53 protein-coding genes (1 of these 53 cut by a window edge) are annotated in these 56,728 nt (G+C 72.5%); 26 read left to right on the top strand and 27 right to left on the bottom strand.

The annotated features are described in order from the left end of the window. Positions 1-366 carry the beginning of an ABC transporter ATP-binding protein gene (locus J3P36_RS12560; RefSeq protein WP_210508513.1) on the bottom strand. 1,482 nt of this gene lie to the left of the window's left edge, so only the first 366 of its 1,848 coding nucleotides appear in the window; its start codon is at positions 364-366; its stop codon lies off the left edge, out of view. Positions 367-566: 200 nt separating this feature from the next. Here J3P36_RS12560 and J3P36_RS12555 point away from each other — a divergent pair, with 200 nt between their 5' ends. The 4 genes from J3P36_RS12555 (at position 567) to J3P36_RS12540 (ending at position 4,890) form a co-directional block, all read left to right on the top strand. Then, positions 567-1,577 (top strand): Gfo/Idh/MocA family protein, encoded by a 1,011-nt coding sequence (locus J3P36_RS12555; RefSeq protein ID WP_210508512.1) that lies wholly within the window; start codon positions 567-569, stop codon positions 1,575-1,577. A gap of 26 nt (positions 1,578-1,603) precedes the next feature. Continuing rightward, positions 1,604-2,632 carry a Gfo/Idh/MocA family protein gene (locus J3P36_RS12550; RefSeq protein ID WP_210508511.1) on the top strand — a complete coding sequence of 343 codons (1,029 nt, stop codon included), beginning with the start codon at positions 1,604-1,606 and terminating at the stop codon, positions 2,630-2,632. 321 nt (positions 2,633-2,953) lie between these two features. Beyond that, entirely contained in the window at positions 2,954-3,943 is a 990-nt protein-coding gene (locus J3P36_RS12545; RefSeq protein ID WP_210508510.1) for a carbohydrate ABC transporter permease, read from the top strand. Then, positions 3,943-4,890, top strand: a complete 948-nt coding sequence (locus tag J3P36_RS12540) for a carbohydrate ABC transporter permease (protein WP_210508509.1) — start codon at positions 3,943-3,945, stop codon at positions 4,888-4,890. Before J3P36_RS12545 ends, J3P36_RS12540 begins: the two co-directional genes overlap by 1 nt. A gap of 670 nt (positions 4,891-5,560) precedes the next feature. On the opposite strand, the gene J3P36_RS12535 is transcribed toward J3P36_RS12540, so the two are convergent. Continuing rightward, positions 5,561-6,940, bottom strand: a complete 1,380-nt coding sequence (locus J3P36_RS12535; RefSeq protein WP_210508508.1) for an extracellular solute-binding protein — start codon at positions 6,938-6,940, stop codon at positions 5,561-5,563. 240 nt (positions 6,941-7,180) lie between these two features. Between J3P36_RS12535 and J3P36_RS12530 the strand changes: the two genes are divergently transcribed. Next, positions 7,181-9,667, top strand: coding sequence for a hypothetical protein (locus J3P36_RS12530; protein WP_210508507.1), 2,487 nt, complete (start codon positions 7,181-7,183; stop codon positions 9,665-9,667). A 7-nt stretch (positions 9,668-9,674) separates the two neighbouring features. Here the strand turns inward: J3P36_RS12530 and J3P36_RS12525 are convergent, their stop codons facing one another. The 5 genes from J3P36_RS12525 to J3P36_RS16830 form a co-directional block, all read right to left on the bottom strand. Further along, the gene (locus tag J3P36_RS12525) at positions 9,675-10,235 is read right to left on the bottom strand and encodes a thioesterase family protein (RefSeq protein ID WP_210508506.1); all 561 of its coding nucleotides are present in this window, start codon (positions 10,233-10,235) and stop codon (positions 9,675-9,677) included. A gap of 106 nt (positions 10,236-10,341) precedes the next feature. After that, positions 10,342-11,841: a sucrose phosphorylase gene (gtfA, locus tag J3P36_RS12520; protein ID WP_210508505.1), complete on the bottom strand. Its 1,500-nt coding sequence runs from the start codon at positions 11,839-11,841 to the stop codon at positions 10,342-10,344. Continuing rightward, positions 11,838-12,524 (bottom strand): aspartate/glutamate racemase family protein, encoded by a 687-nt coding sequence (locus J3P36_RS12515; protein WP_210508504.1) that lies wholly within the window; start codon positions 12,522-12,524, stop codon positions 11,838-11,840. The genes gtfA and J3P36_RS12515 overlap by 4 nt, the downstream gene beginning before the upstream one ends. Then, positions 12,521-13,426, bottom strand: coding sequence for a hypothetical protein (locus tag J3P36_RS12510; protein WP_210508503.1), 906 nt, complete (start codon positions 13,424-13,426; stop codon positions 12,521-12,523). The genes J3P36_RS12515 and J3P36_RS12510 overlap by 4 nt, the downstream gene beginning before the upstream one ends. After that, on the bottom strand, positions 13,423-14,928 hold the full coding sequence (locus J3P36_RS16830; protein WP_210508502.1) for an L-fuculokinase: 1,506 nt from the start codon (positions 14,926-14,928) through the stop codon (positions 13,423-13,425). Before J3P36_RS16830 ends, J3P36_RS12510 begins: the two co-directional genes overlap by 4 nt. Positions 14,929-15,013: 85 nt before the next feature. On the opposite strand from J3P36_RS16830, the gene J3P36_RS12500 reads away from it, so the two are divergent. From J3P36_RS12500 to J3P36_RS12490, 3 genes are read left to right on the top strand one after another with little or no spacing between them, the layout of a single operon-like run. Continuing rightward, positions 15,014-15,796, top strand: coding sequence for a DeoR/GlpR family DNA-binding transcription regulator (locus tag J3P36_RS12500; RefSeq protein WP_210508501.1), 783 nt, complete (start codon positions 15,014-15,016; stop codon positions 15,794-15,796). Continuing rightward, entirely contained in the window at positions 15,793-17,058 is a 1,266-nt protein-coding gene (otnK, locus tag J3P36_RS16825) for a 3-oxo-tetronate kinase (RefSeq protein WP_210508500.1), read from the top strand. Before J3P36_RS12500 ends, otnK begins: the two co-directional genes overlap by 4 nt. After that, entirely contained in the window at positions 17,055-17,669 is a 615-nt protein-coding gene (locus J3P36_RS12490) for a class II aldolase/adducin family protein (protein ID WP_307807084.1), read from the top strand. The genes otnK and J3P36_RS12490 overlap by 4 nt, the downstream gene beginning before the upstream one ends. Positions 17,670-17,916: 247 nt before the next feature. Here the strand turns inward: J3P36_RS12490 and J3P36_RS12485 are convergent, their stop codons facing one another. The 5 genes from J3P36_RS12485 to rplJ form a co-directional block, all read right to left on the bottom strand. Further along, positions 17,917-18,909: a carbohydrate ABC transporter permease gene (locus J3P36_RS12485; RefSeq protein ID WP_210508498.1), complete on the bottom strand. Its 993-nt coding sequence runs from the start codon at positions 18,907-18,909 to the stop codon at positions 17,917-17,919. Further along, positions 18,906-19,877 (bottom strand): carbohydrate ABC transporter permease, encoded by a 972-nt coding sequence (locus J3P36_RS12480; RefSeq protein ID WP_210508497.1) that lies wholly within the window; start codon positions 19,875-19,877, stop codon positions 18,906-18,908. The genes J3P36_RS12485 and J3P36_RS12480 overlap by 4 nt, the downstream gene beginning before the upstream one ends. A 110-nt stretch (positions 19,878-19,987) precedes the next feature. Next, complete coding sequence (locus tag J3P36_RS12475; protein ID WP_210508496.1) at positions 19,988-21,322, bottom strand: ABC transporter substrate-binding protein; 1,335 nt, start codon at positions 21,320-21,322, stop codon at positions 19,988-19,990. 414 nt (positions 21,323-21,736) lie between these two features. Continuing rightward, entirely contained in the window at positions 21,737-22,126 is a 390-nt protein-coding gene (gene rplL / locus J3P36_RS12470; RefSeq protein WP_210508495.1) for a 50S ribosomal protein L7/L12, read from the bottom strand. A gap of 54 nt (positions 22,127-22,180) precedes the next feature. Then, a complete protein-coding gene (rplJ, locus tag J3P36_RS12465; protein ID WP_210508494.1) occupies positions 22,181-22,696 on the bottom strand; it encodes a 50S ribosomal protein L10 in 516 nt (171 codons plus the stop codon). A gap of 444 nt (positions 22,697-23,140) precedes the next feature. Between rplJ and J3P36_RS12460 the strand changes: the two genes are divergently transcribed. After that, positions 23,141-23,941 (top strand): FAD binding domain-containing protein, encoded by an 801-nt coding sequence (locus J3P36_RS12460; RefSeq protein ID WP_210508493.1) that lies wholly within the window; start codon positions 23,141-23,143, stop codon positions 23,939-23,941. Next, entirely contained in the window at positions 23,938-26,637 is a 2,700-nt protein-coding gene (locus tag J3P36_RS12455; RefSeq protein ID WP_210508492.1) for a molybdopterin cofactor-binding domain-containing protein, read from the top strand. Before J3P36_RS12460 ends, J3P36_RS12455 begins: the two co-directional genes overlap by 4 nt. Here the strand turns inward: J3P36_RS12455 and J3P36_RS12450 are convergent. Beyond that, positions 26,634-27,743 carry an XdhC family protein gene (locus J3P36_RS12450; protein WP_210508491.1) on the bottom strand — a complete coding sequence of 370 codons (1,110 nt, stop codon included), beginning with the start codon at positions 27,741-27,743 and terminating at the stop codon, positions 26,634-26,636. The genes J3P36_RS12455 and J3P36_RS12450 overlap by 4 nt on opposite strands. Before the next feature lie 54 nt (positions 27,744-27,797). On the opposite strand from J3P36_RS12450, the gene J3P36_RS12445 reads away from it, so the two are divergent. Further along, the gene (locus tag J3P36_RS12445; protein WP_210508490.1) at positions 27,798-29,144 is read left to right on the top strand and encodes an amidohydrolase family protein; all 1,347 of its coding nucleotides are present in this window, start codon (positions 27,798-27,800) and stop codon (positions 29,142-29,144) included. Positions 29,145-29,249: 105 nt separating this feature from the next. On the opposite strand, the gene J3P36_RS12440 is transcribed toward J3P36_RS12445, so the two are convergent. Beyond that, entirely contained in the window at positions 29,250-30,200 is a 951-nt protein-coding gene (locus J3P36_RS12440) for a PDR/VanB family oxidoreductase (protein WP_307807083.1), read from the bottom strand. After that, a complete protein-coding gene (locus J3P36_RS12435; protein WP_307807082.1) occupies positions 30,197-30,826 on the bottom strand; it encodes an XRE family transcriptional regulator in 630 nt (209 codons plus the stop codon). The genes J3P36_RS12440 and J3P36_RS12435 overlap by 4 nt, the downstream gene beginning before the upstream one ends. 252 nt (positions 30,827-31,078) lie before the next feature. On the opposite strand from J3P36_RS12435, the gene J3P36_RS12430 reads away from it, so the two are divergent. From J3P36_RS12430 to J3P36_RS12400, 7 genes are all read left to right on the top strand, one after another. Then, entirely contained in the window at positions 31,079-32,347 is a 1,269-nt protein-coding gene (locus J3P36_RS12430; protein ID WP_210508489.1) for an amidohydrolase family protein, read from the top strand. 4 nt (positions 32,348-32,351) lie between these two features. Next, a complete protein-coding gene (locus J3P36_RS12425) occupies positions 32,352-33,131 on the top strand; it encodes an ABC transporter ATP-binding protein (RefSeq protein WP_210508488.1) in 780 nt (259 codons plus the stop codon). Beyond that, positions 33,128-33,979 (top strand): ABC transporter permease, encoded by an 852-nt coding sequence (locus tag J3P36_RS12420; RefSeq protein ID WP_210508487.1) that lies wholly within the window; start codon positions 33,128-33,130, stop codon positions 33,977-33,979. Before J3P36_RS12425 ends, J3P36_RS12420 begins: the two co-directional genes overlap by 4 nt. Positions 33,980-34,038: 59 nt before the next feature. Beyond that, the gene (locus J3P36_RS12415; protein ID WP_210508486.1) at positions 34,039-35,232 is read left to right on the top strand and encodes an ABC transporter substrate-binding protein; all 1,194 of its coding nucleotides are present in this window, start codon (positions 34,039-34,041) and stop codon (positions 35,230-35,232) included. Between the two features lie 111 nt (positions 35,233-35,343). Continuing rightward, on the top strand, positions 35,344-36,672 hold the full coding sequence (locus tag J3P36_RS12410; protein ID WP_210508485.1) for an FAD-binding oxidoreductase: 1,329 nt from the start codon (positions 35,344-35,346) through the stop codon (positions 36,670-36,672). Beyond that, complete coding sequence (locus tag J3P36_RS12405) at positions 36,669-37,454, top strand: creatininase family protein (protein WP_210508484.1); 786 nt, start codon at positions 36,669-36,671, stop codon at positions 37,452-37,454. The genes J3P36_RS12410 and J3P36_RS12405 overlap by 4 nt, the downstream gene beginning before the upstream one ends. Then, the gene (locus tag J3P36_RS12400) at positions 37,451-38,026 is read left to right on the top strand and encodes a pyridoxamine 5'-phosphate oxidase family protein (RefSeq protein ID WP_210508483.1); all 576 of its coding nucleotides are present in this window, start codon (positions 37,451-37,453) and stop codon (positions 38,024-38,026) included. Before J3P36_RS12405 ends, J3P36_RS12400 begins: the two co-directional genes overlap by 4 nt. A 420-nt stretch (positions 38,027-38,446) precedes the next feature. Here J3P36_RS12400 and J3P36_RS12395 read toward each other — a convergent pair whose 3' ends face one another. Further along, entirely contained in the window at positions 38,447-39,817 is a 1,371-nt protein-coding gene (locus J3P36_RS12395) for an amidohydrolase family protein (protein WP_210508482.1), read from the bottom strand. Between the two features lie 87 nt (positions 39,818-39,904). Here J3P36_RS12395 and J3P36_RS12390 point away from each other — a divergent pair, with 87 nt between their 5' ends. The 5 genes from J3P36_RS12390 to J3P36_RS12370 all read left to right on the top strand — a co-directional run bounded on the left by J3P36_RS12390 (position 39,905) and on the right by J3P36_RS12370 (position 43,644). Further along, positions 39,905-40,201, top strand: a complete 297-nt coding sequence (locus J3P36_RS12390) for a hypothetical protein (RefSeq protein WP_210508481.1) — start codon at positions 39,905-39,907, stop codon at positions 40,199-40,201. Between the two features lie 96 nt (positions 40,202-40,297). Then, positions 40,298-41,635 (top strand): allantoinase AllB, encoded by a 1,338-nt coding sequence (allB, locus tag J3P36_RS12385; protein WP_210508480.1) that lies wholly within the window; start codon positions 40,298-40,300, stop codon positions 41,633-41,635. Further along, a complete protein-coding gene (locus J3P36_RS12380; RefSeq protein WP_210508479.1) occupies positions 41,632-42,207 on the top strand; it encodes a GNAT family N-acetyltransferase in 576 nt (191 codons plus the stop codon). Before allB ends, J3P36_RS12380 begins: the two co-directional genes overlap by 4 nt. Positions 42,208-42,250: 43 nt before the next feature. Beyond that, complete coding sequence (gene pucL / locus J3P36_RS12375; RefSeq protein WP_210508478.1) at positions 42,251-43,150, top strand: factor-independent urate hydroxylase; 900 nt, start codon at positions 42,251-42,253, stop codon at positions 43,148-43,150. Continuing rightward, entirely contained in the window at positions 43,147-43,644 is a 498-nt protein-coding gene (locus J3P36_RS12370; RefSeq protein WP_210508477.1) for a nucleoside deaminase, read from the top strand. The genes pucL and J3P36_RS12370 overlap by 4 nt, the downstream gene beginning before the upstream one ends. 152 nt (positions 43,645-43,796) lie before the next feature. Here the strand turns inward: J3P36_RS12370 and uraH are convergent, their stop codons facing one another. Then, the gene (gene uraH, locus J3P36_RS12365; protein WP_210508476.1) at positions 43,797-44,129 is read right to left on the bottom strand and encodes a hydroxyisourate hydrolase; all 333 of its coding nucleotides are present in this window, start codon (positions 44,127-44,129) and stop codon (positions 43,797-43,799) included. Next, entirely contained in the window at positions 44,126-44,617 is a 492-nt protein-coding gene (gene uraD, locus J3P36_RS12360; protein WP_210508475.1) for a 2-oxo-4-hydroxy-4-carboxy-5-ureidoimidazoline decarboxylase, read from the bottom strand. The genes uraH and uraD overlap by 4 nt, the downstream gene beginning before the upstream one ends. Before the next feature lie 54 nt (positions 44,618-44,671). Here uraD and J3P36_RS12355 point away from each other — a divergent pair, with 54 nt between their 5' ends. Then, a complete protein-coding gene (locus J3P36_RS12355) occupies positions 44,672-45,241 on the top strand; it encodes an NTP transferase domain-containing protein (RefSeq protein ID WP_210508474.1) in 570 nt (189 codons plus the stop codon). Here the strand turns inward: J3P36_RS12355 and sufU are convergent, their stop codons facing one another. From sufU to J3P36_RS12325, 6 genes are all read right to left on the bottom strand, one after another. Further along, the gene (gene sufU, locus J3P36_RS12350; RefSeq protein WP_210508473.1) at positions 45,242-45,670 is read right to left on the bottom strand and encodes a Fe-S cluster assembly sulfur transfer protein SufU; all 429 of its coding nucleotides are present in this window, start codon (positions 45,668-45,670) and stop codon (positions 45,242-45,244) included. Continuing rightward, entirely contained in the window at positions 45,667-46,503 is an 837-nt protein-coding gene (locus J3P36_RS12345; RefSeq protein ID WP_210508472.1) for a MurR/RpiR family transcriptional regulator, read from the bottom strand. The genes sufU and J3P36_RS12345 overlap by 4 nt, the downstream gene beginning before the upstream one ends. Beyond that, positions 46,500-47,753, bottom strand: a complete 1,254-nt coding sequence (locus J3P36_RS12340) for an allantoate amidohydrolase (protein ID WP_210508471.1) — start codon at positions 47,751-47,753, stop codon at positions 46,500-46,502. Before J3P36_RS12340 ends, J3P36_RS12345 begins: the two co-directional genes overlap by 4 nt. Further along, positions 47,750-48,934, bottom strand: a complete 1,185-nt coding sequence (locus J3P36_RS12335) for an alanine--glyoxylate aminotransferase family protein (RefSeq protein WP_210508610.1) — start codon at positions 48,932-48,934, stop codon at positions 47,750-47,752. The genes J3P36_RS12340 and J3P36_RS12335 overlap by 4 nt, the downstream gene beginning before the upstream one ends. Before the next feature lie 107 nt (positions 48,935-49,041). Beyond that, entirely contained in the window at positions 49,042-50,592 is a 1,551-nt protein-coding gene (locus J3P36_RS12330; RefSeq protein WP_210508470.1) for an AtzH-like domain-containing protein, read from the bottom strand. After that, positions 50,585-51,691 carry an acetamidase/formamidase family protein gene (locus J3P36_RS12325; RefSeq protein WP_210508469.1) on the bottom strand — a complete coding sequence of 369 codons (1,107 nt, stop codon included), beginning with the start codon at positions 51,689-51,691 and terminating at the stop codon, positions 50,585-50,587. Before J3P36_RS12325 ends, J3P36_RS12330 begins: the two co-directional genes overlap by 8 nt. Before the next feature lie 93 nt (positions 51,692-51,784). Between J3P36_RS12325 and J3P36_RS12320 the strand changes: the two genes are divergently transcribed. Together J3P36_RS12320 and J3P36_RS12315 are read left to right on the top strand one after the other, a co-directional pair. Next, positions 51,785-52,495, top strand: coding sequence for a YoaK family protein (locus tag J3P36_RS12320; protein ID WP_307807081.1), 711 nt, complete (start codon positions 51,785-51,787; stop codon positions 52,493-52,495). 57 nt (positions 52,496-52,552) lie between these two features. Continuing rightward, positions 52,553-53,557 (top strand): 1-phosphofructokinase family hexose kinase, encoded by a 1,005-nt coding sequence (locus tag J3P36_RS12315; RefSeq protein ID WP_210508468.1) that lies wholly within the window; start codon positions 52,553-52,555, stop codon positions 53,555-53,557. A gap of 94 nt (positions 53,558-53,651) precedes the next feature. Here the strand turns inward: J3P36_RS12315 and J3P36_RS12310 are convergent, their stop codons facing one another. The 3 genes from J3P36_RS12310 to J3P36_RS12300 form a co-directional block, all read right to left on the bottom strand. Further along, complete coding sequence (locus tag J3P36_RS12310) at positions 53,652-54,242, bottom strand: dihydrofolate reductase family protein (RefSeq protein WP_210508467.1); 591 nt, start codon at positions 54,240-54,242, stop codon at positions 53,652-53,654. A gap of 80 nt (positions 54,243-54,322) precedes the next feature. Further along, positions 54,323-55,801, bottom strand: coding sequence for a cell wall metabolism sensor histidine kinase WalK (locus tag J3P36_RS12305; protein ID WP_210508466.1), 1,479 nt, complete (start codon positions 55,799-55,801; stop codon positions 54,323-54,325). Continuing rightward, on the bottom strand, positions 55,798-56,547 hold the full coding sequence (locus J3P36_RS12300; RefSeq protein ID WP_282595165.1) for a response regulator transcription factor: 750 nt from the start codon (positions 56,545-56,547) through the stop codon (positions 55,798-55,800). The genes J3P36_RS12305 and J3P36_RS12300 overlap by 4 nt, the downstream gene beginning before the upstream one ends. Positions 56,548-56,728: the final 181 nt, after the last annotated feature.

The following is a 56,728-nucleotide window of genomic DNA, read 5'->3' as shown; positions in this document are numbered from 1 at the left end:
CATCACCTTGTTGCCGACGGACGAGGTGAGGTAGGTCTGCCAGATCCCGAGGCCGGCGGAGAGCACCCAGACGAGGATCATCAGGCCGACCAGCGTGCCGAGCACGGGCAGGTCGGGGCCGCCCTCGGGGAAGAGGCCGCGGTCGAAGGCCTGCTGGGTGAGCAGGGGCGGCAGCACCGTGAGGCCCGCGTCGATGAGGACGAGCGCGATCGTCAGCGTGAGCGCTGCGCGATGAGGAGCGAAGAGCTGCAGGATGCGCCGGAGCAGATGGTCGATGCGCGGCGCCTCGGCGTTCGCGGCACGCTGAGCCTCCTCGTCGCGCGACGCGACCCCCCGGCGCGGTCGTCCCGCCTGTCCGAAGCTCACCCGAGGAGCCTACGTCGACCGGCCGACGCGGCCGATCGCGGCGGCGGGGCCGGCTTCGGCGACCGGTTCATGCCGACCGCGGAAATCGAAGCGGAACTCGCCTGTCCAGCGGGTGGCGACTGGTCCGGAGCAGAAGTTACGATCCCTCCACGGTCCGCTTCTGGCATCGTTCCCATGCCGCTTCCCACAGAGGAGATCCCTTGTCGACACCGCTGTCGCTGGCCCTCGTCGGGTTCTGGCACGTCCACGCCTCCGACTACGCCACCCAGGTGGCGGCAGCGGAGGGGGCGGAGCTCGTCGCCGCCTGGGACGACGAGCCCGAGCGCGGACGGCCCGAGGCCGAGGCGCTGGGCATCCCGTTCACCGAGGACCTCGACGAGCTGCTCTCCCGACCTGATCTGGATGGGATCGTTGTCACCACCTCGACGGCGGCGCATACCGACGTGATCGGCCGCGCCATCGCGGCGGGCAAGCACGTCTTCACCGAGAAGCTCCTGGCTCCGACCACGGCCGAGTGCGAGCAGCTCGTGGACGCCGCGCGCTCGGCCGACGTGAAGCTCGTGGTCTCCCTCCCGCGCCTCGCCGAGAGCGAGACCGCGACTATCACACGGGCGATCGCCGACGGAGCCCTCGGCGACATCACCTACACGCGGGTGCGCCTCGCGCACGACGGATCGGTCGCCGGCTGGCTGCCCTCCCGCTTCTACGAGCCGGCGGACGCGATCGGCGGAGCCCTCACCGACCTCGGCTGCCACGCGGTCTACCTCACGCAGCGCTTCCTCGGGGCGGAGCCGGAGTCGGTGTCCGCTCTGTACGGGTCGGTGACCGGGCAGGCGCTGGAGGACAACGCCGTCGTCACGCTCCGCTACCCCGGCGGCGCGCTCGCGGTGATCGAGGCGAGCAACGTGACCACCCCGGGAGCCTCGACCATCGAGGTCCGCGGCACGCGCGGCACCCTCGTCCTCGGCTTCGCCGGGCGCGGCCTCCTCGGCAAGGGCGACGCCTTCGATCCCGAGCGCTGGGTGGAGCCGCAGGCCGAGCCCGCCGCGCCGATGCCCCTCGAGCTGTGGCTGTCCGCCATCCGGACCGGGGCCGGCACCGAGGAGAACACGTCCGCGGCGATCGAGCTCACCCGCCTCGTCGAGGCGGCGAACGCGGCAGCCAGATCCGGCCGCACCCTCGACTACCGCGTTCCGACCGCGGCCCGCTGACCCACGAGACCAAGGGAACCGAAGCAATGACCACCTCCAACGGAAAGATCCGCGTCGGGCTCATCGGGGCGGGCGGCATCGCCGGCGCTCACGTGAAGGGCTACCTCGAGAACCCCGACACCGTCCAGCTCGTCGCCGTCGCGGATCCCGTGCAGGAGCACGCGGAGCGGCGCGCCCAGCTCACCGGCGCCGCGACGTACACGAGCTACCAGGACATGCTGCGGGAGGCGGAGCTCGACGCCGTCGACATCTGCCTGCCGCACCATCTGCACCGCGACGCGATCGTCGCGGCCGCCCGCGCGGGGAAGCACATCCTCTGCGAGAAGCCGCTGTGCCTCACGGACGAGGAGGCGGCCGAGGTGCAGGCGGCCGTCCGGGAGGCGGGGGTGACGCTCATGTGCGCGCACAACCAGCTGTTCTCGCCGCCCGTCGCGAAGGCGGTGGAGCTCATCGGCGAGGGCCTCCTCGGCGAGGTGTACGAGGTGCGCACCACCGACAGCTTCTTCAACGACTTCAACCCCGAGACGATGGGCTGGCGCGCCTCCGCGAAGACGAGCGGCGGGGGCGAGCTGATCGACACGGGGTACCACCCCACCTATCTGATGCTGCAGCTGGCAGGCGGCGAGCCCGTCGAGGTGACGGCGATGCTGAGCACCCACCGCCTCAAATTCATGGAGGGGGAGGACTCGGCGCAGGTGCTCGTCCGCTTCGACAACGGCGTGGTCGGCACGCTGACGACGAGCTGGGCGTACAACCCCTCCAGCAACACCGAGCGATTCTCCGTCGTCGGCGAGAAGGGCGCGCTGTTCAGCGACGGCCGCAACCTCTCCTACCGGCTGCGCACCGGCGAGCAGGCCACCCTCGAGTTCCCGGAGGTCGACGAGTTCGCGGCCGAGATCGCCCACTTCGCCGGGTGCGTGCGGACCGGCGCGAAGCCGATCCACAGCGAGAAGGAGGGCATCGAGGTGCTGGGCATCATCCTCGCCGCCTACGAGTCGGCGGAGAACCGGTCGCTAGCTCCGGTCCGCAGCGCATCGAGCGTCGTTCCTGCCTGACGCCCCTCCGCCGCTCCCCGCCGCTCCGGTGCCGTGCGCATCGGGGCGGCGGCGTGCTTCCGGGCCCGCCGCGAGGCGATCGTTTCCGAGTCGTGGGGTCGCCCATGCGCTCGCGGCTCTATCATCGGCCTGACGGCACTCCGGGTGCCGTCGCTGTTGCGACCTGCAGGGTCGGCACTTATAGTCGCCCTGTGTGGCAACGATGCCACACCGGAAGCAGCCGGAGCCGCAGCCGTCTCTGGAAGGGATGACGATGAAGCCACAGCTCGAGCAGTTCCGCTCGCAGATCCTCCCGAGGACCGCATCGAAGGGCTTCCGGTCATGACCGCCGTCGAGGACCGCGCGGAAGCGGAGTCGTCGGTCGCGACGACCGCTGCGAAGCCGGCGGGGACCCGCCGCAAGAAGCAGCGCGACAAGTACAACAAGCGCGAGGCGCTCGCGGGCTACCTCTTCGTCGCCCCCTGGGTGGTCGGGTTCCTGATCTTCACGCTCGGCGCGATGATCTACAGCCTCGTCATCTCGTTCAGCGACTACGACCTCGCCACCGACACGGCGGTCCCGAACGGCGGCGCCAACTACGCCGAGCTGTTCGAGGATCCGAAGGTCATGCTGGCGCTCGGCAACACCCTGTTCTACGCGGTCATGGCGGTGCCGCTCGAGATCGCGTTCGCCCTGTTCCTCGCGATGCTGCTCAATCGCGTGGGCAAGGGCGCGGGCCTCTTCCGCACCCTCTACTACCTGCCGAAGATGACGCCGTCGGTCGCCGCGGCCTCCGTCTTCCTCCTGCTCCTCAACGGGAACTACGGCGCGATCAACCGCGGACTCGCGCTGATCGGCATCCAGGGTCCGCAGTGGCTCACCGACCCCAACTGGGTGAAGCCGTCCATCGTCCTCATGACCCTCTGGTCGGTCAGCGGAACGATGATCATCTTCCTCGCGGCCCTCAAGAACGTGCCGCGCGACCTCTACGAGGTGGCGTCGCTCGACGGCGCCGGCAAGGTGCGGCAGTTCTTCAACATCACCGTGCCGATGATCTCCGGGACCATCTTCTTCAACGTGCTGGTGCTCACCATCGCGGCGCTGCAGGTGTTCGACCAGGCGTTCCTGCTCTTCTGGCGCAACCAGACGAACGCCTCGCCCGACGCGTCCCTGTTCTACGCGGTGTACCTGTTCCAGCAGGCGTTCCGCAACTTCAACTTCGGCTTCGCGGCCGCCATGGCCTGGCTGATCTTCGTGATCATCATGATCATCACGTTCATCCAGGTGAAGTTCGGCAACCGGTTCGTCTACTACGAGGGAGACAAGAACTGATGAGCTCCACCATCGGCACCAGTCAGGCGACTGTCGACCCTCGGATGCAGGCGCTCGGCATCCAGGAGGCGGGTGGCAAGAGCCCCGCGTCGCCCGGCCGCGACGTGAAGAACGTGGTCGTCAAGGCGATCCTGTGGGTCCTGCTGATCGGGTTCGCGCTGCTGTTCCTCTACCCGTTCGCGTGGCTGCTCTCGGCCAGCCTCAAGCCGCGCGGCGAGGTCTTCGACAACCGCCTCATCCCGCAGACCTTCCAGCCGCAGAACTACGCGGATGTATGGGACAAGCTGCCGCTCCTCAACTGGGTCGGCAACAGCCTCCTCATCGCGATCCTCGCCGCCGGACTCGTCACGCTCTCGAGCTCGATCGTGGCGTTCGGGTTCGCGTACTTCAAGTTCCCCGGCCGCAACCTGCTGTTCGGCCTCATCCTCGCGACGATGATGCTGCCGGGCGCCGTGACGCTGATCCCGACCTACCTGATCTGGAACAACCTCGGCTTCGTCGGCACCAACGTGCCGCTGTGGGCGACCAACCTGTTCGGCTCGGCGTTCTACATCTTCCTGCAACGCCAGTTCTTCCTCGGCCTGCCGAGGGAGCTGTTCGAGGCGGCACGCGTCGACGGCGCCAGCTACTGGGGCCTGTTCTGGAGGATCGCGGCACCTCTGTCGATCCCGTCGTTCATCATCGTGTTCATCTTCGAGTTCCAGGCCAGCTGGAACAACCTGCAGGCCCCGCTCATCTACCTGAACTTTGGGTCGATCGAGAACTTCACGGTCCCGCTCGGCATCTCGTACGCGATGACCGCCTTCAGCCCCGGCAACGGCGGCCAGGGCGACTACCAGTGGGTCATGACGGCCGCGCTTCTCGTGACGCTGCCGATGCTCATCCTGTTCGCCTTCGGTCAGCGCTACTTCATCGAAGGCATCGCCACTCAGGGCCGCAAGGGCTGATCCCCTCCGTCCCCGGGACGCCCCGGCCGCTTCGGCGGTCGGGGCGTCCTGCATTTCGTGGGGGTCGCGACGTTCCCCTCGGACCCAGCCGCGCGAACCACCGAGTGCTGCTTGCAGCACCGAGTGCACCCCGGGCACCGGGCGCACTCGGCGCTCACGGGCGCACTCGGCCCTTGCGAGCGAGCGCTGGGCCGGCTTCGCCCTCGCCCGCGTCCGCTGACCGCGGCGGGCCGGGAGTGGCTGGGTCCGAAAGGCGCGTCGCGTGATTTCGAGACGGCCGCTGCGCGGCCTCCTCAATCACCGGAGGGGAGAAACCATGGGTCGGGGTACCCCAGCCCTGAGCGAGCAGGTATGGGGCGGCTCCACCCATCGATGGACTACGCCCGCTGCGCGGCCTCCTCAATCACCGGAGGGGAAACCATGGGTCGGGGTACCTCAGCCCTGAGCGAGCAACGTATATAGGGCGGTTCCAGCCATCAGTGGACTACGGCCGCTCGCTCCCGTGAGGGAGCGGCGGTCGGGGGCGTCCGCCGAGGCGAGTTTTGCGCGGCACGCTTGCCGCGCAACTGTCTGAGCAGCGGTGGACGCCCCCGACCGCCGCGGAACTGAACGCAAGCGAAAGGGCGGCCCCCCGAAGAATCCGGAGGACCGCCCCTACACAGCGAGCGACTTACTGGCCCGTCGTCTGCTCCCAGGCCCGCTGGGCGGCCGCCTGGCCGTCCGCGAGGGCCTCTTCCGGCGTCTTCTCGCCGTTGAGCGCGGCGGTGACGGCGGTCTGCAGCTCGGTCTGGATCTCCTGACCGGCGGCCGAGGAGCCGAACGACTTGCCCTCACCGACGACGTCGTAGTAGGTCGCGATGACCTGGTCGAAACCGGCGTTGCCGGTGGGAACCACGAACTTCTCGCGGATCGCCTGGTCGGCCGAGGGGGAGCCCGTGAACAGACCGGTGTTCATGCGGTTGGGGTCCGGGTCCTCCTCGATCGTCTTGGCACGGGCCTCGCCGGCCGCCATCCACGCTTCGTCCGAGGTGAGGTTGATGGCCCAGGCACAGGCAGCGGCCGGGTTCTTCGCACCCTTCGGCACGACGAACGCGGTGCCGCTGGCGACGGTGAACGGGTTGCCGTCCTTGTCCTTGAACGGGACCGCGTTGATGGTGATGTCGGCCTGCGTCGCCGCGAGCACGTTCGGGTACCACTGCGCGTTGATCTCCGCCGCGACCTGGTCCTTCACGTACTGGTTCTCGGCACCGAACATGTCGAAGGTGTCGATGAAGCTCTTCACCTTGGCGAAGCCGCCCTGCGCGTCGGTCAGCTCCTTGAGGAAGGTGAGCGCGTCGACGTTGGCGTCGTTGTCGAGGGTGGGCTTGCCGTCGGCGTCCATGATCTGGCCGCCGTTGCCGAGGAACCAGAGGCCGGCGGTGCCGGGGACCTGCGGGTCGAGGCCGAGGGTGGACGGGTTGCCGCCCTGCTCCTTGTACAGCTTCGACACGGCCGAGAGCAGGCGCTCGCGGTCGGAGGTGTCGATGTCGTCGTTGGTGAGGCCGGCGGCCTCGAGGAGCCGGGTGTTCGTGATGATGGCCGGCGGCTGGTAGAACTGCGGCACCGCGTAGATGGTGTCGTCGTAGGTGACGTCGGCGATGACCGAGTCGTACCAGTGGTCGGCGGTCACGTCGTTCGCCGCGAGGCACTCGTCGAGGGGCAGGATGAGGCCCTTCGCCGCGTAGGTCCCGACGTACTGCGAGCTCATCTGGACGACGTCGGGGACGTTGCCGCTCGCGGTGGCCGCCGTGAACTTCTGAGCGTCGAAGGCGGTCGCCTCGATCTTGATGTCGACGTCGGCGAGCTGCTCCGCCGCGTAGTCGAGTCGCGACTGGCCCACGTCGTCCGCGTTCTCGAAGCCCCACGCGTTGAGCGTGCCGGTGGGCGCGGCCGTGAAGTCGGCGTCGGCGCCGGAGTTGGTGTTGCCTCCGCCTCCCGAACCACACGCGGTGAGTGCAGCGATCGACGCCACGGCTGTGGCGGCGAGGAGGACCCTTTGCCTCTTCTTCATGAGTTTCCCTTCGCAAGAGATCCGGCGGGGCATCGTCGCTCCCGCGGAGGGCAGACTCCCGGCTGTTTCTGGAATCCTTCCCATACCGGAGTATGGCTCACTGCTCACTTCGTCACAAGGAGGCGCGTCCCGATGAGACGAAATCGTGAGATTTGCGCGGAACGAGCCTTGTCGAGGCGTCCACGACCGGACTAGCCTCGTCTGGGAACGATCTCACAGATGATCGAGCGAAGGGGCTCCGTGGGCACTCTCAACAGAGTATTTCTCGTCGGCCATACGCACCACGACGTCGGCTACACGAACAGCCCTCGAATTATCGATCGGATGCACGAAGCTATCATCGGCGAGGTCCTCGACCTGGCGGACGCTCACGGCTCCAGCGGACCTGACCGGTTCCGCTGGACCTTCGAGGTCGCCCGGCCCGTCCTCCGCTTCCTCGAGCACGCGCCGCCCGAGCAGGCCCACCGGCTGCGCCGCCGGGTTGCGGACGGCACCCTGGCCGTCACCGCCGGGTACCTCAACAACACGCAGCTCGCCTCGCAATCCGAGCTGGACGCCGCCTACGATCGCCTGGCCGCCTTCGCCGCGGCGGGCATCCCGGTGCGCACCGAGCAGCACGGCGACGTGAACGGCATCTCCTGGGGCGCCGTGCCCGCCATGCGCCGGGCCGGGGTCTCCCGGCTGGTGATGGCACTGAACCCGGACCACGGCCGCCCGCCGTTCGCGCAGCCCTCCGGCTTCTGGTGGGAGGGCCAGGACGGCGAGCCCGTCTTCGTGTGGCTCTCGACCCACTACGGGTTCGGCGAGGAGTGGGGCATCGTCGACGCCGACGTCGAGCTCGCCGAGCTGCGGATCAGCGAGTTCCTCGACGGCCTCGCCGCCCGCCGCGACTACCCCTACGACACCGCGATCGTGCACGCGGGCAACGACAACCGCTGGCCGACCGCTTTGTTCCTCGACGTCGTGCGGCACTGGAACGCGCGCCGCCCGGACGTGCGGATGGAGACGGCCACCATCGACCAGGCGCTCGACGCGCTCGAGGCGCAAGCCCGCGAGGCGGACATCCCGAGGGTGCGGGGCGAGTGGTCCGACTGGTGGTCGCACGGGCACGGCTCGACCGCCCGCGAGGTGGCGGTGTACCGCGAGGCGCGGTCGCTGTCGCTCGCGGCGCAGTCCACCCTCGCCCTGTCGCGGTTGCGGGGCGACGGGGACGTCGCACTCGCCACGGTCCTCGGCTACCGCCGCGGGCCCGTCCGCCTGCGCACGCCCGAGGAGATCGACCGCGACCTAAGCGCGGTCGACGAGGAGCTGATGCTCTTCAACGAGCACACGTGGGGCTCGTGGGAGACCTACTCGCGTCCGCACTCCTTCTTCAGCTCCTCGCACTGGAACGGCAAGGCCGGGTTCGCGTACGGCGCCTACGACTGGGCGCGCGACCTCGCCGTCGAGGGCCTGTTCCGCCTCGTGGCGAGCGGCGCCCCGGACGCGCCCGTCGCGGCCCGGGCGATCGTGGTCGTCAATCCGACGGAGAGCGTCCGCACCGAGCCCGTGACCGTGGAGGTGGACGGGGTCCGCGAGGTGACCGTCGTCGCGCGCGACGTCCCGGCGTTCGGCACGGCGATGCTGGAGGTGCCGGCCGAGCGTCCCCTCCCCTGCTCCGGCCGCGGCATCCGCACCGAGCGCTACGCGGTCACGGTCGATCCGGCGCGCGGAGGAGTGGTCTCCCTCCTCGACCTGGCGACCGGACGGGAGCTGGTCGACCAGGCGGCGGGCTCCGGCCTCGGCGCGGTGGTGGTCGAGCGCGTCCCCGCCGACAGCGCCCATCCGATGGTCACCCGCAGCCCGAAGGACTTCCACCCCGACAACCCGGGGCCCGACTTCGTGCGCGCCGTGTCCACGAGCGACGTCCTGCCGCTCGTCACCGAGACGGACGACATGGTCGAGATCCGCTGGATCGGCTCCGCCCCGACCGTGCCGAGCGTCACCGCCACGCTCCGCCTCTACCGGCGAACCGACGTGATCGACCTCGACGTCGAGCTCGTCAAGCCGGAGGTGTTCGCCCCCGAGAGCATCTTCGTGGCGTTCCCGTTCGCGGTCGCCGATCCGCGGTTCCTGCTCGAGACGGCGGGCGCCGTCTACGAGGCCGACGCCGAGCAGCTGCCCGACACCAGCAAGGACTGGTACTCCATCCAGCACGCCGTCGGGGTGGCCGGCGCCGAGGGCGGCGTGCTCTGGGGCACGGTGGATGCGCCGCTCGTCCAGCTCGGCGGCTTCCAGACCGGCAAGTGGGCGCGCGAGCTCGACGCCCCGCACGGGCACATCAACAGCTGGCTGATGAACAACCTGCACTTCACGAACTTCCAGGCGCGGCAGGACGGGACCCTGCGCTACCGCTACCGGTTCCGCCTCGCGGCGCCGGACGCCGTCGCCGTGCGCCGGTTCGGGCGGGACCTGCTGCAGCCGCTCCAAGCTCGCGCCTACGCCGGTCCGGTCGCCCTGCGGGGCTCCTCCGGGCTGCGGATCGAGCCCGCCGACCGGCTGTTCGCGGAGCTTCGGCCGGAGGGCGACGAGGTGCGCATCCGGCTCCGCAACCCGGGCGCCGAGCCGGTCGCGGCGCGGGTCGGCTGGGACGGCACAGGAGTCGAGATCGTGCCGGAAGCGGCGATCGTGCCCCCGTACGGCCTCGCCGAGGTGCGGGCGCGCCGCGTCGAACCCCACCCCCGGTGAGGGCGGGTCAGGCGTCCCAGTCGCTGGGGGCCGGGCGGGAGGTGGACGGGAGGGAGACGTGGCGCGACCAGTCGGCGAGCCAGTCCGGCACCGGATGGGCGGCGGTGTCGATCCCGGTCAGCTCGCGGATCTCGTCCATCGTGGCGACTCCGCCGCGGCGGCGGAGGAAGCGGCCCTTCACGTAGCCGCGCGCGTACACCTCGCCGCCCGCGACGAACCGCTGCTCCAGGTACACGGCGCGGTCGTCGTAGCCGAGGATGCGCGTCTCGATCTCGAAGCGCTGCCAGAGCTTGAGCGACTTCCGGTACGTGATCGTCTGCGATGCGACGACGGGATAGATGCCGGCCGCCTTGAACCGCGGCCACAGACCGGAGCGCATCAGGAGGTCGAGCCGGGGCAGATCCATCATCGACAGGTAGACGCCGTTGTTGACGTGGCGCAGCTCGTCGAGGTCGGTCGGCCACACGCGCCCCGGCATCCGGGCCACGTCGTGGATGTCGAGCGACGGGCGCCGACTGGCGGTGGCGGTGAGCTGCAGCATGCGGAGGGAGCGCCGGAGGATGTCCACCGCGGCAGACTAGGGCGGCGCGCCCGTGGCGGCCGCCCCGGTTGTGGCACTCCCCCAGGCGGGACCGGCCGCCGGCGCGCCCGGCTTGGAGGGGTGCGACGAGCGCTCAGCCGGCGAGCGCGCCGACACTGTCGTAGCGAGCCGTCCCGTCCGGCCCGGTGACCTCGATCGTGAAGCCGACCTCCCCCGAGCCGAAGCGCACGTCCAACTGCGCCCGCGCAGCGCCGGCGACCCACGCGAGCCGCAGCGTGTCCGTGCCGGTCGTCTCGGCGCCGAACTCGCCCTCGAACGCCGGCTGCGTCGCGCGCAGCCGCACCAGGGCGAGGATCGCGCGGGGCACCTCGCCGGCGAGCGCCTCGCCGAGCTCCTCCGGCGCATAGAAGTGCCGGTTCACGTCGCGGCCGTTCCCGGTGGCGGCGTACAGCTCGGTGTCGTCGAGCCCGGCGAGGAGTCCTACGTAGTAGATCTGCGGAGTGCCCGGCACGAACAGCTGCACCGCCCGGCACAGCAGGTAGGCAGTGGGATCTGCGCCGAGGACGCTGAAGAAGGTCGCGTTGATCTGGTGCGGCAGCGCGGTCCAGGCCGGGAGCACGGACGCGAGGCTGGAGTGGCCGTCCGTCGCCGCGGCTGCGCGCTCGAAGATCGCCCGCATCTCCTCGAAGGAGATGAGTCCCTCCCGATCGAGCGCGGGACCGGCGTCGATCACACCGATGCCGTCGTGCGTGTCGAGCACCGTGATCGCGTTGCGCGGGCGGATCTCGAGCCAGTGCGCCAGCCGGTCGACGGTGCCGGTGCCGAGGGAGTGCAGCAGCAGCGGCGGCAGCGCGAAGTCGTAGACCAGGTCGACGAGCGGCGCGATCGCGAGCTGCTGCGTGTAGTGCGCGTGCACCTCGACGAGGACGCGCAGGCTCCGCCGATGGGCCATCGCGGTGATGTCCCGCACGAACTCGAGCGTGTGCTCGGTCATGAAGCTGTCACTGCCGGGCGTCTTGATCGCGTACCCGACGGCGTCGAGCCGGACGGTGGTGACGCCCCCGGCGGCGAGAGCGTCGAGCAGTCGCTCCAGGTAGCGGATGCCCGCCGGATGTTGCACGTCGACGTCGACCTGGCTCGGCACGAAGGTGGTCCAGACCAGCCGACGGCGTCCGTCGCCGGTGCGGTACGCGGTGAACGGCAGGCCCGGCCGGGGCCGATAGAACGCGGTGATCTGCGCCTCGGTGCCGCCGTCGGGGAAGACGGCGTCGAAGGTGAGGAACATGCCCTCGTATGGCGAGTCCTCCTGACGCGCCAGCCAGTCCTGGAACTCGGCGGAGTCGGCCGAGACGTGGTTGACGATGAGGTCGGCCGTCACCTCTCGCTGCGCGGCGATCGCCCGGACGTCGTCCCAGGAGCCGAGGCGCGGGTCGACCGAGGTGTGGTCGACCGGGTCGAAGCCCGCGTCGTCGCCGTCGAACGGCACGAAGAAGGGCAGCAGATGCACGCCTCGGAAGGGGGCGAGCGGTCCCTCCAGCAGCTCGCGGGCGCCCGCGATTCCGCCGCCCAGCCGGTCGGCGTAGGCGAGGAGCTGCACCTCGTGCGGGTCGCCGGGCACGGTCGGCTCGGTCATGCGGGCATCCTCCGGATCGCGTCGACGAGGGCGGCGGCGCCGCCCTCGGGGGAGGTGAGCACGGGAACGTCGAGGTCGAGCTCCGCGGCGGCGGATGCCATGGAGGCCTGAGCCAGGACGACGACGTCGGCGGATGCGGCAGCCTCGGTGATCGCGTCCGCGACGAGCCGGTCGTGGGTCGCCTGGTCGCCGGCGGATCGCGCGGCGGCCGCGCCCCCGACGACGCGTGCCGCGACGTCGACGGAGCGGGCGGCCGCGGCGACGCTGCTCTCGAGCAGGCGCCCGGTCGGGCCGAGCGTGGCCTCGAGGGTCGCGAGCACTGCGATCCTCGCCGGACGGCCCCCGGCCGCGCGCGCGACGGCGAGCGCGACCGCCTCCTCCGCCATGGGGGCGTCCACCCGGAGCACGGGCACGTCGACCCGGGCGGCGGCGGCATCGACCGCCTCCCCGATCGAGGAGCAGGTGACGAGGATGGCGTCCGCGCCGTCGTCGGCGAGGTGGCGGATGTGGCTGAGCACCTCGGCGCGGACGGCGTCATCGACGCCGGAGTCGATCGCCGCCTTCAGCAGCCCGCCGTCCACGACGTGCACGATGGGACCGTCGTGCCCGGTGCGGCGCAGCAGGTCGTCGAACGTCGCGGCGAGCGCGGGGACCGTGTGCAGCAGGCCGAGGCGCGCGCTCATGAGGCGTCGCTCCAGGGACGCGCCTCGCGGTCGACGACCTCGACGAGCGCCTCCAGCCGGGGGACGGACAGCTCGCGCAGGCGGCCGGGCACGTCGGGGTGGCCCACCACGTCGCTCCACAGAGCCCGCCCGGCGAGGAATCCGCTCGCGCCCGCGCGGCAGGCGGCTTCGACCGCGTCCTGGAAGCGGTCGCGCTCGACGCCCTGGGAGAGGACGACCCACGGCCCCTGCACCGCCTCGCCGAGCCGCTCGCTCGCGCGGCGCTGCTCCTCGGCGCCGCCCGCGCCCGCCATCGGCACCTGCGCCTTGTACAGGCTGGGGCCGAGCGGGGAGAGCTCGCGGGCGGCCTCGACGATGGCGTCGTCCATGTCCCAGGTTCCGGCGTCGAGCTCTGCGGGGGTCGCGCGCACGACGGGCTCGAGCACGGAGAGCAGGCCGAGCTCGGCGGAGGCGCGGATGAACCGGTCCGCGAGCTCGACGCGGTGCTCGCGGCGGGCGTCCCGTCGCCAGATGATCAGCAGCTTGAGTGCGGAGACGCCGGCGAGGTCGAACCCCCCGCCGACGACCACGTCGTCGAGCTCGGTCTCCTCGACGGGCCCGCCGTCCTCCTGCTGGAGGGCGTCGGCGGCGAGGATGAGGCCGGCGCTCGCGGGAAGCAGGCCGTCCGCCCGCACCCGGTCGAAGCCGTAGTGCCGGTCGATGAGGAACCCGGAGGAGAGGGGGCCGAGCGCCTCGGCGACGTCGAGCTTGAAGCGGATGAGGACGTCGTCCCCGGGCCGGCCGGCGCCCGCCTGGTCGAACATGGCGCGGAGGCTCTCGCGCTGGTCCATCGCGACCATGGCGAAGCCGCCGCCCGGGCGGGCGATCGCGTCGAGGGTGGGTGTGCCGGTCGTCGCCGTCATCTCTCTCCTTCCCGAGCGAGCGCGGCGCCGGAGGCGGCCGCGACGAAGCGCTCGAACATCTGCTGGTACGGGTCCCCGGCATCCCGGGGAAGGGGGACGCCGGCGAGCGCGGGCGGCTCGCCGGGCAGGAGCCCCTCTCGCGACGCTGCGAGAAGGGCGGCTCCGGAGGCGACGGGCTCGGTGGCGCTGGTGAGGCGGGCGGGAGCGGCGAACACCTGTGCCTTGAGGCGCATCCACGGCTCGTTGCCTCCGCCCGGGCCGGCGAGGATGCGCAGCGGCGGGTGGGCGGGGCCGGCGAGCGCGGACTGCTCCTCGTGCATCCATCGCGCGTGCAGGGCGAGCCCCTCGAGCATCGCCCTGGCGAGCACCGGCACCGGGTACGCTCGCGGGTCCGCCTCGCGGTCGTCCTCGTCGAGGATGCGGACGTCGGGCCGCCGGTCCGGCTGTGGCGTCTGACGTCCGGCCAGGTAGGGCAGCACGAGAAGGCCCGTGGGCGCCGGGCCGAGCCGGCCGACCTCGTCGATCACGTCGCCGGCCTCACGGGCGTCGATCCGGTGGGCGAACCACCAGCGGACGAGCGCACCGGCGTTGGCGGAGCCCGCCAGCAGCGCCGGCTCGCCGCTGACGGTGCGGGTGAGGCTCATGCCGGTGGGCCGCACGCGCTCGGGATCGAGCGGCTCGCGCAGGACGCGGAGCAACGCCTCCGCGGTGCCCAGGGAGTCGGCGACCTCGCCGGGCCGCCGCGCGCCGGACGCCCACGCGCCCACCGCGTGGTCGTGCCCGGCGATGTGCACGGGAACCCCGGCCGGCAGGCCGGTCCGGCTAGCCGCCTCCGCGGTGATGCGGCCTGCCGCCTCGCCGGGGCGGCGCACCTCGGGCAGCTGGTCCGGCCGCAGCCCGACCGCGGCGAGGAGGTCCGGGTCGAACCGGTCGCCGCCGTCGGCGGTGCGGTAGGCCATGGTGCGGGCGGCGAGGGTGTGGTCGGTGGCGAGCTCGCCGGTGAGCGCGAGTCCGAGGAGATCCGCGACGCCCGCCCAGCGGGAGAGGCCGGCCCAGACGTCGGGATCGGTGCGGCGCAGGCGGGCCCACTGGGCGAGGGGCGCCTTCGGCAGCGCGGGCACGCCGGTCGCCGCGTAGACGGCGTCGCGGCCGAGGCCGTCGAGGATCGCGTCGAGGTCGCGCGGGTCGTCGTCGCCGTCCCAGCGCAGCACTGCGCGCAGCGGCAGGTCTCCGGCACCGAGCGGCACGCCCGACTCGGCCATCGACGCGATCCCGATGGCCGCGGGCGCCTCGGGAGCGGAGACGAGGACGGTGCGGATGAGATCGGCCGCCGACCGGACGAGCTCGTCCGCGTCGCGCGGCGTGGGGCGGGTGCAGACGGCGAGCCCGGTGACCGTGTCGCCGATGCCGACCAGGGAGGCCTTGAGGTTCGTGCTGCCGATGTCGACGCCGAGGGCCACGACGCTCGGGCGCGCGAGGTCGCCGGCCGCTCCGCTGGTCACGGTCCAGTCTGTTCACATGCGAACAGACTCGTCAAGTTCTGTTTGTCGATTGACAAGTTTTCGGCAGGTCGAGTTGGATGAGGTCGTGCGGTACACCGAGGCCCCGGCCCGCCGAGCGGAGCTGCTGCGCCGCCTCGGCTCGGAGGGCTACGTGTCCTCCGCCGCGCTGGCCGAGGAATTCGGCGTCTCCGAGATGACCATCCGGCGCGACCTGCGCCAGCTGCACCTCGAGGGGCACGCGCGGCGCGTCACCGGAGGGGCGAGCCTGCCCACGGGCGGTGTGCGCGGCGCGACCTTCGAGGAGCGCGACCTGTCCGCCGCCGCCGAGAAGGCCGCCATCGCCGCCGCCTGCGCCGAGCATCTTGCCGGAGCCGGCACGGTGGCGCTCGACGCCGGAACGACCGTCGCCGGAGTCGCGGCCCTGCTCGAGCCGGGGACGACCGTGGTCAGCCATTCCCTGCCCGTCCTCGCGACCTGCGCGGAGCGCGAGGACCTCTCCCTCATCGCGCTCGGCGGCACCTATCAGGCGTCGACGCGCTCGTTCACCGGTCAAGCCACCCGGGAGGGACTCGAGCGGGTCGCGGTCGACGTCGCCGTCCTCTCCGCGACCGCCGTCGACTCGACCGGCCTGCTGTGCGCGAACGACCTCGACGCGGAGATCAAACGAGCACTCAGCGCGGGCGCCCGACGCCGGGTGCTCCTCGTCGACTCGACCAAGATCGGCGCGCGGGCGCCCATCCGCTTCGGTTCGCTCAGCTCGATCGACCTCGTCATCACCGGTCCCGGTGTCGACGAGGAGCAGCGCGAGCTCCTCTCGGGGGCGGCCGAGGTGCGGTACGCCGCGGCGCCGCTCGAGGCGACGTCGTGACCGGTGCCTGGCTCGGCGTCATCGCGGACGACGTCACCGGCGCCTGCGATCTGGCGGGCGGAGTCGCCGAGGCGGGCGTGCCGACGAGTGTGCACCTCGGCGTGCCGGAGCCCGGCGACGAGGGCGGCGGCGACTGCGTGGTGGTCGCCCTCAAGACCCGCACGGTGGACCCGGCCGACGCCGTGGCGCGATCGACGGCCGCCGCCGCCTGGCTGCGGTCCCAGGGCGCGGAGCTGATCTACCAGAAGTACTGCTCGACCTTCGACTCGACCGACCGCGGCAACATCGGGCCGGTCGCCGACGCCCTCGTCGCCGACGGCGGCATCACGGTCGGCACCCCGGCGACGCCCGCGGCCGGCCGCACCCAGTACCTCGGCCACCTCTTCGTCGGCGAACGCCTGCTCTCCGAGTCGCCGATGCGCGACCATCCTCTGACACCGATGCGGGACAGCGACCTCGTCGCGGTCCTCTCCCGCCAGACGACGGGCCGGGTCGCGCTCGTGCCGCTGCCCGTCGTCCGGTCCGGAGCCGCGGCCGCCGAGATCGACGCCCACTTCGCGGCAGGCGCCCGCCACCTCCTCGTCGACGCGATCGACGACGCCGACCTGGACGCCCTCGCCGCCGCGCTCGACGACGTGCGGACGCCCGTGGTGCTCGGCGGCGGCGCGGGACTGGCCCTCGCCCTGGCCCGTCACCGGCGGTCGAACTCCTTCCCCGCCGCGAAGCCGATCCCCCCGGGCGGCGCGCGCCTCATCCTCAGCGGGAGCGCGTCCGAGCGGACCCGGGAGCAGGTCGCCGCCTTCGGAGGCACGACGGTCCGCGTGGACCCGCTCGTCCTCGCCCGGGACGGCGACTCCGCCCTCCTGGCCGAGGTCCGCGCTTCTCTCGCGGCAGCCGGCGAGGATCCCGTGCTCGTGTCGGCGACCGCCGACCCGGGCCGCGTCCGCTCGACGCAGGAGGCGCTCGGCGTCGAGGCGGCCGCGGAGCTGCTCGAGTCGACCCTCGCGCGCGTCGCGGTGCTCGCCGTCGCGGAGCTCGGGGTGCGGCGCCTGCTGGTCGCCGGCGGCGAGACGTCCGGCGCGGCCGTCGCCGCGCTCGGCCTGCGCCGCCTCGCGGTCGGCGCCCTCGCCGCCCCCGGCGTCCCCTGGACGACGGGCACGGCGACCGCCGTGCCCGGAACCCCGACCGTCGCGCTGCTGCTGAAGTCCGGCAACTTCGGCGAGCCGGATCTCTTCGACACCGCGTGGCGGAGCGCGCCGTGAGCGCCGGGCAGCTCATCCGCGCCGCCCGCCACCTCGCCGCGCGCGGCCTCTCCCCCGGCAGCTCGGGCAACCTCAGCGTCAGAGCGGGCAATCGCGTCCTCATCACCCCGACCGGCTCGAGCCTCAGCCGCGTCGAGGCCGGCGACCTCGCCGAGGTGTCTCTCGAGGGCGCCGTCCTCGCCGGGACGCCGTCCAAGGAGTTCCCGCTGCACCTCGCGGTGTATCGGCAGCGGCCCGAGGCCACCGCCGTCGTGCACCTGCACTCCCCCTACGCGACCGCGATCGCGTGCCTCCCGCCGGACGCCGACGGTCACGCGGCTCTGCCGCCGCTCACGCCGTATCGGGTGATGCGGCTCGGCGACGTGCCGGTCGCCCCGTACGCCGCTCCCGGCACGGCCGAGCTGGCCGCGGGCGTCGAGGCTCTCGCGGGCCGGGCGGCCGTGCTGCTGCTCGCCCAGCACGGCTGCGTCGTGGCCGCCGCGGGCATCGACGCGGCGGTGGACCTGGCCGAGGAGCTCGAGACGGCCGCCCAGCTCACCCTCCTGCTCGACGGACGGCCGGCCCGCATGATCCCGGCCGACCGCATCGCGGGGCTCCGCCCATCCGGTTGACCCGCCCCGGGCCTCAGGACGCCGAGAACTCGGCGCAGCGGCCAGGGGCGCCGTCCCTTGACCCCGATGCGCGCGTTTCGCGGATCGAATCAAGGAGATTCCGGCCCCGGCATTGGTGCTCATGCGGATCCGCGGGCGTCGGCGGCCGAATCTCCTTGATTCGTTCCGTCCGGCTCGGAGAACGTCCGACCGGAACGACGAAGGTGCCCGCCCCCTCAGCGGGAGCGGGCACCTTCGATCGAGCGGATCAGCCCTTCGTGGAGCCCGCGAGCAGGCCGCGCACGAAGTAGCGCTGCAGGCCGAAGAACACGATCAGCGGCACGATCAGCGACACGAACGCCGCCGCCGTGAGCCGCTGCCAGTCCTGACCTCGCGTACCCGTCATCTCCGTCAGCCGCTGTGTCAGCGGTGCCGCATCCTGGGTACCGCCGGAGAAGATCAGCGCCACGAGCAGGTCGTTCCAGACCCAGAGGAACTGGAAGATCGCGAACGACGCGATCGCCGGGAGGGCCAGCGGCAGGATGATCCGGAAGAACACCTGCGTGTGGCTCGCGCCGTCGACCTTCGCCGCCTCCACGACCTCACCCGGGATCTCCGAGATGAAGTTGTGCAGCAGGAAGATCGCGAGCGGCAGCGCGAAGATCGTGTGCGCGATCCAGATCGGCAGGTAGTTCTGCTCCGGGATGAACGGGATGACGTCGTGCAGCCACCGCTGCCCCGGACGCAGCAGCTGACCGAACAGCTGCAGCAGCGGGATGAGCGCCATCTGCAGCGGCACGATCTGCAGCGCGAACACCAGGATGAACATCCAGCTGCTGCCGCGGAACTTGATCCACGCGAACGCGTACGCCGCCATCGACGCGAGGACGAGCGGGAACAGCGTCGCCGGGATCGCGATCGACAGCGAGTTCATGAAGTACGAGCCCAGCTGCGGCGACGACGAGGACGTCGACAGGAGCACGTCCTGGTAGTTCGCGAGCGTGAACCCGGGGTTCGTGAAGATCGTCCACCACCCGGTCGTGCGGATCTCCTCCGCCGGCCGGAACGACGAGACGAGCAGCCCGAACGTCGGCAGCGTCCAGAGCACCGCGATGACGAGAGCGGCGATGGTCGCCCACGGCGACGTGAGCCGCTTCTTGACGCGGCCGGTCTTGGTGGCCTCAGTCTCGTCGGCGATCTCGACCGCGCCGCGGCCCTTCGCCCCGGGGATCGGGAGGTCGGCGGGAATCGTGCTGGTCATCGGATCTCCCTCTGCTGACGGAGGACACGGACGTTGTAGATGACGATCGGCAGCACGAGGAGGAACAGGATGACCGCGAGTGCGGCTCCTCGTCCCGGCTCGTTGGCGCGGAACGCCTGGGTGTACATCTCGTTGGCGACGACGCTGGTCTCGAAGTTGCCGGCCGTCATGACCTGCACGATGTCGAACACCTTCAGGGTCGCGATCGAGATCGTCGTGATGACCACGACGAGCGCGGGGCGGATGCCCGGCAGGGTCACGTTGCGGAAGCGCTGCCAGGCGTTGGTGCCGTCGAGCTGCGCCGCCTCGAGCTGCTCGGTCGGGATGCCCTTGATCGACGCCGAGAGCACCACCATCGCGAAGCCCGTCTGGATCCAGATGAGCACGACGATGAGGAGCAGCGTGTTGAGCGGCGACGTCTGCAGCCACTGCACCGGCTCGCCGCCGAACGCGACGACGATCGCGTTGAGGAGGCCGATCTGCTCGCGCCCCTGCGACTTGAAGTCGTAGACGAAGCGCCAGATGATGCCCGCGCCCACCATCGAGATCGCCATCGGCATGAAGACGAGGGCCTTGAAGAACTTCTCGCCCTTGCTCTTGTCGATGAACACCGCGTAGGCGAGGCCGATCGCGGTCGACAGCGTCGGCACCAGGACCACCCACACCACCGTGTTGCCGAGGACGCGCAGGGCGTCCGGCTGGGTGAAGGCCCAGACGAAGTTGTCGAAGCCGATCCACTGACCCGTCCGGCTGAAGAACGCGAGGGTCGTCGTGCGGATGGCCGGCCAGATGAGGCCCGCGAGCAGCAGGAGGAGCGCCGGCGCGAGGAAGGCCAGCAGCTGGATGAAGTCCCTGCCCCGCTTCGGCGCGCGGTCCACCAGGAACAGGACCAGGCCGACGACAGCCGCGAAGATCGCGATGCCCCCGACGACCTGGATGATCTTGCCGATGAGATCGGCCGTGGTCATGGAGTGCCTACCCTTCGTTCACCGTTGATCGTTGGGTGCCTCAGCGAGTGAGGGCGGAGCCGTTTCCGGCCCCGCCCTCACCCTATTGCCTCAGCACTGGATGGCGTCGATCAGGCCGCCGGCCAGCTGGCCTCGATGTCGTCAGCCACCTTCTGGCTGTCCTCACCGGTCAGCCAGGCGATCATGCCCTTCCAGAAGGAGTTCGAGCCGACCGCACCCGGCATCAGGTCGGAGCCGTCGTACCGGAACGTGGTGTTCGGGTCCTGCAGGATCTCGATCGTCTGCTGGAGCAGCGGGCTGGAGGCGTTCTCTGGGTCGACGCCGTTGTTGGCGCTGACCGTGCCGCCCTCGGACACGCGGAGGTTCGCGAACACGTCGCTCGACATGTGGGTCATGACCGCGTCGATGGCGTCGCCCTCGTGGAAGGCCACGACCGTTTCGCCGCCACCGGTGACCTGCAGGTCGCCGCCCGCCTCAGCCGGCGGCATGAGGAACGCGTAGACGTCGCCGTCCGGCGCCACGTTCACGCCCTCACCCCAGTTGACCTCGTAGAACGAGGCCTGGTGGTGCAGCGAGCACGTGCCGTCGAGGATGGGCAGGCCGCCCTCCTGGAACGGGGTGGAGACGATCGACTGCGTGTCGATGAACTCCGGGTTCTTCAGGTACTCACCGGCGGCGTCGATGGCCTCGACGATGCGCGGGTCGTTGAAGGGGATCTCGTGGGTGACCCACTGGTCGTAGACGTCCGGGCCGTGCAGGCGGAGGACCATGTCCTCGATCCAGTCGGTGGCCGGCCAGCCGGTGGCACCGCCGGACTCCACGCCGGCGCACCAGGGCAGGTGGTCGCCCTCGGCCGCGATGGTCTCGGTGAGGGTCATGAGCTCGTCGAGGGTCGTCGGGATCTCGTACCCCTTCTCCTCGAACTCGGACGGCGAGTACCAGATGAAGCCCTTGACGCTCGCGAGCATCGGGGCGCCGTAGAAGGTGCCGTCGATGGTGGCGTACTGCTTCCAGTCCGGCGACCAGAACTTGTCGACGTTGTCCGACACGCTCTGGGCGGCGGGGCGCAGGTAGCCGTTCTGGGCGAGCAGCGCGACGAGGCCGGGCTGCGGCACGATGCCGATGTCGGGGGCGTTGCCACCCTCGGCGAGCTGCGCGATGTTCGTCTCGAAGTCGCGGCTGCCCTGGTAGTTGATCTCGATGCCGGTGCAGGTCGCGAAGTCGGCCCACGACGCGATGAGGCGGTCGGCCTCTGCATCGACGATGGTGCCGGCCATGGTGACCTCGTTCTCGTCGAACTCCGTCCCGTACTGCTCGTAGGGCGCGCAGTCGACGTCGGCGGCGTCCTCAGCGGCGATGTCGCCGGTACACGCCGTCAGACCGAGGCCCGCAACCCCCGCGATGGCGATGGGAAGGACGAGCCGGCGAGTGAATGTGGATCTCATTCGTTCTCCTCTTCATTGAGTGCAGGGCGAGCTCGATGGAGCGCGACCGTGCGCTATCTGAACGCTACGGGTGCGGGGTCGCCCCCGACAACTTGGCGAGGGCCTGCGCAACGAGGAGTAGCCGAATCGTTACCGGGGCGTTCTGGCAGGCATGGGAGCGCGACCATGCCGCCCGGCGCGAACAGGAAAGGGCCGCCGCTCCGGTGGGGAGCGGCGGCCCTTTCGGACGCCCTTTGTGGGGACGAGGTTCGGAGTCGGAGACTCCGGGATCAGGATTGAGGGACTCAGGCGGGCGTTGCCCTCTGAGGTTCGAGACCGAGGTCGACGAGGAACGCGTCCTTCAGGTTTCGAGACGCGCGCCAAGCGATGGCGCGCCCTCAACCTGACCTCGGCGGCGCAGTGCGCCGCGCGAGGTCACTTCAGGGTGACGGTCGCGCCCGCGCCCTCGAGCTGAGCCTTGGCCTTCTCAGCGGTCTCCTTGTTGGCGCCCTCGAGCACCGGCTTCGGAGCGCCGTCGACGAGAGCCTTCGCCTCACCGAGGCCGAGGCTGGTGAGCGCGCGCACCTCCTTGATGACCTGGATCTTCTTGTCGCCGGCAGCCTCGAGGATGACGTCGAAGGAGTCCTTCTCCTCCTCCTCCTCGGCAGCCGCGCCGGCACCGCCGGCAGCGGGGGCGGCGGCCGCGACGGGCGCGGCGGCGGTGACCTCGAAGGTCTCCTCGAACTTCTTGATGAACTCGCTGAGCTCGATCAGGGACAGCTCCTTGAACGCGTCAAGCAGCTCGTCGGTCGACAGCTTCGCCATCGGTTTCTCCTTGTGTGTTGTGTGGCTGGTGGTTCGGATTCAGGCCGGGCCGGTTCAGGCCGCGGCCTCCTGCTTGTCGCGCAGCGCGTCGACCGTGCGAACGGCCTTCGAGAGCGGCGCGTTGACCGTGTAAGCGGCACGGAACAGCAGGCCCTTGGCGGCGCCGGCGACCTTGGCCAGCAGCACCTCCTTGGGCTCGAGGTCCGCGAGCTTCGTCACGTCGGCGGGGCTCAGCGGAGCGCCGTCGAAGTAGCCGCTCTTCACGACAAGCAGGGGATTCGCCTTGGCGAAGTCCCGCAGCGCCTTCGCGACGGCGACAGTGTCACCGTGGACGAAGGCGATCGCGGACGGCCCCACGAGCTCGTCGTCGAACGACGAGATGCCCGCTTCGTTGGCCGCGATCTTGGTGAGGGTGTTCTTCACCACGGCATAGGTCGCGTGCTCACTGATGCTCTTGCGCAGCGTCTTCAGCTGCGCGACCGTGAGCCCGCGGTACTCGGTCAGCAGGGCGGCGTTCGAGTTACGGAACTGGTCCGTGAGCTCTGCGACCGACGCTTCCTTCGTCGCCATGGGTCTCCTTTACGTTGTCGAAAAGGACCGCACGGATGCACGAATGAGAAAAGCTCCGGCGCAGACGCACGGAGCTTCATGTCCCGGAGGGACGAACTTCGAACACCTGCGCAGGCCCTCGCATATCGCGAGCCTTAGGCGGCGGTCCCGCAAGCGGGCACGCCGACAACCGGCGGTCTTTGGCTCCGTACAGAGTACGTGATGTCCGCCGAACCGCCAAACGGCCCCCTCGGCGGCCGTGGCGGAACGAATCGAGGAGATCTTCGGCGGAACGGGCCCGGATCCGCATGCGGCGGCTCGGGAACCGCCGATTCTCCTTGATCTGTTCCCCTCCTCCCGGGGGTAGGCGGGATCGGACCGGCCGACCGCCCCTGGCGGACCGGCGGAAACATGCCCGCAATGGAGGTCCGGTTGGATGAGCGCACCCTGCCGGAAGGAGGCTTCGTGGATCTGCCCACACTGCGTGCCGTGCGCCTGCCGCGCGAGCGCTCCGAACTCGTCATCGGCGAGGGCGGCGCTCCGCTCGGCGGGGGGACGTGGCTGTTCTCCGAGCCGCAGGACCACCTGACCGAGTTCGTCGACCTCACCGCGCTCGGCTGGGAGCCGTGGGCCGAGGAGCCGGACGGCTCCCTGACTGTGGCCGCCACCTGCACGCTCGCCCAGCTCCTCCGCATCCCCGCGCGTCCCGAGTGGCCGGCCCTCTCCCTCTTCCCCCGCTGCGCCGACTCCCTCGTCGCGTCGTTCAAGGTCTGGAACACGGCCACCATCGGCGGCAACATCGCGCTCGCCCTCCCCGCCGGGGGCCTCACCTCTCTCGCCACCGCCCTCGACGCCGAAGCCCTGCTCTGGACAGCCGACGGCGAGCGGCGGATGGCGGTCGCCGACCTCGTGCTCGGCGTCCGCCGCACCGCGCTGGAGCCGGGCGAGGTGATCCGCTCGATCACGTTCCCCGCCGCCGCCCTCGCCGCCCGCATCGCCTTCCGGCGCATCGCGCTGTCCCCCCAGGGGCGGGCCGGCACGGTCGTGATCGGCCGGCGCGACGGGAACGGCGCGGTCACCATCGGGATCACCGGGGGCACTGAGCGGCCCGAGATCCTGCGCTTCCCCGCCCCGCCGAGCACCGCCGACGTCGCGACCGCGATCGACGGGATCGGCACCTGGTACGACGACCCGCACGGCGCGCCCGACTGGCGGGAGGCGATGACCCGCCGCTTCGCGGAGGAGATCCGGGAGGAGCTGCGATGAGGTTCGAGGTCAACGGACGGGCGCTCGACGCCGATCCCTTCCCCGGGCAGTGCCTGCGGACGCTCCTCCGCGAGCATGAGCACTTCGAGGTGAAGAAGGGCTGCGACGCCGGCGACTGCGGCGCCTGCGGCGTGCTCGTCGACGGCGAGCCCGTGCACTCCTGCGTCTACCCCGCCCATCGCATCGAGGGCCGCGCCGTGACCACCGCCGCCGGGCTGGGCGACGTGGGGTCCCTCTCCCCCGTCCAGCAGCGCTTCGTGGACGCGGCGGGCTTCCAGTGCGGCTTCTGCACCCCCGGGATGGTCGTCACCGCGTCGAGCGAGGCCGTGCAGCACGCCGAGGACGCCGACCTGCCGCGCCTGTTCAAGGGCAACCTCTGCCGCTGCACCGGCTACCGGAGCATCACGGATGCGCTCCACGGCGTCTGCACGACGGAGGAGCGGGGCACCGGCGGGGTGGGCCGCTCGGTCCGCGCCCCCGCCGCGGAGCGCGTCGTGACGGGCGCCGAGCGGTACACGCTCGACCTCTCCACGACCGGCCTGCTGCACCTCGCCGTGCTGCGGAGCCCCCACGCCCACGCCCGCGTCCGCTCGATCGACGCCGCCGCCGCGCGGGCTCTTCCCGGCGTGCACGCCGTCCTGACCGCGGACGACTCCCCCGCCACCCTCTTCTCCACCGGCCGGCACCAGAACCGACTCGAGGATCCGGACGACACCCTCGTGTTCGACCGGGTGCTGCGCTTCCGCGGACAGCGGGTCGCCGCCGTCGTCGCCGACACGGTCGGGATCGCCGAGGAGGCCTGCCGGCTGCTCAGAGTCGACTACGAGGTGCTGCCCGCGGTCTTCGATCCGGAGGAGGCCCGCAGTCCCGGCGCTCCACTGCTGCACGGCGAGAAGGACCCCTTCGTCGCGCGCATCGCCGCGCCCGAGCGGAATGTCGTCGCCCAGAAGCACGGGGAGCTCGGCGATGTCGCGGCGGGACTCGCCCAGGCGGACGTCGTCGTCTCCGGCACGTGGCGCACGGCGCGCGTCTCCCACGCCCAGCTGGAGACCCACGGAACGCGCGGCTGGCTCGACGCGAACGGCCGGCTCGTCCTCCGCACCAGCTCACAGGTCCCCTACCTGGTGCGCGACGAGATCGCGCGCATCTTCGGCCTCGAGCGCGACGGTGTGCGCGTCTTCGCGGCGCGGGTCGGCGGCGGCTTCGGCGGCAAGCAGGAGCTGCTGACGGAGGACCTCGTCACGCTCGCCGTGCTCCGCACCGGGCGGGCGGTGCAGTACGAGTACAGCCGCGAGGACGAGTTCACCGGCGCGACCCTCCGGCATCCCAAGCGAGTGTCGGTCACACTCGGCGCGCGGCACGACGGCACGCTCACCGCGATGGCGGTCGACGTGCTGAGCGACACCGGCGCGTACGGCAACCACGGGCCGGGAGTGATGTTCCACGGCACCCACGAGTCGGTGAGCGTCTACCGGGTGCCGAACCGCCGTGTCGATGCGGAGGCCGTCTACACGAACAACCCGCCGTCCGGCGCGTTCCGCGGCTACGGCCTCGGCCAGGTGCTCTTCGCGGTGGAGTCGGCGATGGACGAGCTCGCGCGGAAGCTCGGCCTGGACCCCTTCGAGCTGCGGCGGCGCAACGTCGTCGTGCCCGGTGATCCGGTGATCGTGACCGACGCGGACGAGGAGACCGACCTCGAGCTGTCCGGCTACGGGCTCGACCAGTGCCTCGACCTCGCGGAGCGCGCCGTCGCGGAAGGCGGCGATCCGGCGCCCGACGGCTGGCTGGTCGGCACGGGCATGGCCCTCGGCATGATCGCGACGATGCCACCCCGGGGGCACTACTCGGAGGTGCGGCTGACGCTCGACCCCGACGGGGGCGCCACCCTCGACGTCGGCACCGCCGAGTTCGGCAACGGCACCTCGACGGTGCACGTGCAGCTCGTCGCCCAAGCGCTCGGCCTGCCCCCGGAGCACGTGCGGCTGCGCCAATCGGACACCGACGCCGCGAAGTACGACACCGGCGCGTTCGGGTCGGCCGGAACGGTCGTCGCCGGCAAGGCGGTGCACGAGGCGGCGCTCGCGCTGCGCGCCGCCGTGCTCGGCGCCGCCCTCGGACTCGCCGACGGGAACGGCGCGGAGCCGCTCCTCGCCGGCGGCGCCGTGCTGCTCGGCGCTCGCCGCATCCCGCTGGCCGAGATCGCCGCCGAGGCGCCCCTCGTCGCCACCGCCACCGCGAGCGGCACACCCCGGAGTCTCGCCTTCAACGTGCACGCCTTCCGGGTGGCGGTCGACCCGGGCACCGGCGAGGTGCGCATCCTGCGGTCGGTCCAGGCCGCGGATGCGGGAACCGTGCTGAATCCGGAGCAGCTGCGGGGTCAGATCGAGGGCGGAACGGCGCAGGCGATCGGCACGGCGCTGTACGAGGAGGTCCGCACCGACGGCGCGGGGACCGTCACCACTCGGACGTTCCGCAACTACCACATCCCGCAGATGGCCGACGTGCCGACGACGGAGGTGCTGTTCGCGGAGACCCACGACGATCTCGGGCCACTCGGGGCCAAATCGATGAGCGAGGCTCCGTACAACCCGATCGCGCCGGCTCTTGCCAACGCGATCCGTGACGCGGTCGGGGTGCGGCCCCATGAGCTGCCGATGACCCGCGATCGGGTCTGGCGCCTGCTCCGGGCCCGCTAGAGCGCCGCCGCCGCCCGGCGGGGATGGATGGGGCCGGTCGAGTCCCGGAGGGACCGTCCGGAGGCGCCGGTGCGCACCGCGAGCACCTCGGCGAGCACCGAGACGGCCGTCTCCTCCGGCGTGCCCGCGCCCACATCGAGTCCCATGGGCGAGTGCAGCCGGGACAGCGCGGCGTCGTCCAGTCCCGCCTCCCGCAGTGCGTCGATCCGGCGGGCGGCGGTCCGGCGTGACCCGAGGGCACCGACGTAGGCCACGCGGCGGGACAGCGCCTCCCGCAGCAGCGGCAGGTCGAAGCGGTCGTCGTGGGTGAGGACGCAGACGACGGTCCGCTCGTCCGTGTGGGTGCCCGCCAGGTAGAGGTGCGGCCACTCGACGACCACCTCGGCCGCGGCCGGGAACCGCTCGGGCGTCGCGAAGGCGGGGCGCGCGTCGCACACCGTGACCCGGTAGCCGAGCAGGCGCCCCGCTGCGGCGAGGGCCGCGGCGAACTCGACGGCCCCGAACAGCAGCAGGCGCGGTGCCGGCAGGGCCGACTCCACGAAGAGCCTCAGAGTGTCCGGTCCGCACTCCAGCTCGACGAGGCCGCTCGCACCCGTCGCGACCTGCGCGTCGACCGCCGAGCGCACCCGGCCGAGGTCGATGCCGAGAGGCGCGAGGTCGGCGTCGGTGAGCTCGCCCGCGCGCCCGCGGCCCGAGCGCCAGGCCACGCTCCGCCCGGCGAGCGGACCGGAGAGCACCGTGCCGAGTCCTGCCCCCGTACCCGCCGCCGCGGCGGCGAGCTCGGCACGGACGCATTCGGAATCCGGAATATGCACGAGCACGTCGAGCTCGCCGCCGCAGGAGAGCCCGACGGCGAGCGCCTCCTCGTCGCCGAAGCCGAAGTGGGCCGTCTCGGCGCGTCCGCGCTCGAGCACCCGCTCGCACACCTCGACAGCCGCCGACTCGACGCAGCCGCCCGAGATGCTGCCGAGCACGGACCCGCCGGCGAGCGCCATCGAGGTGCCGACGTCGCGGGGGGCGCTTCCGGTGACCCCGGTGACCGTGGCGACGGCGATCGGAGCGCCGGCGCGCGCGGCGGCGAGGAGCCGTTCGGCGATCTCGAGCACGGCCGCCTCCCTCGTGAAACGGGCCCGTAACGGGCGGGATGTAGGAACGGGAGCATGCTCATCCTGCACGATGCCGTCACCGTCGTACGCGCCGACGGGACGGAGGGGCCCGCCGATGTCGTGGTGTCGCAAGGCAGGGTCGCCGCCGTGACCGCCCCCGGCGCGGGCGGGTCAGCCGCGCAGTCGCTCGCCCCGGACGAGCCCGTCGAGCGGCTGTCCGTCGCCGGCTGCGTGCTCACCCCCGGGCTCGTCAACGCGCACCACCACCTGCTGCAGACCGCGTTCCGCACGCTGCCCGGCACCCGCGGCGTGCCGATGCGCGACTGGCTGCCCACCATGGCGGCTGCCTACGCGGCCGTCGGCGTCGACCCGGAGTCGACGGGGATCGCCGCGCGGGCAGGCCTCGCCGAGGCGCTGCTGAGCGGCGTCACCACCGTGGCCGACCATCACCTCACCTGGCCGGCCGGGGCCGACTCGGTGGGCATGGCTCGCGCGACGGCGGATGCGGCCCTCTCGCTCGGCGCCCGGCTCGTGTTCGTGCGCGGCACCGCCCGTGACGCGGCGGGTCCTGCTGCGGAGAGCGCCGAGGCGATCGTCGAGGCCCTGCTGCCCGGGGCGTCCGGCGGCGTCACCGCCGACGGGCTGCTGCAGGTGGCGGTCGGTCCTGCAGGAGTGCACAGCGACGGCCGCGAGACCTTCGAGCTGCTCGGCGAGGTCGCCGCGCGGCACGGCCTGCGGCGGCGCACCCAGGCGAACGAGCAGGTCGACGTCGAGATCGCGGCCGAACGCTACGGGCGTCGCCCGCTCGACCTGCTCGAGGAGTGGGGGTGGCTCGCCCCCGATGTGACGATCGCGCACCTGTGCGCGGTGACGGACGCCGAGATCGACCGCCTCACGGCGGCGGGCGTCACCGCGACGCACGCCCCCGGCTGCGACGTGCCGATGGGGTGGGGCGTCGCGCCCGTTGCTCGGCTGCTCGCCGCGGGCATCCGCGTAGGCCTCGGCACGAGCGGCGGCGGCAGCAACGACGCCGGGCACCTCCTCGCCGACGCGCGGCTCGCGATGCAGGTCTCGGGGCTCGTCGGGCCGCAGCTGCCCGCGCGCACCGCGCTCGAGATGGCGACGGCGGGGTCCGCGGACGGCCTGGGCCGGCCGGACCTCGGCAGGATCGCGGTGGGGGCCGCGGCCGATATCGCCGCCTGGGACGTCACCGGTGCCGCGGACGCGGGCGTCGCCGACCCGGTGGCGGGCCTGCTGTGGGCCTCTCCCGGTCGCAGGCCGCGGCACGTCCTGGTGGCAGGCCGACCGGTGGTGGAGGACGGCCGCCTGACGAGCGCGGACGAGCGGGCGATCGTCCGCGACCTCGAGGACCTGCTCCGGCGGCGGACCGGCGGGAGCTGAACCGCCCTCTCCCCCAACAGTCAGAAATCCCGCCAACAGGCAGAACTCCGTCATTTCTGCCTGTTGGCGGGAGGAATGCCTGTTGAGGGACGGGGAGAAGGAGTGTCAGAGCTCGAGGGTGATTCGGGGGCACCTCGCGCGGGAGACGCAGACCATCATCGCGAAGCTGTCCTCCTGCTCCTCCGGCGAGAGGACGCTGTCGCGGTGCTCGATCTCGCCGTCCACCACGGCGACCTCGCAGGTGCCGCAGGTGCCGACGCGGCAGCTCGACGGCACCAGGATGCCGTGCTCCTCCACGACCTCGAGGATGCTCCGCTGCGGCGGCACCGTCACCGTCTCGCCGGACAGCATCAGCTCCACCTCGAACGGCTCGTTCCAGACCGGCTCCCCGAGCACCTTCGCCTCGAACCGCTCCAGGTGGATGGAGCCGCGCGGCCAGGAGCGGCCCGCCTCCTCCACCGCCTCGATCAGGCGCCGCGGTCCGCAGCAGTAGACGATCGTGCCCGGCTCGGGATCGGCGAGGAGCGCCGCGACGTCCGCGCGCATCCCCTCGTCGGCGACGAAGAACTCGGCGGTGTCCGCGTAGTCGGCGGCGAGCTCCCCGGCGAACGCCATCGCCGACCGGGATCGCCCGGCGTACACCAGCCGCGTCTCATTGCCGGCCGCCGCAGCGGCCCGCAGCATCGCGTAGATCGGGGTGATGCCGATGCCGCCCGCGATGAAGATGTACTTGCGGCCCGGGAACGGCGCGAACGAGAAGTGGTTGCGCGGTCCGCGCACCTGAAGGGTGTCGCCCTCGGCGACGGCGTCGTGCAGGTGGGCCGAGACGCCGCCCTCCTTCAGCACGCCGATGCGCCACCACGAGCGGTCGTTCGGGTCGGCGCACAGCGAGTACTGGGCCTCCCGGCCGTCGGCGAGCACGACGTCGATGTGCGCGCCCGGAGACCAGCCGGGCAGCGGGCGGCCGTCCGGCGACTCCAGCTCGAGCAGCACGACCGCGTCCGCCGCCATCGTGCGGCGCCGCACCCGGACCGGGAACTCCCCGCCGGCGCTCACGGCCGATCCTCTCCCCGGCCGAACCGGTCCTTCACGACGAGCATCCGATACGGCTTCCCGCCGGGAGAGCTCCACCGGTGCGGGGTCCGGGAGTGCCAGTAGAGGGAGTCGCCCTCCTCGAGCAGCCACTCCCCCTCCCCGTCGAGCTCCACCCGCACGCGGCCCTCGAGGACGTACACGAACTCGTCCTCGTCGTGCACGTAGAACGCGTCGGGCTCCGCGTTCGATCCGGCGAACTCGATGGGCTGGAACTGCCGGAGGCCGCGCACCAGCAGCCGGGCGCCGCCCTCGGCGTACGGGCCGGTCGGCCCTTCGCCCGCCCGCACGAGCGACGGCGTGATGTCGGCGTCCTCCACGGCGGGCTCCTCCGCGCCGGCGAACAGCTCGAGCTGGCTCGTGCCGAGCGCCCGGGCGATGCGCTCCAGGCTTCCCATGCTCGGCCGCGCGAGGCCGCGCTCCAGCTGGCTGAGGAACGGGTGCGAAAGGCCCGCCGCTTCGGCGAGCGCGACGAGGGTCATGCCGCGGTCGAGCCGCAGGCGGCGGATGCGCCGGCCGAGCCGGCCGGCCTGGACGTCGGCGACAGGTGCGGGGCGGATGGCGCCCGCGAGCGTGCCGTCCGCGGTCACGTCGACGCGGAGATCGGAAGTGCGAACGGTGTCCTCCGGAGGGTGCAGAAGGGGCGCCGGAACGGGCCCGCGAGTCTCATGCAATCACGGCTATAGAAGGCTCCCTCGCCCTCGGCGAAGCAATTTACAGAGGGTCACACCGGCGTTACACCGCGGAAACGCACCGTCCATAGCGTCGTCCCTGTTGATGTCGTGAACATCCCTCCTGCCCCGACGGCGCGGCAGCACCCCCTCGAACCGGAGGTCCCCGCCGTGCCCGAAGCCCTTCCCCGGCCCCTCCGCCTGCTCCGCGGCGCCACCCTCGCGGACGGCCGCCGGGTGGACGTGGAGCTCGACGGGAACCGCGTCTCCGCCGTGCTGCCGGCCGGCGTTGCAGCTCCCGCGCCGGCCGACGCGACCCTCGAGCTGGACGGCTATCTCCTGATGACGGCTCCCGCGGAGCCGCACGCCCACCTCGACAAGGCCATGTCCTACGACCTCATCCGCCCGCCGCAGGGCGATCTCGTCCGCGCCATCGAGTCGTGGAAGGCGTACGCGAGTGGCATGACGGTCGAGAGCATCGCCGACCGCGCCCGGGCCGCCGCGCTCCGGCTCCTCGCGAACGGCACGACCGCCGTCCGCTGCCACGTCGACATCCTGCAGGGCGACGAGCCGATGCGCGGCGTCGAGGCCCTCGTCCAGGTCCGCGAGGAGCTCGCCGGGCTGATGCACCTCGAGCTCGTCGCCCTCGCCGGCTGGCAGGCCCCGGACAGCGACGTGGAGGCCGCTCTCGATCGCGGCGTCGACCTCGTCGGCGGCGCATCGCACCTCGCGCCCGACCCCTCCGCCGACCTGCGCCGCCTGCTCGCCATCGCGGAGCGCCGCGGCGTCGGCGTCGACCTGCACACCGACGAGGGACTCGGCGGGCCCGACACCCTCACCGAGTACGCCCGCCTGGTGCGGGACTGGCCGGTCACGACGAGCGCAGGCCACTGCGTCCGGCTCGGCGTGCTGCCGCCCGAGCAGCTCGAGCCGCTGATCGACGAGGTGCTGGCGAGCGACATCGGCATCATCACGCTGCCCATCACGAACCTCTACCTGCAGGGCTGGGAGTACCCCGTGGCGACCCCGCGAGGCCTCACCGCCCTGCGGGCACTGCTCGACGCCGGCATCCGCGTCGCCGCCGGCGCCGACAACGTCCGCGACCCCTTCAACCCGGTCGGCCGCTGCGACGCGCTCGAGACGGCGTCCCTCCTGGTCACGGCCGGGCACCTCGACTTCGAGGAGGCGATCGCGCTCGTCACCGACAACGCCCGGGACGTGATGGGCCTCCCCGCCGCCGGACCCGTCGCGGGTCGAGTCGCCGATCTCCTCGCCGTCCGGGCCGAGAACCTCGGCGAGGCGATCGCCTTCGCCCCCGGCGACCGGTTCGTGCTCTCCGCGGGCCGCCTCGTCAGCCGCACCACCGTCCAGACCGATTCAGCCGCTCCGGCGACCCTGGCGCCCGCGCCCCTCCTGTCCACACTGTCCTCCGGAAGGTGATCCCATGACCCTCTCCACTCCGACCCGATCGCCGGCCGCGCCGCCGACGGGCACGGCCCTGCTCGACTTCCGCGACGTCGCCATGCAGTTCCCGAACGGCACCATCGCGCTCTCCGGAGTCGACCTCACCGTGGAGCGCGGCGAGTTCGTCACCGTCGTCGGGCCGTCCGGCTGCGGCAAGAGCACCCTCCTCCGCATCGCCTCCGGGCTCGAGAAGGCGTCCGCGGGCACCGCGAGCGTCGCGACCAGCCGGATCGGCTACGTCTTCCAGGACGCGACGCTGCTGCCCTGGCGCGACGTCGAGAGCAACGTCGAGCTCCTCGCCGAGCTGAACGGGCGGTCGAAGAAGGACCGTGCGGCGAAGGCGGCGGACGCGATCGAGCTGGTCGGCCTCACGGGATTCGAGAAGCACCTGCCCAAGCAGCTGTCGGGCGGCATGCGGATGCGCACCTCACTCGCCCGCTCACTGACCCTCGACCCGGAGCTGTTCCTCTTCGACGAGCCGTTCGGCGCCCTCGACGAGATCACCCGCGAGCGCCTCAACGACGAGCTGATCCGCCTCTTCGCGGAGCAGCAGTTCGGCGGCCTCTTCATCACGCACTCGGTGTCCGAGGCCGTCTACCTGTCGACGAAGGTCGTCGTCATGTCGGGCCGGCCCGGCCGCATCGTCGACGTCTTCGAGGTGCCCTTCGACATGCCCCGCGACCCCGACGTCCGCTACACGGGCGAGTTCGCCGAACTCGTCGGCAAGGTCTCGCACGCCCTCCGGGAAGGCCACTCATGAGCACCGTCGCGAAGGAGCTCCCGACCACGGGCTCCCCCACCCTCCAGGTCCGTCGCCCCGGCCGCGGAACCAAGGGCACCGCCCTCCTGGTCGGTCCCCCCATCGCGTTCCTCGCGCTGATCCTCGCGCTCTGGTATCTGGTGAGCGCCCTGCTCGGCCGGCTCAGCTTCCTGCTGCCGGCGCCGCACCGGATCTTCACCGAGGGCTTCTTCGACGCCCGCGTCGCCGGTGACATCGGCAACGCGATCGTCCAGACGCTGCTGGTCAGCCTCGCCGGTCTCGCCGTCGCCATCGTGATCGGGGTGGTCTGGGCGGTCGCGATGTCGCAGGCGAGGGCCATCGAGCGCACGCTCTACCCCTACGCGGTCATCCTGCAGTGCATCCCGATCCTCGCCCTCGTGCCCCTCATCGGGTTCTGGTTCGGGCAGGAGTTCTTCGCGCGGATGATCGTCAGCGTCCTCATCGCCCTCTTCCCGATGGTGTCGAACACCCTGTTCGGCCTGCAGGGCGTCGAGAGGTCGCAGCGGGAGCTGTTCAAGCTGCAGGGCGCATCCCGCTGGACGGTGCTCACCAAGCTGCAGCTGCCGGCCGCACTGCCGGCCATGTTCGCGGGCATGCGGATCTCGGCGGGGCTCGCCGTGGTCGGCGCGATCGTCGGCGACTTCTTCTTCCGCCGCGGCACGCCGGGCATCGGCTCGCTCATCTCCAACTACACCGCGCGACTCCAGGGTCCGCAGCTGTTCGCCGCGATCCTCGCGGCCGCCCTGCTCGGCGTCGCGATCTTCGCCCTGTTCGGCTGGCTCACGAAGGCCGCCGTGGGCAAGTGGTACGAGCCCGCCACCAACTAGACCCCTCCTCCGCACCACCTCGCACCATTCCTGCACTCCACTACAGAAAGCGAGAGGTCATGCACCTCAAGTCCAAGCGGGTCGCCGCCTTCGCGTCGGTCGCCATCGCGACCGTCGCCCTCACCGCCTGCAGCGGCGGCGCCAGCGGCGCCGGCGAGTCGGAGGCCCCGAGCACCGACCTCGCCGTCGGCTCGATCGACCTGGCGGCGGCCGGCTGCCCGGCCACCATCGTCGTCCAGACCGACTGGGTTCCCGAGTCCGAGCACGGTCACCTGTACCAGATGATCGCGGACGACTACACGATCGACGCCGAGGCGAAGTCGGTCACCGGTCCGCTGATGGCGGCCGGCGAGTACACCGGCGTGAACCTCGAGATCCGCGCCGGCGGGCCGGCCGTCGCCTTCTCGGGCGTCGCAGCCACCATGGGTCAGGACTCCGAGATCACGATGGGCTACGTCGGCACCGACGCGAACGTGCAGACGTCCGACCAGTTCGCGATGACCGCCGTGTTCGCGCCGCTCGACAAGAGCCCGTTCATGGCGATGTGGGACCCGGAGACCTACCCGGACGTGACCGACTACGGCAGCCTCAGCGACGCCCTCCTCGAGAGCGGCGGCAAGCTCCGCTACTTCGGCGCCAGCTCCCCCTACATCGACTACATGATCAACGAGGGGATCATCGACCCGGCCGTCGGCGACGGCGGCTACGACGGCACGCCCGCCGCGTTCGTCGCGGCGCAGGGCAAGGACGCGCAGCAGGGCTTCGCGTCCGCCGAGCCCTACATCTACAAGAACGAGGTCGCCGACTGGGGCAAGGACGTCGAGTACGCCCTCGTCAGCGACGAGGGCTGGGACCCGTACTCGTCGGCGGTCTCGGTGCGCACCGAGGAGCTCGAGGACCTCTCCGGCTGCCTCGAGGCCTTCGTGCCGGTGATGCAGCAGGCCGAGGTCGACTTCTTCGCCGACTCCGACGCCACGATCGACCTCATCCTCGACGCGACCGAGCAGTACGACCTCGGCTACCCCTACTCGCAGGGCGTCGCGGAGTACTCGGTCGAGACGCAGCTGGCGGAGGGCCTCGCCGGCAACGGCGAGAACGACACGATCGGCGACTTCGACGACGAGCGTGCGGCGGCGTTCTTCGACAAGGCCGTCGCCACGTTCGAGGGCCAGGGCACGACGGTCAAGGAGGGCCTGACCGCCACCGACACCTACACCAACGAGTTCATCGACGAGTCCATCGGGCTCGAGTAGTCCCCGGTCGGACGACCTCTCGCGGGGTGGCAGCGCGCGCCGCTGCCACCCCGCGGGCATTCCCCCCCACCGAGCCCACCGCCTCCCGCCAGCACCGACCGAAAGCGACCCATGACCCAGACCCTCGCCCCCGTCCTCCTCCTCGAGCAGGAGCTCCGCGAGATCCTCGGCGACCGCGCGGTGAGCGCCGAGCCGCGCGTCCGCGAGCGCGCGAGCGTCGACGGCGCGCCGATGTCGCCGATCCTCGCCGAGCAGCTTCCGCTCGGACTCGCCGACCTCGTCGCCTTCCCGACGAGCGCCGAGCAGATCGCCGCGGCGGTGGGCGCCGCCAGCCGGCACGGAGTGCCCATCACCCCCCGCGGCAAGGGCACCGGCAACTACGGGCAAGGCATCCCGATGCGCGGTGGCCTCGTCCTCGACATGTCCCGGGCGCGCGCCATCGTCGAGGTCGGCGACGGGCACATCACGGCCGAGGCCGGAGCGCAGATGGTCGCGCTCGAGCAGGCCGCGTGGGCGTCGGGGCAGGCGCTCTGGATGTACCCGTCCACCACGCAGTCGTCGATCGGCGGCTTCCTCGCCGGCGGCTCCGGCGGCACCGGCACCATCGAGCACGGCGCGAACCACATGGGCTTCGTGGTCGCGCTCGACGTCGTGCACGCCGACGGCAGCGGCGAGCTCGTGCACGTCGAGGGCGACGAGGCCCAGCAGTACGTGCACAACTACGGCACCGCCGGCATCATCGCCCGCGCCACCGTGCGGCTCGAGCCGCTGCGGGACTGGCGCGGCCTGTACGCGAGCTTCCCCGACTTCCGATCGGCGCTGTCCGTGCTCCGCGAGATCGGTCGGATCCAGCCGCCGCCCCGCCTCGTCTCGGCCGACAACCCCGCCATCTCCGCGGCCCTGCCCGCCGACGACGCGATCCCCGCGGGCCGCAGCAGCATGCGCGTCCTCCTCTCCGCCGACACGATCGACGCCGCGAGCGCCCTGATCCTCGGCGCCGGCGGACGGGTCGAGGACATCCGGGACGGCGCGCAGACGAGCATGCGGATCTCGATGCTGAGCTACAACCACCCCATCGAGTGGCTGCAGAAGAGCCGCGCCTTCCCCACGTTCCACGTCGAGGTGGGCGGCGACGCGCTCGTCGACCGCATCGACGAGGTCGAGGCCGTCTACCCGGACGGCCTGCTGCACATCGAGGCCGGCCACAGCGTGCCGATCGGGATGCTCTCGGGACGGTACGAGAGCCCCGAGCAGGTGTATGCCGGCATCGAGGCGCTGAACGCGCTCGGCGTCGGCGTGCACAACCCGCACCAGTGGAACGTCGACTTCGAGATCGAGCGCACCGTCGAGGTCGCGAAGCGGACGGATCCGCACGGACTGCTCAACCCCGGCAAGCTCAACCCGGACTACGCGGGGCCCCGCAAGGGCGCCATCCGATGAGCCGCCTCCTCGCAGAGCTTCCCGGCAGCGACGTGGCCTCCACCCTGACCGCCGAGTCGGTGATCGTCGTCCCGACCGGGGCGATCGAGCATCACGGGCCGCACCTGCCGCTCGTCACGGACTCGCTCATCTCGGAGACGGTGGCGACCGCCGCCGTGGCTCGCGCGGCGTCGGGGGGGATGGACGTCTGGCAGGCGCCGACGCTGACGATCACGAAGTCGGACGAGCACTCCTGGGCGCCCGGCACCCTCTGGCTGAGCGCGACGACGCTCTTCTCTGTGCTCACCGACCTCGGCCGCTCGATCGCACAGACCCCCGCGCGCAAGGTGGTGTTCCTCAACGGGCACGGCGGCAACGCGGCCCTGCTCCAGGTCGCGAACCGGGAGCTGCGCCGCCTGTTCGGGCTGCAGACCTTCACGATGCCCGCGACCCGGGTCGCCGCCGGCGACGGGCAGGACGGGCGCCCCGACGAGTTCGGCATGGGCATCCACGCCGGCTACGCGGAGACCTCCATCGTGATGCACCTCCGCCCCGACCTCGTCGACGAGAGCCGCTTCGCCCGGAACGTGCCGGAGCACCTGGCGGACTTCGAGCAGATCGGCTTCAACGGCTATCCGGTGACCTTCGGCTGGCTCTCGAACGACTTCGGTCCTTCCGGCGTCGTCGGCGATCCGACCGGGGCCAGCGCCGCCGAGGGCGCGCGGATGTTCGAGCGCAGCGTCGACGGCGTCGTCGGAGCGCTCGGCGAGATCGCCCGGTTCTCCCCTGGCGTCGCCTCGTGACCCTGCCCGCCGAGGCGCTGCGCCTCCTCGCCGACTGGCTGCCCGGCAACGACGATCCCGAGCGGCCGCGGATGCAGCTCGCGACCGTCGACGCGTCCGGACTGCCGGACATCCGGACCGTGCTGCTCAGCGAGTGGGACGAGACCGGCTTTTTCCTCCACACCGACGCGAACTCCCGGAAGGTCGCGCAGCTGGCCTCCTTCCCCGGCGTCGCGCTCGACCTGCTCTGGCCCGGCTTCGCGCGGCAGCTCGTCGTCCAGGGCCGCGCGGAGCGCGCCGACGGGGACGAGGAGCGCCGCGTCTACGCCCGCCGCTCCCCCTACCTGCGGCAGCTCGCGTGGCAGAACACGGCCGAGGTCGCCCAGCTGCCGCGCGAGGAGCGGACGCGTCAGTGGGCGGAGTTCGCCGATGCCCACGACATCGCCGCGCTGGAGGCCCCGGCGACCTGGGTCGGCTACCGCGTGCGTCCGTCGCGCCTCACGTTCTGGGAGGCGGACCCCGAGGGGCCGAGCCACCGGGTCGAGTTCGGCCTCTCGGACGAGGGCTGGGCGCGCTTCGACCTGCCCGGGTGACCGCCGATCCTCCCCTCCGTCAGCTGTCAGCATCCGCCGGCGGCCCTTCGGCAGGAACGGCACGGCCGTCGAGGCATGCTCAGCAGTCACCGGAGTGGTCCGGCAGGCGGAACAGGGCCGATTCTTCCTGCTGGGCACCCTGCGCACCTGCTGAACAGGGCAGGCTCCGGGATGACCTGCCGGAAGTCCATGAGCGGCGCCGTGACCGTCCAGCAGGAACAGCCCGACCGCCCACCCACCTTCAGCAGGCGCCGACGGTGTTCAGCAGGCGAGTCCGGCCTTCAGCAGGCGAAACAGGGCCGAATCTTCCTGCTGAGCACCCTCGGCTCCTGCTGAGCCACACGCCGGACTCATGCGGAAGGGCCGGAAAGGAGCGCACCCTGCCCGGCCCTCGCGTTCCCCCCGGAACCGCCGACCGCGTCAGCGGATGATGTCGTGCTCGCGGTCGATCGCCGGCAGGAGCTCGTGGATCTTCGCCGACGCCTCCTCGGCGAGCGGGCTCGTGGAGACGCCGTCCTGCGCCTGCAGCACGCCCCCGACGTACACCTGCTTGAGGTTCCGCAGGCCGCAGGCGAGTACGTAGCTGCGCACCGGGTTCCAGAGCGGCCCGATGTCCGGCGTCCGCGGATCCACGACGACGAAGTCCGCGAACTTGCCGGGCTCGAGGCTGCCGACGCGGTCGTCCACCTGCAGCACGCGGGCGGAGCCGAGCGTGTGCAGCTCCAGCACGTCCTCCGGCATCATCGACAGCGGATCGCCCGTCTGCGCCCGCACCATGTACATGCCCATGCGCATGTTCTGCCAGGGGTCGGCGATGTCCGTGCACGCCTGGTCGTCGAGCCCCATGCCCACCGTCATGCCGGCCGCGCGGATCGCCGGCAGGTCGGCCACCCCGGAAGCCAGGCGCCCGTTCGATGCGGGCTGCCAGGACATGCCGGAGCCGCCGGCCGCCGCGGTCTCGATGATCTGCGGCGTGGTCTGGATGAAGTGCCCGAACACCAGGTCCGGGCCGAGCGCGCCGGCGCGCACGTACAGGTCGAACTTGGCGCGCTGCACATCCACCTCCTCGCGGGTCTCGAGGAAGTGCGCCTGGTTGGTGATCCCGAAGCGGCGCATCGCCTCGACCTCGAGCTCGGCGGCGTCCGGCCGCGACGACCACTGGACGGCGCCCATGATGGCGGCGCCCAGCATCCGATCGGCGTCCTTGCCGCGGGCGTGGGCGACCGCCTCCCCAAGGCGGTCGAAGATCTGCTCGTCCGTGCCCTGGGCGTCGTCGAGGCCGGTCGCGTTGAGGTAGCGGATGCCGCTGTCCGCCTTGCCGTCGATCTGGCTCAGCTGCCAGGCGATGTCGCGCAGCTGCCCGACCTTCGCGCGCTCCCCCGCCACCATCGGCTCCCACGGGATGCGCGGGTCGGTGAAGTCGAAGGCGGTGGTGACGCCGTTGACGAGGAAGTCGAGGGAGCCGTGCAGCGTGCTCCAGTAGATGGCCTCCGGGGAGGCGTGGCGGAGCAGGCTGAACATCGACGTGCACCAGCCGTAGAGCGTCTGGTCGACCCCGAGGCCGCGGGAGCCGCTCGTGAACAGGTGGCTGTGGGACGAGATGAAGCCGGGCGCGACGAAGCTGCCGTCGACGTCGAGGATCTTCGCGCCGTCGACCGCCGGCGCGTCCCCCTCGCCGATCGCCTCGATGCGCCCGTCCTTCACGTGCAGCCAGCCGCGCTCGAGGTAGCCGAGGTCGGGCAGGGCGGGGTTCACGGGGACGAGGCGGGCGTTGGTCACGAGGAGGTTCACGGCGCCATCGTGGCAATCCCGCCCGCGCCCCAGGTTTCCCGTCTGTTGCGCTCGCGTTACGCAGCGCGCGCCCGGGAGAATCCCGGCATGCGCAGGTCGAGAGCGGGATCGGTGTCGGTGGTGCTCGCGGTCGCGGCCCTGGTCCTGTGGCTGCTGTCCTACTCGTGGCTGCTCGGCTTCCTCCTGCCGCCGGAGGCCCAGCCCACGTTCGAGGTGTCGCCGTGGCTGCTCGCGGAGCTCGCGGCCATACCGCTCGGCGCCTCGGCGGTGATCCTCGCCGTCTTGGCGATCCGTGCCGCGAAGGACGGGCGCCGGCGCGTGCGGGTGTGGGCGTGGGTCGGCGGGGCGGCCGCGGCCCTGTCCCTGCTCAGCGTCACCGGCTGACGTCCGCCTGCGCCCGTAACATGCCCGTCGCATGGCGCTGGTTGAATGCGGCGAGCGGCATGCGCAACGCGGTCGCGGTCGCGGAACGGAGACCTCATGGCGGACGGGTTCGACCGGGTGCTCCGCGGCGAGCGCGTGCTCGTCGACGGGCGGTTCCGCGCCGCCGAGGTGGGCGTGCGGGATGGGCGGATCGCCGCGGTGGAGCCGCTCGGCTCCGGCCTCGCCGCGCCCGAGACCGTCGAGCTGGCGGACGACGAGGTCCTGCTGCCCGGACTCGTCGACACCCACGTGCACATCAACGAGCCGGGCCGCACCGAGTGGGAGGGCTTCGCCACCGCCACCCGGGCCGCGGCCGCGGGCGGCGTCACCACCCTTCTCGACATGCCGCTCAATTCCATTCCGCCCACGGTCGACGTGCCAGCCCTGCGGCTGAAGCATGCTGCCGCGGAGGGGTCCATCGCGGTCGATGTCGGCTTCTGGGGCGGCGCGATCCCGTCGTCGCTCGGCTCGCTCCGCCGCCTGCACGATGCCGGAGTGTTCGGCTTCAAGGCCTTCCTCGCGCCGAGCGGCGTCGACGAGTTCCCCGAGCTCTCCCGTGCGCAGCTGCGGGCCGCGCTCGCCGAGGTGGCCTCCTTCGGCGGCGTGCTGATCGTCCACGCCGAGGATCCGGACGTGCTCGCCGCGAGCAGCAACGACGGCGGCCGCCGCTACCCGCGCTTCGTCGAGTCCCGTCCGCCGGAGGCCGAGACGGCCGCGATCTCGGCCGTTCTCGACGGCGTGCGCGAGACGGGCGCGCGCGCCCACATCCTGCACCTGTCGGCCGCCGCCGGCCTGCCCCTCATCGCGGCCGCGAAGGCGGAGGGGCTGCCGGTCACCGCCGAGACCTGCCCGCACTACCTGACCCTCGACGAGGAGCACATCCCGGACGGGGCGACCCAGTACAAGTGCTGCCCGCCGATCCGCGACGCCGCGAATCAGGACGCCCTCTGGCAGGGCCTCGTCGACGACACCATCGACCTCGTCGTCTCGGACCACTCCCCGTCGACGCCCGAGCGGAAGTTCGCGGGCGACGGCGACTTCCAGGTGGCGTGGGGAGGCATCGCCGGACTGCAGCTCGGCCTGACGGCGGTGTGGACGGAGGCCCGGCGCCGCGGCATCGGCCTCGAGCGCGTGGCCGCCTGGATGGCGACGAACACCGCGGACTTCGCCGGCCTCGCCCGCAAGGGCCGCATCACGGTGGGCGCCGACGCGGACCTCGCTGTCTTCGCTCCCGACGACGTCGTCCACGTCGAGGCGGCGCGGCTGCTGCACCGCAACCCGGTCAGCGCCTACGACGGCGCCACCTTGACGGGCCGGGTCCGCCGCACCCTGCTCCGCGGCCGCGACGTCGACCCCGCTGCCCCCGCCGGGCGCCTGCTACAACGGGCGGAGTGATCCCCGACCTTCCGCTCCGCACGGAGCGCCTGCTCCTGCGTCCGCTCGTGCCCGCCGACCGCGAGGACCTGCTCGCCTACCGCTCCGACCGGGAGACGTGCCGCTACGTGCCGTTCCCGCCGATGGACCTCGTCGAGATCGACCGGCGCATGGCGGGCATGTGGGCGACCCGCGACCTGCCCGAGATGGCGGGCGAGAACCTCACGCTCGGGGTCGAGCACGAGGGACGGATCATCGGCGACGTCATCCTCATGCGCCCGGCCGAGCCGGCGGGCACCGTGGAGATCGGCTACATCTTCTCCCCGGAGGTCAGGGGGCGCGGCTTCGCGACGGAGGCGTGCCGGCCGCTCCTCGCGCTCGCCTTCGACGAGCTGGGCGCTCACCGGGTGATGGGCCGACTGGATGCGCGCAACACCGCGTCGGCCCGCGTCCTCGAGCGGCTCGGGCTGCGCCTCGAGGCGCACTTCGTCGAGGACGAGTGGTTCAAGGGCGAGTGGACGAGCACGCTCGTGTACGCACTCCTCGACCGCGAGTGGCGGGACGGCGCCGGGCGGTCCTCCTCCGTCCCGTGACGGCCGTTACACCCCGGACACACGCGACTGCGATGATCCGGACATGGCCATCGTCCTCGGATCCCACCAGTACGGAAAGGCGGAGACCCGCCTCGTCCGCATCGTCCGCGACACCCCCCGGCACGAGATCGTCGACCTCAACGTCACGACCGCGCTTCGGGGCGACTTCGCCGCCGCGTACCTCGAGGGCGACCAGTCGGCCGTGCTGCCGACCGACACCCAGAAGAACTCGGCGTACGTGTGGGCGAGGACGCATCCGGTCGACCCGATCGAGGACTGGGGCCTCTCGCTCGCCCGGCACTTCGTCGCGGACATCGACCCGGTCGAGGGAGCGCGCATCGAGATCGAGCGGTTCGGCTGGAGCCGGGTCGAGGTCGACGGCGACGAGCACGACCACACCTGGGTGCGCAGCGGGCAGGGGGTGCGCACGGCCGCGATCACCGTGGACGCCACGGGCGAGCACGTCGTCCAGGGCCTCAAGGACCTCGTGATCCTCAAGTCGACGGGGTCGGCGTTCAAGGACTTCCTCACCGACGAGTACACGACGCTCGCGCCGACCGACGACCGCGTCATGGCGACCTCTCTCGTCGCGCGGTGGCGGGTCAGCGGCGACCTCGGCGGCGTCGACTGGAACGGCATGTACGAGGGAGTGAAGCGCGTGATGATCGAGCGGTTCGCGAACCTGCACTCCCTCGCGCTGCAGCAGACGCTCTGGCACATGGCCCGCGCGGCGCTCGAGGCGTACCCGCAGATCGCGGAGATGCGCCTGACCGCTCCGAACAAGCATCATTTCGTCGTGGACTTCTCGCGATTCGGCGTCGACAACGCGGGCGAGGTCTTCCATGCGGATGACCGCCCCTATGGCCTCATCGAGGCGACGGTGACGCGCGACGACGCTCCGGCTGCCGGCGACGCGTGGCGCTTCTCGGCGGGCCTCGCATGACCGCGCGAGACGCGGCGGACGCGGCGGCGGCGGACGCGAGGTGGCTGGCGCGGGCCATCGAGCTGGCGGTCGACAACGTCGCGGCGGGCGGGGGTCCGTTCGGCGCGCTCGTCGTGCGGGACGGAGAGGTGCTCGCCGAGGGCCAGAACCGGGTGACGCGCGACCTCGACCCGACCGCGCACGCCGAGGTGCAGGCGATCCGTGCCGCGTGCAAGGCGGCCGGCGACTTCGCCCTGCCGGGTGCCACCCTCTACACGTCCTGCGAGCCCTGCCCGCTCTGCCTCTCGGCGGCGCTGTGGGCCCGCGTCGACCGCATCGTCTTCGCGGCCGACCGGGACGATGCGGCCCGCGGCGGCTTCGACGACCGCGAGTTCTACGAGCTGTTCGGCCGCGACCGCTCCGAGTGGCACGTGAGGATCGACGGCTTGCGGGTCGACGCCGCGCCGACGCCGTTCGACGCCTGGCTCGCGCTCGAGTCCCGCACCGATTACTGACCCGGCCCCTCCGTCAGCAGGCCCTCACTCTCCCTCAACAGGCACTTCTCCCGCCAACAGGCGGAATCGGGCCGTTTCCGCCTGTTGACGGAGATTCTGCCTGTTGAGCGAAGGGACTCGCCGTCGCGGGACGGCAGCAGGGCAGCGCGGCCTCAGGACCCCCGGTAGGTGGAGTACGCGTACGGGCTCAGCAGGATCGGCACGTGGTAGTGGTCCGGGCCGTCGACCTGGAAGGCGATGACGATCTCCGGATAGAACGTCTCGCGGCCGCTCGACTCGAACCAGTCGCCGGTCGCGAAGATGAGCCGGTAGATGCCGGGCTCGACCTGCGCGGGTCCGAGCTCGGGGATGCGCCCGTCCTCGTTCGTCTCGCCCTTGCCGACGGCCGCCCAGCCCTCGGGCGTGCGCGCCTGCAGCGCGACGGTCACGCCGACCGCCGGCCTGCCGAGCGCGGCGTCGAGCACGTGGGTGGTGATCTGGCTCATGCGGGCTCCTCCGCGAACAGGGCCCGCAGGCGGATCTCCATGATCTGGCGCAGCTGCTCCTTCGCCTCCTCGGCCTCCTCGTCGGGCGCGTTGGTGAGGCGCCGCTGCAGCTCGTCGGCGACCTCCTCGCGGCTGCGGCCGGCGGCCCGGATGAGGAACACCCGCCCGAACCGCTCCTCGTAGACGCGGTTGCCGCGGGCGATGGCGGCGTCGAGGCCCTCGTCGGCGGCGCCGAGGCCGCCCTGCTCACCGGCCGACAGCCGCTGAGCGGTGCCGGTCCCGGCGGCCTGCTCGCCGATGCGGGGATGGTGGGCGACGGCCTCGTCGAGCTCCGCGTCGGACAGTGGGGTCGCCGCCTCCCGCCCCGCCCGGCTCAGCTCCTCGACGTCGCGGAAGGGGGCCTGTGCCGCCACCTCGTCCACCCATCGGCGCACACCCAGCGCGGCGGAGAGCCGCTCACGCAGCTCGCTCTCGGGAACCTCTCGCACGCGGTCTCCGTCCTCGTCCCAGTGCCGTGACTGGCAGTGCCGTTAACTGTATCCATGGCTGAGCGACCGCTTCCTGGCCTGATCCTCGCCGCCGGGGGCGGGCTCCGGTACGGCGGCCCGAAGGCGCTCGCCCGCACCGCAGCGGGCGAGCCGTGGCTGCACCGGGCGGCCGACGCTCTGAGCGCGGGCGGCGCGCAGCCGGTGCTCGCGGTGCTCGGCGCGTCCGCCGAGGAGGCGCGCGCGCTGCTGCCCGGCGGGGTGTCCGCGGTGGTCGCGCAGGACTGGGCGGACGGGATCGGCGCATCCCTGGCCGCCGGACTCGCCGCCCTCGAAGCCGACCACGAGGATGCCGCGGCCGCGGTCGTGACCCTCGTCGACCTGCCGGGGCTCCCGCCAGCGGCCGTGCGCCGCGTGGCGGCGGGCGCCCTCTCCCCGTCGGTCCTGCGCCAGGCGGTCTACGAGGGACGGCCCGGGCATCCGGTGCTGCTCGGCCGCGCGCACTGGGCGCCGCTGCGGGCGGCCCTGACGGGCGACGCCGGGGCGCGGCAGTACCTCGTGGCGAATGGCGTCACCGAAGTGGAGTGCGGCGACCTCTGGCCGGGCGAGGACGTCGACCGGCGCTGATCAGGCGGCGTCGACGGCGGCGGCGCGCAGGGCGTTCCAGGACAGGAGCGCGCACCGCCCTCGGAGCGGCAGGCGGCCCACTCCGGCGAGCGCCTCCGCATCCGCGAGTGCGGGGTCCTCGACGCCCTCCGGTCCCCGGACGAGCGCCGCGACCCGGGCGACGAGGTCCTCGACGTCCGCGACCGCCCTGCCGGGCACCAGTTCGGCGAGCATCGACGCGCTGGCCTGCGACACCTCGCAGCCGAGGCCGTGCCACTCGACTCCGGCGACGACTCCGCCCTCCACGAGCACCCGCACGGTGAGGTCGTCACCACAGGTGGCCGACCGGAGGCGGGCCTCCCGCCACTCCCCCGCGCTCGGCGGGTCGGCGAATCCGGTGCGCCGGCGGGCGTGGTCGGCGAGCACCTCGCGTCGCAGATCGGGGGTCATCCGCCCTCCAGCTCTCCGAGCGCCGCATAGCGGTCCCGGATCGCCGCCACGCGCGCCGCGCCCTCCGTGCCGAGCGCGGCCAGCACCGCCCCGGCGAGGAGCCCGACGAGACTCGTGGCCGCCGCGTAGCTGTCGAAGGCCCCGGGCGTCGCGGTGGGGCACTCGAGGAACGCGTCCATGCCGCCCGCGTGGCGCCGAGCGGAGGGGTCGCCGAGCAGGATACCGGCGGCCGGCGACGCCGCGACCTGGCCGACCAGCTCGGGGAAGCCGGAGACACGCCGCTGGAAGCCGGCCAGCAGCACCACGTCGCCCGCCTCGAGACCCTCGAGCTCCTCGCCGATCGACTGTCCAGGAGCGGGGGCGAGCCGCACGTCGTCGCGGGCTTGGGCGAGCTGCTGCCGCAGGTGCAGCGCGACGGGGTATCCGCTCCGCCGGCCGAGGACGAGGACGCGCCGCGCCCGCGCGATCAGCTCGGCGACGCGGGTCAGCACCTCGGGGTCGAGGGATTCGTAGAGCCGGGTGAGGTTCTCCACGTCGGCACGGTACTGCGTGCTGAGCCGCTCGTCGGCCCCGATCCGCGGCGACAGGTCGACGGGGACCCCCGCGCCGCGCTGGGCGCGGAGGACGTCGCGCACCTCCTGGGAGCCGGTGAAGCCGAGGCGCCGGAAGAGCCGCGAGACGGTGGCCTTCGAGACGCCGGAGAGGCGGGCGAGCTCCGCGGAGCTGTAGAGGGCGATCTCGCCGGGCCGGGAGCGGATGAGGTCGGCCACCCGCTGCTCCTGCGGAGCGAGGTCGGCGTAGGAGGCGTCGACCGCGTCGAGCAGCCGGCTCATCGCGAGCGCTGGTCGGCGACCGCGAGCACGGCGGCCTCGAACGCGTCGAGCGCGGCGGCGACGTCGGCGGCGGTGACGGTCTCGTCCGGGTGGTGGCTGATGCCGCCGTTGCCGCAGCGCAGGAAGAGCATCGCGATGTCGGTCACCGCGGCGACCGCCATCCCGTCGTGACCCGCCCTGCTCCACAGCACGGTGGGCTCGGCGTCCCCGGTGGCGCGGATGCCGTCCTCGACGGCGGCGCGGAGCCTCCCGTCGCAGGGGACGGCGTCGGCGCGGTAGAACTCCTCGACCTGCCAGCCGAGTCCGCGGCGCTCGCACACCGTGCGGGCGAAGGCGTCGATGCGGTCCCACGCCCCGTCGCGCTGCTCGTCGAACTCGCCGCGGAGGTCGAGCGAGAGGCGCGCGACGCCGGGCACGACGTTGATTCCGCCGGGGAAGGCGCGCACGCGGCCGACGGTGCCGATCGTGCCGGTCTCCTTCGCGATGCGCTCGATCTCGACGATCACCTCCGCGGCGCCGACGAGCGCGTCGCGGCGGCGGTCGTACGGTGTGCCGCCGGCGTGACCCGCGCGACCGGTCACGGTGAGCGCGAAGCGGCGGGCGCCCGCGATCGACGAGACGGCGGCGAGGGCGCGATCGGCGTCCTCGAGGTGCGGCCCCTGCTCGATGTGGGTCTCGAGGTAGCCGATCAGCTCCTCCGGGCGGCGGGCGGCGTCCCCGATCCGTGCGGGATCGAGGCCGAACGCCCGGGCGGCGTCCGCCAAGGTGGTGCCCTTCCGGTCGGTGAGCGTGAGCAGAGCGTCATCCCAGGTTCCGGCGAAGGCGCGCGAGCCGAGCAGCGCGGTGCCGAAACGGGTGCCCTCCTCATCGCTGAAGCCGATCACCTCGAGCGCGAACGGCAGGTCGCGGCCGCTCCGGCGGACGCGGTCGACGACCTCGATCGCGAGCATGACCCCGAGCATCCCGTCGTAGGCCCCCGCGTCGGTGACCGTGTCGAGGTGGCTGCCGAGCACGAGGGCGGGCAGATCGGGCGTGCGCCCCTCGAGGCGGCCGCACTGGTTGCCGGCTGCGTCCTGCCACGTCTCCATGCCGGCCTCGCGCATCCAGCCGGCGACGAGCGCGTTCGCGAGCTTGTGCTCCGGTGAGAGGTGCAGGCGCTCGATGCCGTCCTGCAGCGAGCTGATGCGGGCGAGCTCGGCGCAGTGCGCGAGTGCCCTGTCGACTCCCGCGGCGACGACGGCCGGCTTCACGCGCCCCCCTCGTACGCCTCGAGGGCGGCACCCGTTCCGCCGCCCGCGACGACGGGCGCGCCCGCGCGACGGAGCACCTGCTCGAGCGCCGCGAGGGTGGTGAGCACCGCGTCCCGGCGGGCGTTGTAGCCCATCGTCCCGATGCGCCAGATGCGGCCGTGCAGCGGCCCGAACGACGTCCCGATCTCGATGCCGTAGTCGCCGAGCAGCTCGCCGCGCACCGCGTCGCCGTTCACGCCCTCGGGGATCTCGACGCCGACGACGTTGTTCATCTTGTGGGCCAGGTCGCCGAAGGGGCGCAGGCCGAGGCCGCGGACGCCCGCCAGCATCGCGGCGCCGTGCAGCCGGTGCCGCTCGATGGCCGCGTCCAGGCCCTCCTCGAGCAGCAGGCGGGCGCACTCGCGGGCGCCGTAGAGCATCGTCGTCGCCTCGGTGTGGTGGTTGAGCCGCTTCGGCCCCCAGTAGTCGAGGATCATCGCCAGGTCGAAGTAGTTGCTGCGGATCGGGTCGGCCCGCACCTCGGAGTCGGCGTCGCGGATGCCGGCCTCGATGCTCCGGCGGCCGTCGATCACTTCGACGGCGCGGGGCGACAGGGTGACCGGGGCGCTGCCGGACGGGCCGCCGAGGCACTTCTGCAGGCCGGCGCTGACCGCGTCGAGTCCCCACCCGTCCGCGTCGAACGGGTTGCCGCCGAGGCTGGCGGTGACGTCCGTGTAGAAGAGGACGCCGTACTCGCGGCAGATCGCCGCGAGCGCGTCGAGCGGCTGGGCGAGGGTCGTCGACGTGTCGCCGTGCACGACGGCGAGCATCGCGGGACGCACCCGGCGGATCGCCTCCTCGATCTGCTCGGGGGCGAAGACGGTGCCCCACTCGGTCTCGAGAGTGTGCACCTCGGCTCCGGCGCGCTGTGCGATCTCGACGAGGAGGTGGCCGAAGCGCCCGAAGACGGGGACGAGGACGCGGTCGCCCGGTCGCAGCAGGGACACGAGGGCGGCCTCGATGCCGGCCCGGCTCGTGCCGTCGACGAGGAGGGTGGCGTCGTTCGCGGTACGGAACACGCGGCGGTAGAGCTCCTGGGTCTCGGCCATGTACGCCGTCATCGCCGGGTCGTACTGGCCCACCAGCTGTGCGGACATCGCCCGGAGGACGCGCGGGTCGGCGTTGATCGGGCCGGGGCCCATCAGGAGGCGGGGCGGCGGGGCGATCGGCAGCGCGGTCACGGGTCTCCTTCTTCGGCGCAACGCATGTTCCGGTCCGGCCAGTGTACGAAACGGACGTTTCGTGCGTGTTACTCGCGCAGGCGCAGGGCCCAGCGCAGCAGCGCGACGTCGGTGCCCGGCGCCGAGACGACCGCGAGTCCGAGCGGCGCTCCGTCGACGGAGGCGATCGGGGCCGACAGGGAGGGCGCGCCTGCGGCGCCGGCGAGACAGGTGAGCGTCAGCGTGGCGGTGCGGATCCGGTCGATCGCGACACCGCTCGCCGTCGCGGACGGCGCCGGGGACGCCGCGGCGGGCAGCAGGAGCAGCGCTCCCGCGAGCAGCTCCCGAAGTTCGGCGCCGCGCTCCGCGAGCACGTCCCGGGCCGCCCGCTCCCCGTCCTCGGTGACGGCGGCCGCAGCCCGGAAGCGCTCCGCGACCGCTCCCCCGACCGCACCGGGATGCGCGGTCAGCCAGGGCCCGTGCGCGCGCCACGCCTCGGCTGCCTGCACGGCGCGAAAGGCGGCGAGGGTGCCGACGGGGTCTGCCAGTCCGACCTCCTCGGGCGGCTCGATCCGGCCCTCGGCGACGAGCATGCCGACGGCGGCATGGAATGCGTCGACGACGGCGGGCTCCAGGCCGGCCAGCAGCCGGGGCGCGACGATCACCGGCGCCTGCAGGTCCGAGCCACCGGGGAGCGCGGCCTTCGCGACCCGCTCGAGGGTCGCGCGGTCCCGGGTCAGCCAGCCGACGGTGTCGAAGGAGGGGGCGAGCGGGAGCAGGCCCGCGGTCGGCACCGCGCCGTGCGTCGTTCGGAGCCCCCACAGCCCCTGATAGGAGGCGGGGACCCGGATGGAGCCGGCGGTGTCGGTGGCGAGTCCGACGGTGGCCTGACCGAGCGCGACGGCCGAGGCGGGACCGCTCGACGAGCCGCCCGGCAGCGCGCCCGGCACGGCCGCGTTGGGCGGGGTGCCGTAGGCCTCGTTCGCGCCCGCGATGCTGTAGGCGAACTGGTCGGTGCGCGCGATCCCGACGAGGTCGGCCCCGGCGTCGAGCAGCTGCTGCACGGCGGGGGCCGTCCGCTGCTCGGTCGGCGCCTCGGCCAGGTAGGCGGGCACCCCGGCGCCGATCGCCTGCCCGCGGACGGCGAAGAGGTCCTTCACCGCCATCCGCTCGCCGCGGAGGGGGCCCTCGCCCCGACCCGGGACGAGCGGGGTGCCGACGATCCGCCAGATCCGGCCGTCCACCGCGGGCGCCGGTGCGCTGACGTGGGCGCCCGCGATGCGCCAGCCGGCGTCGTCGCGCCGCCAGAACTGGGTCTGCTGGCCGCGGCCGCCCGTCCTCGGCTCGAGGACTGCGACGACGAAGGCGGCGTCGTCGCCGGCGGAGCGCACGTGCACGGCCGCGATGCGCCGGGCGGGCGCACCGCCGCGGCCCTTCCGGAAGGCCGAGATCGCGTCGTGCCCGACGAGCAGGCCGGCCGCGTCGCCGCGCAGCGTGAGCGGACCGGGTGCGAAGAGCGCGTCGAGCCCGGCGACGTCGTCGTCCATCAGCGCCTGCTCGTAGCGCCAGAACGCCTCGACGAGCCCCGTGGGCAGCGGGCCGTCGCCGACGACCTCGGCGGAGCGGTCCACGTCAGCCATCGAGATCCGCCTTCCGGATGCGCGCGTGCACGCCCTTCACGAGGTCGACGACCTGGGAGATGTCGAAATCGGTGGCCGCCGAGAGGTAGGCGAGCGCGTGGCTGCGGTCCATCCCCCACCGCGCCGTGAGGAGCTCGATCGCGGCCCGGACGCAGTTCGCGACGGCCTCGTCGAGGTCGGCGCTGAGCCCGGTCGGCACGAGGTACTCGTCCGTCTCGATCAGCGGGCCGGCCACGGTACCGAACTCGACGGCCGCCCGCTCGGCGGGGATCACGGTGAAGCGGAGGGTCGCGCGCAGCGACGCCTCCATCGCGGTGAGCGCGACCTCGCCGTCGCCCTGCGCGAAGTGCGGGTCGCCGACGTAGGCGAGAGCTCCGGGCACCTGCACGGGCAGGTGGAGCCGGGCGCCCTCGGTGAGCAGCTTGACGTCGATGTTCCCGCCGAAGGCGCCGGGCGGCACCGAGTGCGGTCGCTCGCCGCCCGCCACCGCGACGCCCATCACGCCGAGGAAGGGCGCGATCGGGAACCGGGCGGACCGCTCGGCGCCGGGGAAGAACGGGATGCTGCCGGCGAGCCCGTCCGCCGCCTCGACGAGGGGCGCGAAGACGCTGACGTTGGCGTCCCCCACGGGGTACTCGCCGGGAAGGGCGCCGCGGCCGTGCCGGTTCGAGATGACCCCGTAGGGCACGCGCGGGGTCAGCCGCAGCACCTCGATCGTCAGCAGGTCGCCCGGCTCGGCGCCCACGACCGCGATGGGGCCGGTGACGACATGGGGGCCGTCGGTAGCGGGGTCGCGGGGATGTGCCGACGCGGCGAGCGCGACGGCGTCATCCAGCACGTGGCAGCGGGGAACGCCGTGCCGCGCGAAGAAGGCGAGGGGATCCCGGCCCTGGTCCTCGAGCAGCCCCTCGTGGCTGAGGGTGTCGACCGTGACCGTCTGCCCGGGGCGGACGGTCAGCACCGGCTCATCGGCCGCGCACGGCAGCCGTCCCCACAGCACCTGGTCGGCTCGCGCGGGGAGGTACAGGTCGCCGGGACGATCCCCCTCGCCGGGCTGGAGCACCTCGAAGGCGGTCGCGGGAAGGAGTCCGTCGGTCACGCGGTCACCCTAGGCCGCCGGTGTTACGGGCAGGAAACATGGCTCGGCTTGGATGGCCCGGGCCTCCTCGCGGGGCGGATCGAAGGGAGAGCCGTGCGCGCTCGGCTGCGTCAGGACCAGGACCGTCTGCACCTCGTGCTGATGCTCGTGCTCACGTTCTCGACCGGCATCGTCGACGCCGTCGGCTACCTCGGCCTCGACCGCGTCTTCACGGCGAACATGACCGGCAACGTCGTCATCCTGGGGATGGCGCTCACGGGCGCCGACGACCTCCCCGTCGTCGGACCGGTCGTCGCCCTCGTGGGCTTCGTGCTCGGCGCGATGCTCGCGGGGCTCCTGCTCCGCGGCGCTCCGAAGGGGTGGCACCGCCGGGTCACCGCCCTCCTCGGCCTGGTCGGCGTCCTGCTCGTCGGCGCCCTCCTCCCGGTGGTCGTCGGCGGGGAGGAGGCGCCGGAGTGGGCTCTGCTCATCACCACCGGGGTCCTCGGGCTCGCGATGGGCCTTCAGGCCGGCGCCGCGCGGCACATCGCGACCGCCGACGTCACCACGGTGGTCATCACCTCGACGCTCGCCGGGCTCGCCTTCGACTCCTGGCTCGGGCGCCGGGTCGGCCAGAAGTGGGTGCGGCGTCTGCTCGCCGTCGTGCTCATCGCTCTGGGCGCCCTCGCCGGCGCGGCGCTGCTGCAGGTCCACCTGGCCGTGGGGATCGCGGTCGCCGCCGTCATCACGCTCGTGGTCGCGGCCTTCGGCCAGGTCGGCGCCCCTGCCCGGGAGCGCGCGGAGGCCCTCGAAGGCGCTCGATAGAGTGTCGGAGTCGGCGGGAGCCGGCCCACGAGCTCCGCTCCATGTGAAGGGACCCCGTTGACCGCCGTAGTCACTCTGACGCCTGCGCCCGTCCTCGACCGCACCTACCTCGTCCACTCCTTCGCCGAGGGCAAGGTGAACCGGGCGTTCGAGGTGCACGAGTACATGAGCGGCAAGGGGCTCAACGTGGCCCGCACGCTGCACCTCGCGAGGGTGCCGGTCGCGGGGATCCTGCCCATCGGCCGCGAGGACGAGCACCTCCTCTTCCGCACCCCGTACCCGCACATCCTGCGGATCGTGCCCATCGCCGGCCGCGTCCGCGTCAACACCACCGTCGTCGACGACGGCGGGCACACCACGAACATCAACCAGACGGCGATCCCGATGAGCGCCGCCGATTGGGCTCGCGTGTGCGAGCTCGCGAAGGAGCAGGTCGAGGAGACCGACGCCGACTGGCTGGTCGTCTCCGGAGTGCATCCGTCCGTGGCCGAGACCGGCGGGTACGTCGAGATGGGCGACCTGTTCGAGGCGGTCCGCGCCCGCGGCACGCGCGTGGCGCTGGACACGAGCGGGCCGCCCCTCGACCGCTGGGTGCGCAGCGGGCTCGTCAACCTCATCAAGCCGAACGCCGACGAGCTCGCGAACCTCGTCGGCCGCAACCTGCACACCGTGGGCGAGGCGCTCGAGGCGGGCCGTGAGCTCAACGACCTCGGCGTGGAGGTGGCCCTCGTGAGCCTCGGCGTCGACGGGGCCCTGGCGATCACCGCAGACGAGGCGCACTGGGGTCGCGCCGTGGCGACCGAGGTCGTCAACACGACGGGCGCGGGCGATGCCACCCTGGCCGGCTTCCTCGCCCATTCGATCGTCGATGGCCGCCGCGCACCCGGCGAGCCCGCCGAGCTGACGCTGCCCGAGGCACTCGGCTACGCCTGCTCCTGGGGCGCGCTCGCCGTCTCGCTGCCGACGACGCTCATCACGAGCTTCGACACCGCGCCGCGGCCCGAGGTCTCGGCTCCGGAGCCCGACCGTCCGCTCCGGGAGCCCACCCACCTCAACGGCTGACGCGCCGGCCGCCGTCCCCGCCGCGGCGGAAACGTCCTCGCCGCGCCCGATACGACACACGCGGGGACGACGTTTCGCCCGCCGGGAGCCGGCGCTACCGGCGGACCCGGTAGTGCAGGTGGGTGACGCGCTCGCCCGCCACGATCTCGGGATCCTCGAGGAGCGTCTCCGGACCCGCGAAGTCGCCGAAGAAGCGGATGCCGCGGCCGAGCAGCACCGGCGCGAGCTCGACGCGGAGTTGGTCGACGAGGCCGAGCGCGAGCGCCTGACCCGCCAGATTGCCGCCGGTCAGGGAGACGTCCCGGTCGCCCGCGAGCTTCCGGGCCTCTCCGATCGCCTGGGCGAGGTCGCCGACGAAGCGGAAGGGCGCGCGCCCGAGGTGCTCCCACTCGTGCGGCACGGTGTGGGTCACCACGATCACCTGCTCGCCGGAGGGCGGGCGGCCGTCCCACCCGTTCGTCAGGTCGAAGAGCCGGCGTCCCACCACCGCCACGGCGACCGTCGGCCACCACGCCTCCACGTAGTCGGCGCTCGCCCTCGAGAGCCGGAAGGGCCGCTGGTCGTCCCCCGGCGCCGATTCGACATCCCCGCTGCTGTACCACTCGAACAGCGGCCCGACCGAGTCGTTCTGCCGGGCGACGAAGCCGTCGAGGGACATCGTTGCGGTCGCGATCACCTCCGCCATGCGGGCACCGTACCCCCGGCGGTGCACGGGCGGTACGGCCGTTCGCCCGCTCGAATCCCGGGCCCGACTGCCCGCTCCCGTCACCGGGAGGCGGTCGCCGGCGCCGTCTCGCTCGCGGTATCCGTTGCGGCCGCGGCCGGGGCGGGCGGCAGGGTGACCGTGAACACCGTCGAGCCCGGCTCGCTCTCGACGCGCACGGTGCCGTCGTGCGCCTCCACCACGCCGCGGACGATCGACAGGCCGAGGCCGGTGGTGCCCGTCGCCCGCTGGCGGGAGGCGTCGCCGCGCGAGAACCTCTCGAACAGGGTGGACATCACGCCGGGATCGATGCCCGGTCCGTCGTCCGCGATCCGGATCGTGACCGACCCGTCCGGAGCCGTCGCCAGCCCCGCGGTGACGGTCGTGCCCGCGGGGGTGTGCACCCGGGCGTTCGCGAGGAGGTTGACGACCACCTGCCGCAGCCGCGCCTCGTCGCCCTGGGCGACGACGGGCTCGTCGGGGAGGTCGAGCACCCAGTGGTGGTCGGGTCCGGCGGCGTGGGCGTCGCCGACCGCCTCCAGCACCACGCGCGAGAGGTCCACCTCCCGGCGCTCGAGCTCGCGCCGGGAGTCGAGGCGGGCGAGGAGCAGCAGGTCCTCGACGAGCGAGGTCATGCGGATCGCCTCCGACTCGATGCGCGACAGGCTGTGCCGCACCTCGTCGGGGAGGTCGGGCTGGGTGCGCCGGGTGAGCTCGGAGTAGCCGCGGATGGAGGCGAGCGGTGTGCGCAGCTCGTGGCTCGCGTCGCCGACGAACTGGCGCATCCGGTCCTCGCTCGCCTTGCGCACCGCGAGCGCGGTGCCGACGTGGCCGAGCAGCCGGTTGAGCGCGGCGCCGACGCGGCCCACCTCGGTGGAGGGGTCGGTGTCCTTCTCCGGGACACGGATGCTGATGTCGGCGTCCCGGTCGAGGGGGAGCTCGGCGACGCTCGCGGCCGTCTGGGCCACCCGCCGCAGGGGCCGGAGGGCGGCGCCGACCGTGACCCACGCGGCGGCGCAGGCGAGCAGCAGCCCGACGACCGTGACGATGAGGACGACGAGCCCGAGCTGGCGCACGGTGTCCTGCACCCCGGCGAGCGGCAGCCCGGTGACGAGGGCGAGCGTCCGCGACTCGTTGACCACCGCGACCATCCGATACTCGCCGAGGTCGGCGCCGAGTTCGACGGTGTGCGGCCTCCCGTCGGCGACGAGCCCGAGGATCTCCTCCTGGGCCGCCTCGGAAAGGGGGTTCGTGTCGCCGTACTCGTCGAGGTAGCCGGCCTCGACCACCTCCCCGTTCTGCACGAAGGCGATCACGGTGCCCTCGCCCTGACCGAGGACGAAGCCGCCGCCGGGGCCGTCGGGTCCGCCGGGGCCGCGGCTCGCGCGCTCCGCCGCGGCGGAGACGCTGTCGTCGACCTGACCGACGAGGTAGCTCTGCAGGACGGCGACCGACACGAGGCCGATGATCGCGGCCACGGCGGCGAGCAGCGCGGCCACGATCAGCACCAGCCGGAGCCGGAGCGATCGGGCCGGGCTCACGGCGCCGGCTTGATCATGTAGCCGGCGCCCCGGACCGTGTGGATCATCGGCGTTCGGCCGGCGTCGATCTTGCGGCGCAGATAGGAGATGTAGATCTCGACGACGCTCGACTTCCCGCCGAAGTCGTAGCTCCAGACCCGGTCGAGGATCTGCGCCTTGCTGAGCACGCGGCGGGGGTTGCGCATGAGGTACCGGAGCAGCTCGAACTCGGTCGCGGTCAGCTCGATCGGCTCGCCGGCACGGAACACCTCGTGGCTGTCCTCGTCGAGCGACAGGTCGCCGACCGTGATGATGGGATCGGTCTCGTCGACGACGGCGACGAGGGAGCGGCGGATGAGCCCGCGGAGGCGCGCCACGAGCTCCTCGAGGCTGAACGGCTTGGTGACGTAGTCGTCCCCTCCCGCCGTGAGGCCGGTGATGCGGTCGTCGAGGGAGTCCTTCGCGGTGAGGAACAGCACCGGGGTGTCGGTGCCGTCCGCTCGCACCCGCTGCAGCACCTGCAGGCCGTCGATGTCCGGGAGCATGATGTCGAGCACGATCGCGTCGGGCTTGAACTCGCGGGCCAGCGCGAGCGCCTGGCGCCCGTCGCCCGCCGTCTTGACCTCCCACCCCTCGTACCGGAGGGCCATCGAGAGGAGGTCGGTGAGCGTCGCCTCGTCGTCGACGACGAGCACGCGGATGGGCGAGCCGTCGGCTCGGCGCATGGGGGTGCGGGCGACGCGGGGTGCGATGTCGGAAGAGGCCATGTCTCTCAGTATCCGGAGAAGTCTATGAGGACCCTGTGGCGCTCCTTTGGTCCGTCGGTGAGAAGCGGAAGGGCCGTCCTGCCCGGTGCGGCGCGGCCTCGCCGATCGGCGAATGTCGCGGTACGGGAACATCCCCGTAACACCGGCGACGCATCGCCGGGCTTGACTGGGAGCCACGGGA

The sequence above is a fragment of the Naasia sp. SYSU D00057 genome, from assembly GCF_017916505.1.
Classification (GTDB): domain Bacteria; phylum Actinomycetota; class Actinomycetes; order Actinomycetales; family Microbacteriaceae; genus Naasia.
Note: the sequence above shows the minus strand (reverse complement) of the source record. Positions and strands in the feature narration are given on the sequence as shown.

Excerpts from the sequence above, each read along its gene's own strand:
- J3P36_RS12540 (WP_210508509.1), top strand. The coding sequence starts at position 3,943 with ATGAGCTCCACCATCGGCACCAGTCAGGCGACTGTCGACCCTCGGATG.
- gtfA (WP_210508505.1), bottom strand. The coding sequence starts at position 11,841 with ATGACCGAGCCGACCGTGCCCGGCGACCCGCACGAGGTGCAGCTCCTC.
- J3P36_RS12475 (WP_210508496.1), bottom strand. The coding sequence starts at position 21,322 with ATGAGATCCACATTCACTCGCCGGCTCGTCCTTCCCATCGCCATCGCG.
- J3P36_RS12415 (WP_210508486.1), top strand. The coding sequence starts at position 34,039 with ATGCACCTCAAGTCCAAGCGGGTCGCCGCCTTCGCGTCGGTCGCCATC.
- J3P36_RS12390 (WP_210508481.1), top strand. The coding sequence starts at position 39,905 with ATGCGCAGGTCGAGAGCGGGATCGGTGTCGGTGGTGCTCGCGGTCGCG.
- J3P36_RS12355 (WP_210508474.1), top strand. The coding sequence starts at position 44,672 with ATGGCTGAGCGACCGCTTCCTGGCCTGATCCTCGCCGCCGGGGGCGGG.
- J3P36_RS12370 (WP_210508477.1), top strand. The coding sequence starts at position 43,147 with ATGACCGCGCGAGACGCGGCGGACGCGGCGGCGGCGGACGCGAGGTGG.
- J3P36_RS12420 (WP_210508487.1), top strand. The coding sequence starts at position 33,128 with ATGAGCACCGTCGCGAAGGAGCTCCCGACCACGGGCTCCCCCACCCTC.
- J3P36_RS12485 (WP_210508498.1), bottom strand. The coding sequence starts at position 18,909 with ATGACCAGCACGATTCCCGCCGACCTCCCGATCCCCGGGGCGAAGGGC.
- J3P36_RS12445 (WP_210508490.1), top strand. The coding sequence starts at position 27,798 with ATGCTCATCCTGCACGATGCCGTCACCGTCGTACGCGCCGACGGGACG.
- J3P36_RS12345 (WP_210508472.1), bottom strand. The coding sequence starts at position 46,503 with ATGAGCCGGCTGCTCGACGCGGTCGACGCCTCCTACGCCGACCTCGCT.
- J3P36_RS12425 (WP_210508488.1), top strand. The coding sequence starts at position 32,352 with ATGACCCTCTCCACTCCGACCCGATCGCCGGCCGCGCCGCCGACGGGC.
- J3P36_RS12455 (WP_210508492.1), top strand. The coding sequence starts at position 23,938 with ATGAGGTTCGAGGTCAACGGACGGGCGCTCGACGCCGATCCCTTCCCC.
- J3P36_RS12480 (WP_210508497.1), bottom strand. The coding sequence starts at position 19,877 with ATGACCACGGCCGATCTCATCGGCAAGATCATCCAGGTCGTCGGGGGC.
- J3P36_RS12335 (WP_210508610.1), bottom strand. The coding sequence starts at position 48,934 with ATGGGCCCCGGCCCGATCAACGCCGACCCGCGCGTCCTCCGGGCGATG.
- J3P36_RS12300 (WP_282595165.1), bottom strand. The coding sequence starts at position 56,547 with ATGGCCTCTTCCGACATCGCACCCCGCGTCGCCCGCACCCCCATGCGC.
- J3P36_RS12310 (WP_210508467.1), bottom strand. The coding sequence starts at position 54,242 with ATGGCGGAGGTGATCGCGACCGCAACGATGTCCCTCGACGGCTTCGTC.
- J3P36_RS12535 (WP_210508508.1), bottom strand. The coding sequence starts at position 6,940 with ATGAAGAAGAGGCAAAGGGTCCTCCTCGCCGCCACAGCCGTGGCGTCG.
- rplL (WP_210508495.1), bottom strand. The coding sequence starts at position 22,126 with ATGGCGAAGCTGTCGACCGACGAGCTGCTTGACGCGTTCAAGGAGCTG.
- rplJ (WP_210508494.1), bottom strand. The coding sequence starts at position 22,696 with ATGGCGACGAAGGAAGCGTCGGTCGCAGAGCTCACGGACCAGTTCCGT.
- allB (WP_210508480.1), top strand. The coding sequence starts at position 40,298 with ATGGCGGACGGGTTCGACCGGGTGCTCCGCGGCGAGCGCGTGCTCGTC.
- J3P36_RS12330 (WP_210508470.1), bottom strand. The coding sequence starts at position 50,592 with ATGGCTGACGTGGACCGCTCCGCCGAGGTCGTCGGCGACGGCCCGCTG.
- pucL (WP_210508478.1), top strand. The coding sequence starts at position 42,251 with ATGGCCATCGTCCTCGGATCCCACCAGTACGGAAAGGCGGAGACCCGC.
- J3P36_RS12405 (WP_210508484.1), top strand. The coding sequence starts at position 36,669 with ATGAGCCGCCTCCTCGCAGAGCTTCCCGGCAGCGACGTGGCCTCCACC.
- uraH (WP_210508476.1), bottom strand. The coding sequence starts at position 44,129 with ATGAGCCAGATCACCACCCACGTGCTCGACGCCGCGCTCGGCAGGCCG.
- J3P36_RS12545 (WP_210508510.1), top strand. The coding sequence starts at position 2,954 with ATGACCGCCGTCGAGGACCGCGCGGAAGCGGAGTCGTCGGTCGCGACG.
- sufU (WP_210508473.1), bottom strand. The coding sequence starts at position 45,670 with ATGACCCCCGATCTGCGACGCGAGGTGCTCGCCGACCACGCCCGCCGG.
- J3P36_RS12510 (WP_210508503.1), bottom strand. The coding sequence starts at position 13,426 with ATGACGGCGACGACCGGCACACCCACCCTCGACGCGATCGCCCGCCCG.
- J3P36_RS12410 (WP_210508485.1), top strand. The coding sequence starts at position 35,344 with ATGACCCAGACCCTCGCCCCCGTCCTCCTCCTCGAGCAGGAGCTCCGC.
- J3P36_RS12515 (WP_210508504.1), bottom strand. The coding sequence starts at position 12,524 with ATGAGCGCGCGCCTCGGCCTGCTGCACACGGTCCCCGCGCTCGCCGCG.
- J3P36_RS12550 (WP_210508511.1), top strand. The coding sequence starts at position 1,604 with ATGACCACCTCCAACGGAAAGATCCGCGTCGGGCTCATCGGGGCGGGC.